The 57,671-nt window shown below is 73.0% G+C and carries 48 protein-coding genes (1 of these 48 running past the window's edge); 28 read left to right on the top strand and 20 right to left on the bottom strand.

Annotated features, from left to right (window positions below):
- Nucleotides 1-30, top strand: partial view of an aconitate hydratase gene (locus BCD48_RS36275; protein WP_071052939.1) — the end only. The gene continues 2,754 nt to the left of window position 1, outside the view; 30 of the gene's 2,784 nt are visible here — the last part of the coding sequence; the start codon falls outside the window, past its left edge; it ends in the stop codon at nt 28-30.
- Nucleotides 31-159: 129 nt separating this feature from the next.
- Here the strand turns inward: BCD48_RS36275 and BCD48_RS36270 are convergent, their stop codons facing one another.
- A complete protein-coding gene (locus tag BCD48_RS36270) occupies nt 160-930 on the bottom strand; it encodes a cyclase family protein (protein WP_071052918.1) in 771 nt (256 codons plus the stop codon).
- Between the two features lie 228 nt (nt 931-1,158).
- The gene (locus BCD48_RS36265) at nt 1,159-2,802 is read right to left on the bottom strand and encodes a thiamine pyrophosphate-binding protein (RefSeq protein ID WP_071052917.1); all 1,644 of its coding nucleotides are present in this window, start codon (nt 2,800-2,802) and stop codon (nt 1,159-1,161) included.
- Between the two features lie 328 nt (nt 2,803-3,130).
- Here BCD48_RS36265 and BCD48_RS56960 point away from each other — a divergent pair, with 328 nt between their 5' ends.
- The 7 genes from BCD48_RS56960 to sigJ all read left to right on the top strand — a co-directional run bounded on the left by BCD48_RS56960 (nt 3,131) and on the right by sigJ (nt 9,023).
- Complete coding sequence (locus BCD48_RS56960) at nt 3,131-3,286, top strand: hypothetical protein (RefSeq protein ID WP_312630164.1); 156 nt, start codon at nt 3,131-3,133, stop codon at nt 3,284-3,286.
- Complete coding sequence (locus BCD48_RS56955; RefSeq protein ID WP_312630158.1) at nt 3,250-3,606, top strand: type II toxin-antitoxin system RelE/ParE family toxin; 357 nt, start codon at nt 3,250-3,252, stop codon at nt 3,604-3,606. The genes BCD48_RS56960 and BCD48_RS56955 overlap by 37 nt, the downstream gene beginning before the upstream one ends.
- Complete coding sequence (locus BCD48_RS36255; RefSeq protein WP_241842268.1) at nt 3,489-3,806, top strand: XRE family transcriptional regulator; 318 nt, start codon at nt 3,489-3,491, stop codon at nt 3,804-3,806. The genes BCD48_RS56955 and BCD48_RS36255 overlap by 118 nt, the downstream gene beginning before the upstream one ends.
- Before the next feature lie 13 nt (nt 3,807-3,819).
- Nucleotides 3,820-4,110, top strand: coding sequence for a hypothetical protein (locus BCD48_RS36250; protein ID WP_071052914.1), 291 nt, complete (start codon nt 3,820-3,822; stop codon nt 4,108-4,110).
- Nucleotides 4,111-4,285: 175 nt separating this feature from the next.
- Nucleotides 4,286-5,092 carry an inositol monophosphatase family protein gene (locus BCD48_RS36245; protein ID WP_071052913.1) on the top strand — a complete coding sequence of 269 codons (807 nt, stop codon included), beginning with the start codon at nt 4,286-4,288 and terminating at the stop codon, nt 5,090-5,092.
- 144 nt (nt 5,093-5,236) lie between these two features.
- Entirely contained in the window at nt 5,237-7,912 is a 2,676-nt protein-coding gene (gene valS / locus BCD48_RS36240; protein ID WP_071052912.1) for a valine--tRNA ligase, read from the top strand.
- A 112-nt stretch (nt 7,913-8,024) separates the two neighbouring features.
- Nucleotides 8,025-9,023, top strand: a complete 999-nt coding sequence (sigJ, locus tag BCD48_RS36235; protein WP_071052911.1) for an RNA polymerase sigma factor SigJ — start codon at nt 8,025-8,027, stop codon at nt 9,021-9,023.
- Between the two features lie 381 nt (nt 9,024-9,404).
- Here the strand turns inward: sigJ and BCD48_RS36230 are convergent, their stop codons facing one another.
- The 3 genes from BCD48_RS36230 to dut all read right to left on the bottom strand — a co-directional run bounded on the left by BCD48_RS36230 (nt 9,405) and on the right by dut (nt 11,732).
- The gene (locus BCD48_RS36230; RefSeq protein ID WP_083419735.1) at nt 9,405-9,923 is read right to left on the bottom strand and encodes a gamma carbonic anhydrase family protein; all 519 of its coding nucleotides are present in this window, start codon (nt 9,921-9,923) and stop codon (nt 9,405-9,407) included.
- 283 nt (nt 9,924-10,206) lie between these two features.
- The gene (locus tag BCD48_RS36225; protein WP_071052909.1) at nt 10,207-10,935 is read right to left on the bottom strand and encodes a DUF3710 domain-containing protein; all 729 of its coding nucleotides are present in this window, start codon (nt 10,933-10,935) and stop codon (nt 10,207-10,209) included.
- Between the two features lie 143 nt (nt 10,936-11,078).
- A complete protein-coding gene (dut, locus tag BCD48_RS36220) occupies nt 11,079-11,732 on the bottom strand; it encodes a dUTP diphosphatase (protein WP_241842267.1) in 654 nt (217 codons plus the stop codon).
- Here dut and BCD48_RS51710 point away from each other — a divergent pair.
- The 4 genes from BCD48_RS51710 to BCD48_RS36205 all read left to right on the top strand — a co-directional run bounded on the left by BCD48_RS51710 (nt 11,731) and on the right by BCD48_RS36205 (nt 13,991).
- Complete coding sequence (locus BCD48_RS51710) at nt 11,731-11,874, top strand: hypothetical protein (protein WP_157910604.1); 144 nt, start codon at nt 11,731-11,733, stop codon at nt 11,872-11,874. The two genes, dut and BCD48_RS51710, sit on opposite strands and share 2 nt — an antisense overlap.
- A gap of 128 nt (nt 11,875-12,002) precedes the next feature.
- Nucleotides 12,003-12,311, top strand: coding sequence for a DUF4235 domain-containing protein (locus BCD48_RS36215; RefSeq protein WP_071052937.1), 309 nt, complete (start codon nt 12,003-12,005; stop codon nt 12,309-12,311).
- Nucleotides 12,312-12,609: 298 nt separating this feature from the next.
- On the top strand, nt 12,610-12,990 hold the full coding sequence (locus BCD48_RS36210) for an OB-fold nucleic acid binding domain-containing protein (RefSeq protein ID WP_071052908.1): 381 nt from the start codon (nt 12,610-12,612) through the stop codon (nt 12,988-12,990).
- Between the two features lie 131 nt (nt 12,991-13,121).
- A complete protein-coding gene (locus tag BCD48_RS36205) occupies nt 13,122-13,991 on the top strand; it encodes a DUF3159 domain-containing protein (RefSeq protein WP_083419734.1) in 870 nt (289 codons plus the stop codon).
- A 328-nt stretch (nt 13,992-14,319) separates the two neighbouring features.
- Here the strand turns inward: BCD48_RS36205 and BCD48_RS36200 are convergent, their stop codons facing one another.
- Both BCD48_RS36200 and BCD48_RS36195 read right to left on the bottom strand, forming a co-directional pair.
- A complete protein-coding gene (locus BCD48_RS36200) occupies nt 14,320-15,006 on the bottom strand; it encodes a potassium channel family protein (RefSeq protein ID WP_071052907.1) in 687 nt (228 codons plus the stop codon).
- Nucleotides 15,007-15,011: 5 nt separating this feature from the next.
- Nucleotides 15,012-15,677 carry a potassium channel family protein gene (locus tag BCD48_RS36195; protein WP_071052906.1) on the bottom strand — a complete coding sequence of 222 codons (666 nt, stop codon included), beginning with the start codon at nt 15,675-15,677 and terminating at the stop codon, nt 15,012-15,014.
- Nucleotides 15,678-16,021: 344 nt separating this feature from the next.
- On the opposite strand from BCD48_RS36195, the gene BCD48_RS36190 reads away from it, so the two are divergent.
- The 3 genes from BCD48_RS36190 to dxs all read left to right on the top strand — a co-directional run bounded on the left by BCD48_RS36190 (nt 16,022) and on the right by dxs (nt 22,166).
- Entirely contained in the window at nt 16,022-18,112 is a 2,091-nt protein-coding gene (locus tag BCD48_RS36190; protein ID WP_071052905.1) for an APC family permease, read from the top strand.
- Nucleotides 18,113-18,186: 74 nt separating this feature from the next.
- On the top strand, nt 18,187-19,689 hold the full coding sequence (locus tag BCD48_RS36185) for a class I SAM-dependent RNA methyltransferase (RefSeq protein ID WP_083419733.1): 1,503 nt from the start codon (nt 18,187-18,189) through the stop codon (nt 19,687-19,689).
- Between the two features lie 470 nt (nt 19,690-20,159).
- Nucleotides 20,160-22,166 (top strand): 1-deoxy-D-xylulose-5-phosphate synthase, encoded by a 2,007-nt coding sequence (dxs, locus tag BCD48_RS36180; RefSeq protein ID WP_071052934.1) that lies wholly within the window; start codon nt 20,160-20,162, stop codon nt 22,164-22,166.
- Nucleotides 22,167-22,606: 440 nt separating this feature from the next.
- Here dxs and BCD48_RS52650 read toward each other — a convergent pair whose 3' ends face one another.
- On the bottom strand, nt 22,607-22,783 hold the full coding sequence (locus BCD48_RS52650; RefSeq protein ID WP_198543541.1) for a hypothetical protein: 177 nt from the start codon (nt 22,781-22,783) through the stop codon (nt 22,607-22,609).
- On the opposite strand from BCD48_RS52650, the gene BCD48_RS36175 reads away from it, so the two are divergent.
- Complete coding sequence (locus tag BCD48_RS36175; RefSeq protein ID WP_071052904.1) at nt 22,770-23,780, top strand: lysylphosphatidylglycerol synthase transmembrane domain-containing protein; 1,011 nt, start codon at nt 22,770-22,772, stop codon at nt 23,778-23,780. The two genes, BCD48_RS52650 and BCD48_RS36175, sit on opposite strands and share 14 nt — an antisense overlap.
- A gap of 14 nt (nt 23,781-23,794) precedes the next feature.
- Here the strand turns inward: BCD48_RS36175 and BCD48_RS36170 are convergent, their stop codons facing one another.
- Both BCD48_RS36170 and BCD48_RS36165 read right to left on the bottom strand, forming a co-directional pair.
- A complete protein-coding gene (locus BCD48_RS36170; protein WP_083419731.1) occupies nt 23,795-25,840 on the bottom strand; it encodes a phosphatidylglycerol lysyltransferase domain-containing protein in 2,046 nt (681 codons plus the stop codon).
- 271 nt (nt 25,841-26,111) lie between these two features.
- A complete protein-coding gene (locus tag BCD48_RS36165; RefSeq protein ID WP_071052903.1) occupies nt 26,112-26,363 on the bottom strand; it encodes a DUF6158 family protein in 252 nt (83 codons plus the stop codon).
- 151 nt (nt 26,364-26,514) lie between these two features.
- On the opposite strand from BCD48_RS36165, the gene BCD48_RS36160 reads away from it, so the two are divergent.
- The gene (locus BCD48_RS36160) at nt 26,515-26,727 is read left to right on the top strand and encodes a hypothetical protein (RefSeq protein WP_071052902.1); all 213 of its coding nucleotides are present in this window, start codon (nt 26,515-26,517) and stop codon (nt 26,725-26,727) included.
- Nucleotides 26,728-26,891: 164 nt separating this feature from the next.
- Here the strand turns inward: BCD48_RS36160 and BCD48_RS36155 are convergent, their stop codons facing one another.
- The 6 genes from BCD48_RS36155 to BCD48_RS50065 form a co-directional block, all read right to left on the bottom strand.
- Nucleotides 26,892-29,198, bottom strand: coding sequence for a 3-hydroxyacyl-CoA dehydrogenase NAD-binding domain-containing protein (locus BCD48_RS36155; RefSeq protein ID WP_071052901.1), 2,307 nt, complete (start codon nt 29,196-29,198; stop codon nt 26,892-26,894).
- Between the two features lie 284 nt (nt 29,199-29,482).
- Complete coding sequence (locus BCD48_RS36150) at nt 29,483-30,685, bottom strand: thiolase family protein (RefSeq protein ID WP_071052900.1); 1,203 nt, start codon at nt 30,683-30,685, stop codon at nt 29,483-29,485.
- 400 nt (nt 30,686-31,085) lie between these two features.
- Complete coding sequence (locus BCD48_RS36145) at nt 31,086-32,066, bottom strand: S1C family serine protease (RefSeq protein WP_071052899.1); 981 nt, start codon at nt 32,064-32,066, stop codon at nt 31,086-31,088.
- A gap of 121 nt (nt 32,067-32,187) precedes the next feature.
- Nucleotides 32,188-33,510 (bottom strand): HRDC domain-containing protein, encoded by a 1,323-nt coding sequence (locus BCD48_RS36140; protein ID WP_083419730.1) that lies wholly within the window; start codon nt 33,508-33,510, stop codon nt 32,188-32,190.
- A 644-nt stretch (nt 33,511-34,154) separates the two neighbouring features.
- A complete protein-coding gene (locus BCD48_RS36135; RefSeq protein WP_083419729.1) occupies nt 34,155-34,841 on the bottom strand; it encodes a DUF3000 domain-containing protein in 687 nt (228 codons plus the stop codon).
- Between the two features lie 161 nt (nt 34,842-35,002).
- Entirely contained in the window at nt 35,003-35,416 is a 414-nt protein-coding gene (locus BCD48_RS50065; RefSeq protein ID WP_071052897.1) for a hypothetical protein, read from the bottom strand.
- Nucleotides 35,417-36,099: 683 nt separating this feature from the next.
- On the opposite strand from BCD48_RS50065, the gene hemE reads away from it, so the two are divergent.
- The 6 genes from hemE (at nt 36,100) to katG (ending at nt 45,484) form a co-directional block, all read left to right on the top strand.
- Nucleotides 36,100-37,206: a uroporphyrinogen decarboxylase gene (hemE, locus tag BCD48_RS36125; RefSeq protein ID WP_071052896.1), complete on the top strand. Its 1,107-nt coding sequence runs from the start codon at nt 36,100-36,102 to the stop codon at nt 37,204-37,206.
- 132 nt (nt 37,207-37,338) lie between these two features.
- Nucleotides 37,339-38,793, top strand: a complete 1,455-nt coding sequence (gene hemG, locus BCD48_RS36120) for a protoporphyrinogen oxidase (protein ID WP_071052895.1) — start codon at nt 37,339-37,341, stop codon at nt 38,791-38,793.
- 136 nt (nt 38,794-38,929) lie between these two features.
- A complete protein-coding gene (gene hemQ / locus BCD48_RS36115) occupies nt 38,930-39,583 on the top strand; it encodes a hydrogen peroxide-dependent heme synthase (RefSeq protein WP_241842270.1) in 654 nt (217 codons plus the stop codon).
- A gap of 1,668 nt (nt 39,584-41,251) precedes the next feature.
- A complete protein-coding gene (locus BCD48_RS36110) occupies nt 41,252-42,712 on the top strand; it encodes a sugar transferase (protein WP_071052894.1) in 1,461 nt (486 codons plus the stop codon).
- Nucleotides 42,713-42,775: 63 nt separating this feature from the next.
- Complete coding sequence (locus tag BCD48_RS36105) at nt 42,776-43,216, top strand: Fur family transcriptional regulator (RefSeq protein WP_071052893.1); 441 nt, start codon at nt 42,776-42,778, stop codon at nt 43,214-43,216.
- A 24-nt stretch (nt 43,217-43,240) separates the two neighbouring features.
- Nucleotides 43,241-45,484 (top strand): catalase/peroxidase HPI, encoded by a 2,244-nt coding sequence (gene katG / locus BCD48_RS36100; protein ID WP_071052892.1) that lies wholly within the window; start codon nt 43,241-43,243, stop codon nt 45,482-45,484.
- Between the two features lie 255 nt (nt 45,485-45,739).
- Here the strand turns inward: katG and cysC are convergent, their stop codons facing one another.
- On the bottom strand, nt 45,740-47,473 hold the full coding sequence (gene cysC, locus BCD48_RS36095) for an adenylyl-sulfate kinase (RefSeq protein ID WP_083419728.1): 1,734 nt from the start codon (nt 47,471-47,473) through the stop codon (nt 45,740-45,742).
- A 223-nt stretch (nt 47,474-47,696) separates the two neighbouring features.
- On the opposite strand from cysC, the gene BCD48_RS36090 reads away from it, so the two are divergent.
- Entirely contained in the window at nt 47,697-48,467 is a 771-nt protein-coding gene (locus BCD48_RS36090) for a 3'(2'),5'-bisphosphate nucleotidase CysQ (protein WP_198543537.1), read from the top strand.
- A gap of 322 nt (nt 48,468-48,789) precedes the next feature.
- The gene (locus tag BCD48_RS36085) at nt 48,790-49,371 is read left to right on the top strand and encodes a YceI family protein (RefSeq protein WP_071052891.1); all 582 of its coding nucleotides are present in this window, start codon (nt 48,790-48,792) and stop codon (nt 49,369-49,371) included.
- A gap of 223 nt (nt 49,372-49,594) precedes the next feature.
- Here the strand turns inward: BCD48_RS36085 and BCD48_RS36080 are convergent, their stop codons facing one another.
- Complete coding sequence (locus BCD48_RS36080) at nt 49,595-50,227, bottom strand: TetR/AcrR family transcriptional regulator (RefSeq protein ID WP_071052928.1); 633 nt, start codon at nt 50,225-50,227, stop codon at nt 49,595-49,597.
- Between the two features lie 108 nt (nt 50,228-50,335).
- On the opposite strand from BCD48_RS36080, the gene BCD48_RS36075 reads away from it, so the two are divergent.
- On the top strand, nt 50,336-52,114 hold the full coding sequence (locus BCD48_RS36075; RefSeq protein ID WP_241842266.1) for an MFS transporter: 1,779 nt from the start codon (nt 50,336-50,338) through the stop codon (nt 52,112-52,114).
- Between the two features lie 222 nt (nt 52,115-52,336).
- Nucleotides 52,337-52,525 carry a hypothetical protein gene (locus tag BCD48_RS36070; RefSeq protein ID WP_071052890.1) on the top strand — a complete coding sequence of 63 codons (189 nt, stop codon included), beginning with the start codon at nt 52,337-52,339 and terminating at the stop codon, nt 52,523-52,525.
- A gap of 243 nt (nt 52,526-52,768) precedes the next feature.
- On the opposite strand, the gene BCD48_RS36065 is transcribed toward BCD48_RS36070, so the two are convergent.
- Nucleotides 52,769-54,190 carry an ATP-binding protein gene (locus tag BCD48_RS36065; RefSeq protein WP_274536619.1) on the bottom strand — a complete coding sequence of 474 codons (1,422 nt, stop codon included), beginning with the start codon at nt 54,188-54,190 and terminating at the stop codon, nt 52,769-52,771.
- Between the two features lie 313 nt (nt 54,191-54,503).
- On the opposite strand from BCD48_RS36065, the gene BCD48_RS36060 reads away from it, so the two are divergent.
- Nucleotides 54,504-55,565 (top strand): ATP-dependent DNA ligase, encoded by a 1,062-nt coding sequence (locus BCD48_RS36060; RefSeq protein ID WP_241842265.1) that lies wholly within the window; start codon nt 54,504-54,506, stop codon nt 55,563-55,565.
- A 211-nt stretch (nt 55,566-55,776) separates the two neighbouring features.
- On the opposite strand, the gene BCD48_RS51705 is transcribed toward BCD48_RS36060, so the two are convergent.
- The coding region (locus tag BCD48_RS51705; protein WP_157910603.1) for a hypothetical protein at nt 55,777-57,671 on the bottom strand (1,895 nt) is incomplete at its 5' end.

Genomic DNA, 57,671 nt, shown 5'->3' with positions numbered 1-57,671 from the left:
CTCCCCTACGTCCTGCGCTCCCTGATCTGACGCGGACGGAGCGCGACGAGACGTAGCGCGAGAACGCGGAGAACGGTGAGGGGTCTGGGAGCGACGCTCCCAGGCCCCTTCGCCTGTCCGGTGTGAGTTCCTTGCCGAGGTGCTGGCAGCGCGGCTCAGTCAGGCCGGGATGACGGCGTAAGCGCGGGTGGGGGAGCCGGTGCCGCCGACGATCGGGAGTGGGGCGACGATCAGCAGCGCGCCCGTGGTCGGGAGCTTGTCGAGGTTCTGGAGCTGGGTGAGGCCGAACTTGTTGGCGCCCAGCAGGTGGTAGTGGACCGGGAAGACCGGGTCCAGGGTGCCGGCGCAGCCGGCGTCGATGCCGACGGTCTCGACGCCGAAGCCGGAGATGGGTGACATCGCGAGCCACTCGGCACCGGCCGCCGAGACGCCGGGGGTGTGCGGGCCGTTGTCGTCGGCGTTGAGGAAGGCGGCCGCGTCGGTCGAGTACTTCGACCAGCCGGTCCTGAAGAGCAGCCAGGCACCGTCAGGCAACGGGCCGTTGGCGGCCACCCAGGCATCCAGGTGCGTGGGCTCCAGCAGGAAGTCGGGGTTTTCCGCCGCCTCGGCCGTGAAGTCGAGGACGATCGCCGGGCCGAACAGGCGCGCCGGCGGGATCCGGTCGACCGAGAGACCGTCCCGGCCCGACGCCCAGTGGACCGGGGCGTCCAGGTGGGTGCCGGTGTGCTCGCCGGTGTGGATGTTGTTCCAGCCCCAGAACGGGCCAGCCTCGTCGAAATCGCTGATCTTCTCCAGCGACAGCGGGATGGTGTTCGCGAACGGCGCCGGCAGCCGCAGGATCGGCGTCTCGGGCGAGAGCGGCGCGGTCAGGTCGACGATCGTCACCTCCCCGGAGGCGAGGGCGGCGAGCAGGGCATCGACGACGGTCATGCACGAACCTTCCCGCGAGAGCCGGCCGCCGTGACGAGGAGCCAGCCCGCGCATCCTGTCAGCGGCTGTGGTCATGGGCTGTGGTGGTCATGGGCTTGTGGTGCCGACGGCGGGGTGCCCGGCCACCACAGGTGATGGGAGACCGCGGCGCCCACCAGGAGACCGGTGCGTATGAGGTCCCGGTGACACGGCTGACGGCCGCCTTGGCGGTGATCTACGGGTGGCAGCCTAGTGGCCGAACGCTTCCTGCAGCCACCACGAGGCCATCGGGACGATCTTGGCGTCGATCGCGAGTGGACCGCCCCGCTCCGCGAGCCATCCCTTGACCGCGTCGAGATCGCCCACCGTGCGGACCGTGACGCCCGCGCAGCCGTGGCCGCGCGCGATCGCCGCGATGTCGGTGTCGGGGAAGGTGACGTTGTCGAGCGGGGCGCCGTCGGTGAAGTGGTGCACCTCCGCGCCGTACGCCGAGTCGTTGTAGACGATCACGACCAGCGGCAGCTTCAGCCGCACGGCGGTGTCGAGCTCCGAGATCCCCATCATGAACCCGCCATCGCCCGTGCCCACAACCGGCAGCCGGTCCGGCCGGGCGATCGCGGCGCCGATCCCGGTGGCCAGGCCCAGCCCGATCGACTGGAATGCCTGGGTGAAGCAGAAACCGTTCTCGTCGGGAACGTCGAGGTACATCGACGGCCAGCCCATGAAGTTCCCCGAGTCGATCGAGACGACCCGCTCGGCCGGCAGCAGCCGGTTCAGCTCGATCGACAGCGTTCGGGGATCGATGAGCGTGCTGGTCGAGAGGTCGTCATACGGCACCCGTTCCCAGCGACGTTCGGCCGCGATCCGCGCGGCCAGCGCCTGGTCGCGGTAGCCAGGCTGTGAGGCCGGGCGTCCCTTGCGGAGGATGTCGATGATCCCGGCCACCTGGCTCGCGGTCTCCTGGACACCACCCCACAGCCCCAGATGGACGGGGCGGCTGCGCCCCAGCCGCGCGGCGTCGCTGTCGATCTGGACAACGGTCGCTTCCGGACCGATCAAGTTGCCGTGCCGCATCGTCCACATGTTCAGAGCGCATCCGAATCCGACGATCACGTCCGCCGCGTGGATCAGCTCGGCCGCGAGCGGCGAGGCGAAGCCACCCGAGACGTCGAGATCCCACGGGTTGCCGCGGAACAGCCCGCGCGCGACCGCGGAGGTGGCCAGCAGTGCGCCGGTCTGGTCGGCCAGCTCCCGGATCGCGGCCGCGGCCCTTGGCGAACGCGCGCCCCGGCCGGCGACGAAGACCGGCCGTCGCGCGTGGAGCAGCATCTCGGCCAGCTGGGCGGCGTCGCTCAGGTGCGCGACCGGCAGCTTCGCCGCGGCTGGCACGACAGGCGCTGGCCCGTCCGGCAGCTCGTCGTCCTGGACGTCGATCGGAATGCCCAGCACGACCGTCCTGCCCAGGTTGCGCGCCGTCGCGTAGGCCCGGGCCACATCCGCGAGCGCGGACCGCGGCGAACGTACCCGGATCGGAACCGCTCCGACCGCCGCCGCCATCGCCGCCTGGTCGACGAAGAAGTTGGACCGCTCGTCGGTCGCCTCGGGCGCGAGGACGAGCAGTGGCGTCGCGCTCTTCGCCGCCTCGGCGAGCCCGGTCATCGCGTTCGTGAACCCGGGACCCTGGTGGACGGACAGCACGCCGACCTCGCCGGACATCCGGGCGTACCCGTCCGCCATGCAGACCGCCCCGCCCTCATGCCGCGCCGCGACGAACCGCGCCCCGGCCGCTGTGAGGGCGTTGACGACGTGGAAGTTCCCGCTGCCGACGACTCCGAACACGACCGGTATCGCCTGCTCGCCGAGAAACCGGCCGATTGCCTCGCGCACCAACATCAGCAGTTCTCCAGGGTGCTTCAGGGATGTACGACAAGGATTCTCCGGTGCCGTTCCAATCGGCTCGGGCGTGCTCGCAGGACTGGCCCCGGCGGCCTGGACCAGCCTTCGGGTTGATCTCTGGGAGTGGCGCACGAAGAGCGGTCAAAATAGGGCATAAAGGACCACTCCAATGCCACATTCTCCGCATTTGCCCTGGGCATGATCGGTTCTGCGGCGCAGGGGCCCTGTCGGAGGTGGACCTCCTCGCCTCATCGCCGCATCCGGGGAAGATCGCACGGTAGAACGCTGAGGTCATATGATGGGTGCGAGGTGGTCCGTCCTCCTGGTGGACGAGATGCACGAGTGGTTCGTGCGGCTCGCGTGGTCCGACCCCGTGTCGGCCGATCTGGTTGCCGCCGCGATCAATCAACTCGAGGCGGACGGGCCGACCTGGGCCGCCCGTTTGTGGACCGGATCGGCGGATCGAAGATTCACAACCTGAAGGAGTTGCGCCCGGCGTCGAGCGGCCACACCGAGGTGCGCATCCTGTTCGTCTTCGACTACGCCCGGCGCGCGGTGTTGCTTGTAGGCGGCGACAAGGCCGGCATGTGGAACCGCTGGTACGACCTGAACATCCCGGTGGCGGAGGAGCGGTACCGGCGCTGGTGCGATGGCGAGTACGACACGGAAAGGAAGTGGCGGACATGGCGAAGGAGTGGGCGGAGGTCCGGTCCGAACTGGTCGCGTCCGGGCTCCTCGACGAGGCCAGGATTGCCGCGTTCCAGGCCAACATGCGAGCTGAGGCGCGTGCGCACCGCCTAGCGGAGATCCGGCAGGCATACGGGCTCGACCAGAGCACGCTGGCCGAGCGGCTCGGGATCTCGCAGTCCCGGATCTCTCGCATCGAACGGGGCGATCTCGATCACTCGGAGATCGCGACGATCCGCAGCTACCTGGCAGCCCTCGGCGGTGAGGTCGAGATCATCGCCAAGTTCGGCGACGAGCGCATCACGATCGGGTAGAAGGTCGACTGCGATGGAAACCGGGGGCTCGGAACAAACCGAGGAATTGGACGACGCTGGACGGCGTGCCGAGGTGCGGGTGCGACAGGCACTGATGGACCGTGTACTCGACGACGCACTCTCCCGTCATGCGGAGGCGCTACGCCGTCTCGGGGAGGGCGACGACGAGCGGCCGGCATGTCCGCGCACATTCGTGGCTACGGGTCCGGTGCAGGCGAGGTGGGCGGACGAGCTACATATCGACGCTGACCGTTTCTTCGGTGATCTGGACGCCGTTGTCGACCCTGATGTCGTGAGCGAGTGAGCACGCCCGCATCGGTGATCGTCGTCGCGAGTCGTGGGTGGGACGACTCACAGGAGTCATGAGACGGAGTCGGGATGGTTGCTCGGGTGGGTTGGCAGGATGGCCGCGTGAGGACGTGGGCGTGGGTGCCCCCGATGGTTGCTGTCTGTTATTGAGTGGAATGAGGTGCGGCGGGATGGCTGACCGGGCGAGTGCGGAGGAGCTGCTGGCGCTGGCCCTGGACGTCGCCGCTGAGGCGGGGGACCTGCTGGTGCGGGGGCGGGCGGGGACCGTGGCGGCGGAGTCGACGAAGTCGTCGCCGACGGATGTCGTGACGGCGCTGGACCGGGCCTCCGAGGAACTGGTCGCCAGGCGGCTGCGCGAGGCGCGGCCCGGGGACGGGATCCTCGGCGAGGAGGGCTCGGACGCGGCCGGGACCAGCGGGGTGCGCTGGATCGTCGACCCGATCGACGGGACCGTCAACTTCCTCTACAACCTGCCGAACTGGGCCGTCTCCATCGGCGTCGAGGTGGACGGTGAGGTCGTCGCCGGGGTTGTGCACGCGCCGGCGCTGGGCCGGACCTACACGGCGCTGCGTGGCGGGGGAGCGGCGCAGGGCGGGCAACCGCTGCGCGTCTCGGGAGTGACGAGCCTCGAGATGGCGCTCGTCGCCACCGGTTTCGGCTACACGGTCCAGCGGCGCACGGCGCAGGTCGCCGTGCTGACCAGGGTGGCGCCTCGGGTGCGCGACATCCGCCGGATGGGCGCCGCCTCGCTGGACCTGTGCGCCGTCGCGGCCGGCACGCTCGACGCCTACTACGAGCGCGGCCTGAAGCCTTGGGACCACGCCGCGGGCGGCCTGATCGCCACGGAGGCCGGAGCCATTGCCGGCGGCCTGGATGGCGCGCCCGGCGGCGAGGACCTCTACCTCGCCGCCCCACCGGCGATCTTCACCGCGCTGGCCGCCCTGCTCGCCGAAGACCCCCGCGCCGACCGCGACTAGGCCCGGCCTACCAGGTCGAGGACGATTGCCAAGGCAGGTGAAATTGGGGTCGGCACGCCGGACCTGAACCCAGTTTCACCTGCCTTGACGCGGGCAGGCGCCGGCCTCGGATAACCGTTTGGCGATCACCCATAGGATGGAAGGGTGGTGTCAACAGACGATGCCCAGGGCACGGCGGCGGCCTCGATCGAGGCGGCGCAGCCGGCGACCCGGGCGATTCCAGCGAAGCCGAGTCTCGACGGGGTCGAGGAGCGTTGGTCCGCGGTATGGCAGGACCAGCAGACGTACCGGTTCGACCGCACGGTCGAGCGCGCGCGCGTCTACTCGATCGACACTCCGCCGCCGACCGTAAGCGGCTCGCTGCACGTCGGCCACGTCTTCTCCTACACGCACACCGACCTGATCGCCCGTTACCAGCGGATGCGCGGCTTTGAGGTCTTCTACCCGATGGGGTTCGACGACAACGGCCTGCCGACCGAGCGGCGGGTGCAGAACTACTTCGGCGTGCGCTGCGACCCGTCCGTCCAGTACGACCCGGAGTTCACCCCGCCGGCCAAGCCGGGCAAGGAGCAGATCCCGATCAGCCGGCGTAACTTCGTCGAGCTGTGCGAGGAGCTGACTCTCGAGGACGAGAAGGGCTTCGAGGAGCTCTGGCGTCGCCTCGGCCTGTCTGTCGACTGGACGCAGACCTACGCGACGATCGACACCCGCTCGCGCGCCGTCGCCCAGCGGGCGTTCCTGCGCAACTACGCGCGCGGCAACGCCTACCTGGCCGAGGCGCCGACGCTGTGGGACGTCACGTTCCGCACCGCCGTGGCCCAGGCCGAGCTGGAGGACCGGGAGCGCCCCGGCGCGTACTACACGATCGGCTTCCCCCGGTCGTCCGGCGACGGCGAAGTGATCATCGAGACGACCAGGCCCGAGCTGCTGCCGGCCTGTGTCGCGCTGGTCGCGCACCCGGAAGACGAGCGTTACCAGCCGCTGTTCGGCAAGACCGTGCGCACGCCGCTGTTCGGCGTCGAGGTGCCGGTCGTCGCGCACCGGCTCGCGGCCCCGGACAAGGGCTCCGGCATCGCGATGATCTGTACGTTCGGTGACCTCACCGACGTGATCTGGTGGCGCGAGCTGAGCCTGCCCGCCCGCGCCGTCATCGGCCGCGACGGCCGGCTGCTGGCCGACCCGCCGGCCGCGATCGACAGCGACGCCGGCCGGGCGGCCTACGCGGAGCTCGCGAGCAAGACCGTGCACGCCGCCAAGACCAGGATCGTCGAGCTGCTCAGGGAGTCCGGCGCGCTGAAGGGCGAGCCGAGGTCGATCGAGCACCCGGTGAAGTTCTACGAGAAGGGTGACCGGCCGCTGGAGATCGTCTCCACCCGGCAGTGGTACCTGCGCAACGGTGGCCGCGACGAGGAGCTGCGCGCCGAGCTGCGCGCGCGCGGCGCCCAGCTCAACTGGCACCCGCCGCACATGCGGGTCCGCTACGAGAACTGGGTCGACGGCCTCAACGGCGACTGGCTGATCTCCCGGCAGCGCTTCTTCGGCGTGCCGTTCCCGGTCTGGTACGAGCTGGACGAGGACGGTGAGCCTCGCTATGAGTCGCCCATCCTCGCCGCCGAGGACAGCCTGCCTCTCGACCCGTCGACGGACGCCCCGCCCGGCTATACCGCCGCCCAGCGTGACGTGCCCGGTGGTTTCACCGGCGACCCCGACGTCATGGACACCTGGGCGACCTCGTCGCTGACGCCGCAGATCGCGGGCGGCTGGAGCTACGACGAGGACCTTTTCGCGCGGGTGTTCCCGATGGATCTGCGCCCGCAGGCCCACGAGATCATCCGGACCTGGCTGTTCTCGACCGTGGTGCGCAGCCACGAGGAGCACGGCGCGCTGCCCTGGTCGGACGCGGCGATCTCCGGCTGGATCCTGGACCCCGACCGCAAGAAGATGTCCAAGTCCAAGGGCAACGTCGTCACTCCGATGGGACTGCTCAAGGAACACGGCTCGGACGGGGTCCGCTACTGGGCGGCCTCCGGCCGGCCGGGGACGGACACGGCGTTCGACGTCGGCCAGATGAAGATCGGCCGCCGGCTGGCGATCAAGATTCTCAACGCGAGCCGGTTCGCGCTGGGCATCGTGGGCGGCGAGGGCGACACCGTGTTGCCGGCGGGCATCGCGACCGGGGACGCGGCCGACGAGGCGACGCTGGCCGCGGTGACCGAGCCGCTGGACCGGGCGCTGCTCGCGAGCCTCGCTGACGTCGTCGACCAGGCGACCGCCGCGTTCGACGGCTACGACTACGCCCGCGCGCTCGAGGTCACCGAGTCGTTCTTCTGGACGTTCTGCGACGACTACGTCGAGCTGGTGAAGGGCCGCGCCTACGGCGGCGCCGGGGAGACGGGCGCGGCCTCGGCGCGGGCGACGCTCGCGGTGGCGCTCTCGACGCTGCTGCGGCTGTTCGCGCCGTTCCTGCCGTTCGTCACCGAGGAGGTCTGGTCCTGGTGGCAGGCCGGCTCGGTGCACCGGGCGCGCTGGCCGGAGGCGCCCCAGCTGCGCAAGCTCGCCGAGGCGGCGCCGGCGCGCCAGCTCGAGGTCGTCGGGGTGGTCCTCTCCGCGGTGCGCCGCGCCAAGTCGGAGGCCAAGGTGTCGATGAAGGCCGAGGTCGCCTCGGCCAGGATCACCGCGGAGCCCGACGTGCTGGCCCTGCTGGAACCGGTCGGCGCCGACCTGCGCAACGCCGGCAGCATCGCCGACCTGACCCTCGCGGCGGGCACCAGCGAGATCACCGTCACCGTGGAGCTCGCCCCCAGGCCCGCGGCCGTCTGACCGATCGCTGGGGCTGGCCGGCTGGTGACGGGGGCGCTGCGCGCCCCCGTCACATCGCGGGCGGGTATCTCGTCCTCCTCTCGACGCAGAAGCACTGAGTTGCGGAGAGACGATGAAGATCTTCGATGCCGGAGCGGCCGAGGGCCGGGCCGCGGAGCTCGCGGCCGCGTTCGAGGCGGAACGCGGCTACCTGCGCGGCCTCGCCTACCGGATCCTCGGCTCGTTCGCCGACGCGGAGGACGTCGTCCAGGAGGCCTGGCTACGCCTGGCCCGCGCCGACGTCGAGCCCGACGACCTGCGGGCGTGGCTGACCGTCGTCGTCGGCCGGCTCTGCCTGGACGAGCTGCGCTCGGCGCGCGCCCGCCGGGAGTCGTACATCGGCCCGTGGCTGCCCGAGCCGCTGGCCGAGGTCGGCGGCCTCGACGCGGTCGCGGTGTACGCGGCCGGGACGGCGGGGGCCGTGGGGGCGGCGGCCCAGCGGGCGGCCGCCGCGTCGCTGCCTGACCCCGCGGCGGACCGGGTGACGCTCGCCGAGTCGGTGAGCATGGCGATGCTCGTCGTGATGGAGACTCTCACCCCGGCCGAACGGACCGCGCTCGTGCTGCACGACGTCTTCGGCTACGGGTTCGACGAGGTCGCTGAGATCACCGGCCGCACCCCCGCGGCCTCCCGCCAGCTCGCGAGCCGCGCCCGCCGCCACGTCCGCTCCCGCGGCGCCAGGTTCGACCCGGACCCGGCCCACGGCTGGCGGGTCGCGGAGGCCTTCCAGCGGGCGGCGGACGGTGGCGACCTGGCCGCCCTGGTCGAGCTGCTCGACCCGGACGTCGTGCTGCGATCCGACGGCGGCGGGGTGGCCCAGGCGGCGCGGCGGCCGATCGTCGGCGCGGAGAAGGTCGCGCGGTTCCTGCTGGGCATCCTCGTGAAGGCGGCGCGGGATCCGGCCGGCGCGCGGATGATCGTGCCCGCCGAGGTCAACGGCGGCCCCGGCTTCCTGGGCTATCTCGGCGGCGAGCTGACCGACGTGGTCGCCCTGACCACCGCGAACGGCCGCGTGCGGGCCATCGACCTGGTCGCCAACCCCGCCAAGCTGCACCACCTGCGCGGCACCTGAGCCCAGACGTTGCCTGAGCGGGCTAGTGACTTGTCTACACAGCCCAGCCACAGTTCGTGACGGCGCATCAGCGCTGTGTCGACTCGGCCACCTCGCCGACCCAGACCAGGCTCTACCACCGCCATGTGCCAGGGGCCCGGAACCAGGCTGGGAGCAGGGTCCCTGCCGGATCGGCGACAGGGTCCCCGCCGGATCGGCGGACGGGGTCCCTGCCGGATCGGCGAAGCCGATCTGGGAGGTCGTGATCTGGGAGGTAAGCGATCTGGGAGGTCAGGCTCAGCGCCCGCGGACCTCCCAGATCGACTCCGCAAGCTCCGTCGATCCGGCAGGGACCCCGGGCGGCGCCCGGGTGCGGGCGCGGAGCGTCCGGCACGGGATGTCTCAGTCGAGGCGGCGCAGCTCCTCGCGGAAGCGCTTGCCGTTCTCCACGTAGTGCTCGGCGGCGATGGCGATGCCCGCGGCGTTGGCGGCACCTTCGCGGATCTTGGCGGGGACGCCGAGAGCCATCGCGCCAGGCGGGACAATGCCGTTGTTGCTGACGACCGCGTTGGCGCCGACGATCGCGCCGGAGCCCACTCGGGCGTTGTGCAGCACGATCGAGCCGGAGCCGATGAGTGCCCCGTTCTCGACGGTGCAGCCCTCCAGGTGGGCGACGTGGCCGACCACGCAGTCGTCGCCGACGACCGTGCTGTGCAGGGCGGTGGTGTGCACGACCGTGCCGTCCTGGATCGACGTGCGGGCGCCGATAATGATCTTACCGGTGTCGCCTCGCAGCACCGCCCGCGGCCAGATCGATGACTCAGGGCCGATCGTCACTGACCCGATAACGGTCGCGTCCGGATGGACATACGCCGAAGGGTCGATGTCGGGAACCTGGTCCCCGAGCGCGTAGATGGCCAACTCTGCCTCCGAGGACATGAGCGCCCGCGGCCGCGCGTTCGCGTGCCCGGCACGAATGTGACAGTGGGTGTGACAGCGGACCGCCACGTCCGGCGTCCCCAGCCATCTTGGCGCCTACCCGTTTTCGGACGCCCCTGAAAATGACGCGCGACGCTTTCCGCCGCCCAGCAGGGCGTGAAGCGCCGCCGGCGGAAGGGTCGCCGACGGCTGGACAGCGGTGCGTACCACTCAGGGAGCCCCTTCCCGGGCTGCCAGGAACTCACCGGTGAGCTCGCCGGTCAGGTCAACGGAGCTCGGCGATGCGGGCGCCGGGAGTGGGCATCTGCGGGCGGCCGGAGGTCGCGTCGGTGCCGGTACCGTCGTCGTCGTCGCCCAGACCCTCGACGTGGTCGGCGACCTCCTTGGGCAGCTTGAGCGGCAGGGGGTCGCGGACCGGCATCGCGTCGTCGCCGCGGACGACCACCAGCTGGCGCAGCGTCTCCTCCAGCAGCGGTGCCCGGGACGGGTCGAGCGCGCCGGGGCCGGTCATCACGGCGCGCACGAACCAGCGCGGCCCGTCGATCCCGATCATCCGGCCGGGGACCAGCTGGCCGGGCACCGGTGTCGGCAGCGCGAGCTCCAGCTCGCGGCCGTAGCGGCCGTCGACCGTGTGCGGCGAGCCGCCGTTCGCCTGCAGCTGCTCGATGATCTCGGCACGGACGTCATCCCACAGGCCCCGGGTCTTCGGGGCGGCGAAGACGGCCAGCTCCATGGCGCTGTGGCCGTCGGCGACGACCACGCTCATCGGCCGGCCCGACGTCTCCTCGACCTGGAACTGGATCTGCGCACCCTCCAGCGCGGGCACCCGCAGGGCCCCGACGTCGAGGCGGTGGATGTCGTCACGCGGGGCGTCGTCGACGTCGTAGGGTCCCCGCGGGTTGTCGACCGCGCCGGCGTGCTCCTCGGGCTCCGGCTCCTCGTCGATGAAATCGGCCTCGTCGGCCTCCTGCCTGCGACGGCGCCCGAATGCCATGGCCTTCCCTCTCCTGCCTTCTCACCGAGCCAGTCCCGCTCGGCTCAACGAGCGATCACCCCGAATGGGTCCCGCCCCGGGCGGTCCCCGGGCCGGTTGACGAATCTCCGTGTCGTCGGCCCTGGTGCTCCCCCAGGGATCCGCTAGCGCGGATCTCTGGGGACCCCGGCGCGGCCGAGGCCGCCCCCGGGGACGCCCGTCGAGCCGAAGCCGCCGTCGCCGCGCCCCGAGGCCGGCAGCTCGTCGACCTCGCGGAAGACCGCGTGCTCCACGCGCTGCACGACGAGCTGGGCGATCCGGTCGCCGCGGGACAACCGGATCGGCTCGGTCCTGTCCGTGTTGATGAGGATCACTTTGATCTCCCCACGGTAGCCGGCATCGACGGTACCGGGTGCATTGACCACGGAGAGCCCATGCCGCGCGGCCAGCCCGCTGCGCGGGTGCACAAAGGCTGCATACCCAGCCGGCAGCGCGATGGCGAGCCCGGTTCCGACGATCGCGCGCTCACCGGGGGCCAGTGTGACGTCCTGCGCCGTGACCAGGTCCGCGCCGGCGTCCAGGGGCTGGGCGTACCAGGGCAGCGGCAGCTCCGGGTCAAGCCTGCGCGCCAGCACCTCCACCGACGCGCGCCCTGCCTCGGTCCCAGGTCCCGGCAGGGGCGCCGCGACGCGGGGCGCCAAGCCCGCGGGGAGGGCCGGTAGGCCCGCGGGGGCGGCCGGTAGGCCCGCGGCGACGGCATCGTCGGCCACGGCGTCGCTGGTCGCGGCCTCGGCTGCCGTCGGATCGAGGGCGGTCATGGCGGCTCTCCTTCTGATCGGCCTGATCGGCCTGGTCAACGGGCGGGTGCCGACATGCGCGCGCCAGCCGCTGGTGGCGCGGCCGGCGGGACCCGCCGGCCAGGGACGATACTGGCTGCGCACACCATCACTGGGTGGGTAGGTAGGGCAACGGCGGCGTGCGCGGACGGCGCCACACCGACGGTGGGACGCGGAGACGACATCCGCGCGGACAGGGCACGAACGACCGGCGCCGAACACACGAGCGTCGAGAACACGGAGAGGTGCACGGTGGCGGGACCGGTATCCAAGGTCGGCTGGAAGATCGTCGGGGGAGCGGCCACCGTGGCGGGCGGCACGGCGGCCACCAAGAGCGTCAACGCCGTCTACCGGAAGGTACGCGGCGGCGAGCCGCCCAAGAACCTGGCACACCCGGACACGACCTGGCGGGAGGCGATGTTCTTCGCGCTGCTGTCGGCGGTCGCCGTCGCGCTCGGCCGGCTCGCGGCCGAGCGGGTCGTCGCCACCGGCTGGACACGCGTGACCGGCGGGCTGCCGCCGGGCATGGAGAGCAAGGAGGCGGTCGCGTCGACCGATTGAGGTCGACCGACTGAGACAGGGCCACGGCGCCGGCCTGGAACATGGGCCGGCGCGCGGTGCGGGCCCGCCCCCGGTTCCTGTTCGCGGGGGCGGTTCCGCCGGTGGCGGTTGGCGCCTCCCGACGCTGTCGGGGCGTCAATCGGGCGACCGACAGCGAGAGGACGGAGATCGAGGTCACAAAACCTACGGCCCGACCCCCTTTGCCGGGGCACACTGCCTTTCAGGGGTGTTTCAAGCCGATGTCCACTGACTCGGCGAGAAGCGCGGCCTGACATCGGTGGGTCAGATCGGAGGAGTCGTGGCTGAACGAGGCGGCTGGTGGGGCAAGGTGGTGCACCGGCTGACGGCCGACGACGACGAGCTCGAGGCGGAAGACCTGCAGCGGGCGGCCCGCGCCGAGGGTGCGGTCCCGATCGGGGGCTGCCAGGACCATGAGGCCGCCTGCGTGGCCGGCACCGTCCGGTCGGTCACCGTGCGCACGCGGTCCGGTGCGCCGAGCCTCGAGGTCGAGGTGTACGACGGCAGTGGCTGCGTGACGCTCGTGTTCCTGGGTCGTCGCCAGATTCCCGGTCTGGACGCCGGCCGGTCGTTGAAGGCGACCGGCCGGATCAGCCGGGACGACCGGCGGACGACGATCTTCAACCCTCGTTACGAGCTGCTCCCGGCAGCCAGCCACTGAGCAGCCACTGAGTAGTCATCGAGGCGCCACCGCCACACCTGGTGCCGGCCTCGCCGTCGGCGGGGACGCACGCCGGGACGGTTACTCTTGCGGGAGCCGACCGTCCCCAGGAGAGTGAGCCGACCTACCCGATGCCAGGACTGTCCCCTCGAGGGAACAACGCGCCCGACGTCCCGCCGCCGGGCGAGGACGCCCCGTTCGACGTGACCCCGCTCGACGTGGCCGCTCGCCGGGAGAGCCAGCGCCCGCGGACGGACGGCCAGGACCCGGCCGATGGCCGGGGCACGGCGAGCGCCGAGTTCAAGGTCTCGTTCAGCGAGGCGATCGGCGGGCCCCGCGGGATCGTCGACAGCTCGCTGCCGACGATCGCGTTCGTCGCCCTCAACAGCGCCGCCGGGCTGGCCTCGGGGATCATCGGCGCCGTGGTCGTCGGCGTCGCGATCTTCATTCTGCGCATGGTCCGCGGCGAGCCGAAGCAGCAGGCGTTCTCCGGGCTGCTCGCCGTCGGTGTGGCGGGCTACATAGCGTCCAGGACCGGCCGCGGCAAGGACTACTTCCTGGTCTCCATCCTGCGTAACGCGGGCGCCGTCGTCGTCGGGGTGGCCTCACTCGCCGTCCGCCGGCCGCTCGCCGGCTATGTGATGGCCGGCCTGGACCAGCGGTACGCCGACTGGCGCAACCACCGCGACACCCTGCGGGCGGCGAACTGGGCCACCGGCGTCTGGATCGTCGTGTATTTCCTGCGGTTCGCGGTGCAGGGTGTGCTCTACCTCGCCGACCGGGACGGATGGCTCGCGGCCGCGAACCTCGCCCTTGGGCTGCCGCTGTTCGGCCTGGCCGTGCTCGCGACGCTGGCGATCGTGCGCAAGCTCGCCCCGGCCTCCCGCTTCGAGCCACCGGACGCCGCCGAGGAGGGCCCAGCCGACGCGGTGGACCCGGTGGCCGACAACGTCGACCCATTCGCGGCCAGGGCCGCCGTCAGGGAGCCGTACGACGACTAGCAGGACCGGCCGCCGGGCTCCGGTCACCGCAAACACACAGCGGCTGTGACGTCGTTCTGGCGAGCCATGCGCGCAACCCAGCCAACGGTGGTGACGGCGCATCAGCGCTGGCGCCCGGGGTCCCTGCCGGATCGGCGACAGGGTCCCTGCCGGATCGCGAAGCCGGGGTCCCTGCCGGATCGCGAAGCCGGGGTCCCTGCCGGATCGCGAAGCGATCTGGGAGGTCTGCTGGAAGGTCTGCTGGGAGGTCAGCGATCTGGGAGGTCGGGCCTCAGCGCCCGAATGCGGCGCCCGGTGCTGGGCGCGGAGCGTCCGGCACGGGACCGCCCTATGAGATGGACGGCGGGGTCGCGCCGAAGAGGGCGGCGAGCTCGGCCTCCGCGTCGGTGGTGACGGCGACGGCGAGCACCTCGTCACCGGGCTCCAGCGTGCTGTCCGGAGACGGGACGACGGCCTGGCCGCCGCGCAGGATGACGACCAGCGCGCAGTCGCGCGGCAGCGAGATGTCGCCGACCGACTGGCCGGCGACCGGCGAGTCCGCCGGCAGGGTGAGCTCGACCAGCGACGCATCGGACTGGCGGAACTTCATCAGCCGGACCAGGTCGCCGACGCTGACCGCCTCCTCGACGAGCGCGGTCAGCATCCGCGGGGCCGACACCGCCACGTCGACGCCCCAGCTGTCCGTGAACAGCCACTCGTTCTTGGGGTGGTTCACCCGGGCCACCACCCGGGGCACGCCGAACTCGGTCTTGGCCAGCAGCGAGACGACCAGGTTGACCTTGTCGTCACCCGTCGCCGCGACCACGACCGCGCAGTTCTCCAGCCCGGCCGACTCCAGCGACGACAACTCGCACGCGTCCGCCTGCAGCCAGCGCGCCTTCGGGAGCGACTCCGGACGGATCTTGGCGCCGTCCCGCTCGATGAGTAGCACCTCGGTGCCGTTGTCGAGGAGTTCGCTCGCGATCGACCGGCCGACCTTGCCTGCGCCGGCGATCGTCACCACCTGACGCGTCATGACCCTCAGACCCCCTTGGGTGGGTTGGCGCGCACGGCCGCCTCGGCCTCGGTGACGCGCTTGCGGGCCACGGCGGCGTGCAGGATGTCGCCGTCCTGCACCATCGTGCGCCCGTCCGGGATGATGCCCTCGCCGTACCGGGTCAGGCAGGCGACCCGGATGCCGGCCGCCTGCTCGATCTCCTTGACCGGCCGGCCCGCCCAGCTCTTCGCGGGGGTCAGCTGGGTCATCAGGGCGGCGCCGGACGGGTGGGTCCACTCCGGGGTGACCGCCTCGGGCAGCAGCCGGGCGAGCATCTGGTCGCGCGTCCAGCGCACGGTGGCCACCGTCGGGATGCCGAGCCGCTCGTAGACCTCGGCCCGGCGGGGGTCGTAGATCCGGGCGACGACCCGTTGGACGCCGAACATCTCCCGCGCCACCCGGGCGGAGATGATGTTCGAGTTGTCGCCGCTGGACACCGAGGCGAACGCCTCGGCCTTCTCGATGCCGGCCTCGATCAGGGTGTCCCTGTCGAACCCGACACCGGTGACCTTGCTACCGGTGAACGACGGCGGCAGTCGGTGGAAGGCACTGGGGTCCTGGTCGATGACGGCGACACCGTGCCCGAAACGTTCGAGCTCGATCGCCAGCGCCGAGCCGACCCGGCCGCAGCCGAGGATCACGACGTGCATGGGGCGAGAGCGTAGCGGTGCCCGATGCCCTGGGTCGACGGACCGGCGCCGTCACGCGGGCGACGCGTTCCCGTCGCGCCCGCGGCGCCCGTTCGCCGCGTTCCGCGGGCTATGCCACGGGTCACATGCCAGGCGGCCGCCCAGGAGTGCCGGCCGCCCGGTGGCGGCGGCGCCGCGGGGTGCATGCGTGCTGGCGTGCTGGGGTTTCCCGGCATGGGCCGATCACCGCGACAGGCCGCGCCGGGGGTCCCGGGCGGTCCGCGCCCGGCCCGGCACTCTGGCCGGCCCTTTGCGATATGCGCCACGCGGAACAGATCGACGGGGTTGCTCGGTAGCATCTGCGCGTGGCGCTCACGGACCGGCTGAAGCGCATCTGGGTCGGCCGCCCTCTCGGAAGTGACCGGCTCGGCGAGACGTTGCTGCCGAAGCGGGTCGCGCTGCCCGTGTTCGCCAGTGACGCGCTGTCCTCGGTGTCGTACGCGACCGAGGAGATCCTGCTGGTGCTCTCGCTCGGCGGGCTGGCGTTCTACCACTTCACGCCGTGGATCGCGCTCGTCGTCGTCGCGCTCATGCTGACCGTCGTCGCGTCCTACCGCCAGACCGTGCATGCCTACCCGAGCGGCGGCGGCGACTACGAGGTCGCGACGGAGAACATCGGCGGGCCGGCGGGGCTCACGGTCGCCAGCGCCCTGCTGGTCGACTACGTGCTGACCGTCGCCGTGTCGGTGTCCGCCGGCGTGGCGAACCTGACGAGCGCGGTCACCAGCCTCGCGCAGCACAAGGTGCTGATCGCGGTGGTGCTCATCGTCGTGCTGACGATGATGAACCTGCGCGGCGTGCGCGAGTCGGGCACCGCGTTCGCGATCCCGACCTACGGGTTCATCCTCGGTATCTTCGTCATGATCGCCATCGGGTTCGTGAAGATGGCCTTCGGGCACACTCCGCGAGCGGAGAGCGCTGACTACCAGGTCACCGCGACCAGCCACTACTCGGGGCTGGCGCTCGCATTCCTCGCGCTGCGGGCGTTCTCCTCGGGCTGCACGGCGCTGACCGGCGTCGAGGCGATCAGCAACGGTGTGCCGGCGTTCCGCCCGCCCAAGAGCAAGAACGCGGCGTCGACGCTACTGGCGATGGGCCTGATCGCCGCGCTGATGTTCATCGGCGTCACCGTGCTCGCGATGGCCAGCAAGGTGCACGTCGCCGAGGACGCGAAGAACCTCATCGGCGCGCACGGCGAGCAGCCGACGGTGATCGCCCAGGTCGCGGCGGCCGTGTTCGGCGGCGGCTCGATCGGGTTCGTCTACATCGCCGCGGTGACGGCGCTGATCCTGATCCTGGCCGCGAACACTGCGTTCAACGGCTTCCCGGTGCTCGGCTCGATCCTCGCCCGCGACGGCTACCTGCCGCGCCAGCTGCACACCCGCGGCGACCGGCTCGCCTACTCCAACGGGATCCTGCTGCTGGCCGGCTTCGCCACCCTGCTGGTGATCGTGTTCAAGGCCGAGACCACCCGGCTGATCCAGCTCTACATCGTCGGCGTGTTCGTCTCGTTCACCCTGAGCCAGACCGGCATGGTGCGCCACTGGCAGCGGGTGCTGCGCGGCAGCTCGGTGCTCGCGACGACGCCGGGCGGGCGGCGCCGGGTCCGCCGCTCCCAGACGATCAACTTCTTCGGGGCCTGTATGACGGGCCTCGTACTCATACTCGTACTGGCGACGAAGTTCACCCACGGCGCGTACATCGTCGTCATCGCGATGCCAGTGATCTTCGTGGCGATGCGGGCGGTGCGCAAGCACTACGACCGGATCGCCGCCGAGCTCACCCCGCCGCCCGGCCCGCCGACGCTGCCGTCCCGGGTGCACGGCGTCGTCCTGGTCAGCAAGATCCACGCGCCGACGCTGCGGGCGCTCGCCTACGCCAAGGCGACCAGGCCGCACAGCCTGGTCGCGGTGACCGCCGCCGTCGACCCGGCCGACGCCGAGCGGCTCACCCAGGAATGGTACGAGCGCGGCATCACCATCGACCTGGTGACACTCGCCTCGCCCTACCGGGAGATCACCGGGCCGGTGCTCAAGTACGTCGCGGACATCCGCAAGGACAGCCCGCGCGACGTCGTAGCGGTGTTCGTCCCGGAGTACGTCGTCGGCCACTGGTGGGAGCACCTGCTGCACAACCAGAGCGCGCTGCGGCTCAAGGCGAGGCTGCTGTTCCAGCCCGGGGTGATGGTGACGAGCGTGCCCTGGCAGCTGGAGTCGTCGTCGAACGCGCAGCGCCGCATGGACGGGGAGGCCGCCGGTGCCGTCCGGCGCGGCCAGGCGGGTCCGCGCGGCCCGGCCGCCGTCGCCGCCGTCGGCGCGGAGGCGCCGTCGGCGGCGACGGCACCATCGGCCGGGTCGATCGCGCTGTCCGGCCGGGTCGACAGGCCGGAGGGCTAGTGCCTTCGGGGGCGGGGGGCCGCCGGAGGCGCGAGGAGGGACATTTCCGCGCCTCCTCTGGCCCTGGGCCGGCGATGCCCAGCCCAGCTGGCCGCGGTGGCGGCCACCGCGCGGGCGAGCGGCGAGCCGACGAGGGCGCGGAACCGCTCGGCGCGGAACCGCTCGGCGCGGAGCTGCTCGGCGCGGAGCTGCTCAACGCGGAACTGCTTGACCTGGACGTGGGCCCGGTCGCCCACGGCGGGTCGTGCGTGGCGCGGTCCGGCGGCCGGGTGGTGTTCGTCCGGCATGCGCTGCCCGGCGAGCGGGTCCGCGCCCGCGTCACCGACCGCTCCCACGACCGCTACTGGCGCGCCGACGCCGTCGAGATCCTCGAGCCCTCGCCCGACCGGGTACCGGCGCCCTGCCCGCACGCGGGGCCGGTCCGCCTGGTGGCCGCCGGAGGTGCGACGGAGGAACATGATCTTGTCTCCGGCGGTCAGGGTGGCTGCGGTGGCTGCGGTGGCTGCGACTGGCAGCACGCGTCGCCCGCCGCGGGGCGGCGGCTGAAGGCCCAGGTGGTCGTCGAGGCGCTGCGCCGCCAGGGGGGCCTGGCCGCCCACGTGGCCGATGGCGACGAGAAGGACGCGGCGGGGCTCGCCGTCGCGGTCGAGCCGCTGCCCGCCCTCGGTGGCGAGGCCGGCGAAGGGCTGGGCTGGCGCTCGCGGATGCGTTTCGCCGTGACGGCGGACGGCGAGGTCGGGCTGCGGATGCACCGCTCGCACCAGGTCGTCGCCACGCCCGACTGCAGGATCGCGCACCCGCTGGTCGTGGGCGCTGTCGCCGGGCGGCGCTTCCCCGGGGCGGAGGCGGTCGAGGTCGCGGCCAGCGTGAGTTCCGGGCGGGTGGCGGTGCGCCCCACCGGCGGCCGGGCGGCCTCGGCCGGCGCCGCGGACGACGCGGGCGGTGATGGTGCCGGTGCCGAAGACGACGGCGGCGGGCTGGTCGAGCGGGTGCGGGGCCGGGAGTTCCGGGTGGACGCGTCCGCGTTCTGGCAGGTCCATCCGGCGGCGGCGTGCACGCTCGTCACCGCGGTGCTCGCCGCGCTCGAGCCCCGGCCGGGGGAGCGGGCTCTCGACCTGTACGCGGGCGCCGGCCTGTTCGCGGCGTTCCTCGCCGAGGCGGTCGGCCCGGACGGCGAGGTGATCGCGATGGAGTCCGACGCCGCCGCGGTCGCCTCGGCGGCGCACAGCCTCGCCGACCTGCCGTGGGTGTCGGTCCGGCCGGTGCGGGTGACGGCGGCGACCGTGCGCCGCTGCGTCGGCGGTGCCCAGTCCGCCAACGGCGCCCAGGGCGGGGGGCGCGTCGACGTGGCGGTGCTGGACCCGCCGCGGACCGGCGCCGGCACGGACGTGCTGACCGCGCTGCTGGCGCTGCGGCCCCGGGCGGTCGCCTACGTGGCCTGTGACCCGGTCGCGCTCGGGCGCGACCTCGCCGCCGCCGCGGCTGCCGGCTACCGGGTCGACGGCGTGCGCGCCTTCGACCTCTTCCCGATGACCGCGCACATCGAGTGCGTGGCCCGCCTGGTCCCCGCGCCGTAGCGCCGCCTCGGCCATGCCTCTCGTGTGACGGAACGCTGTCGCGCCGACATCCCGTGTCGATAGTCCGTGTACTGGATTGCTTGGATGCGGTATCGGCATTGTGACGGTGAGGTATCGGTGGCCATGCCGGCCGTTCCGGCGGCTGTACCGCCGCCCCGGGATGGTGCGTTCCCCAGGACACGCTGGCAGCCCGGACCAGGCCAGATCCGCGCCGGCGGGTAGTCGGATGACCGACATGGCGTGGCGGCCGAACGGCGGTAGGTTCAGCAGAGTACTGGTGCCGGGACACGTTGTCGCTACAACAGAGTGTTGCCACGGCGGAGAGTGGATTCTACCGCCAAAACGCGCGAATTCACCCGCGGCCGTGGCGATCTCACATGTCGGGTGCCGGTCCCTTGGCCGACATCCGGCCAGGCTAGGCTTTCCCGGACCCCGGGACCGAACCCCAGTCGGGGGAGGGAGTGCACGCCGTGTCGCTGCTGTCGACGATCAACAGCCCACAGGACGTCAAACGCCTCAGCCCCGAGGAGCTGCCCGCACTGGCCGCGGAGATCCGTGATTTCCTGATCCACGCGGTCGCGCGCACCGGCGGCCACCTCGGACCGAACTTGGGCGCAGTCGAACTGACGTTGGCGATTCATCGGGTATTCGACTCGCCCTTTGACCGGATCCTCTGGGATACCGGTCATCAGTCCTATGTGCACAAGCTGCTCACCGGCCGTGCCGACGGATTCGAGAAGCTGCGCCAGCGCGGCGGGATGTCCGGCTACCCCAGCCAGGCCGAGTCCGATCACGACATCATCGAGAACTCGCACGCCTCCACCGCGCTCTCGTACGCCGACGGCCTCTCGCGGGCCTATGCCCTGCGGGGCGAGGACCGCCACGCCGTCGCCGTCGTCGGCGACGGCGCGCTCACCGGCGGCATGTGCTGGGAGGCGATCAACAACATCGCCGCCGGCGACCGCAAGGTCGTCATCGTCGTGAACGACAACGGCCGCTCCTACGCGCCGACGATCGGCGGTCTCGCCGACCACCTGGCCGCGCTGCGGCTGGCTCCCGAGTACGAGCAGGTCCTCGACGTCGTCAAGCAGGTCCTCGGTCGCACCCCGCTGGTCGGCGCCCCGCTGTTCGACGCGCTGCACGGCATCAAGCGGGGCATCAAGGACGTCGTCCAGCCGCAGGGCATGTTCGAGGACCTGGGCCTGAAGTACGTCGGCCCGGTCGACGGCCACGACTCCGCCGCGATGGAGCAGGCACTGCGCCGCGCCAAGGACTACAACCGCCCGGTGATCGTGCACGCCGTCACCCGCAAGGGCTTCGGCTACCCGGCCGCCGAGCAGGACGAGGCCGACCAGTTCCACTCGGTCGGTGTCATCGACCCCAAGACCGGGAAGTCGACGGCGGCGAAGAAGGGCCTGTCCTGGACGAGCGTCTTCTCCGAGGAGATCGTCCGGATCGGCTCGGAGCGGCCGGACGTGGTCACGATGACCGCCGCGATGCTCCAGCCCGTCGGCCTGCACGCCTTCTCCAAGGCGTTCCCTGACCGGGTGTTCGACGTCGGCATCGCCGAGCAGCACGCGACCACCTCGGCCGCGGGCCTCGCGATGGGCGGCCTCAAGCCGGTCGTCTGCATCTACGCGACCTTCCTCAACCGGGCGTTCGACCAGGTCCTGATGGACGTGGCCCTGCACCGCCAGCCGGTCACCTTCGTGCTCGACCGCGCTGGCGTCACCGGTGAGGACGGCCCGTCGCACAACGGCATGTGGGACATGTCGATCATGCAGGTCGTGCCCGACCTGGAGATCGCCGCGCCGCGGGATGAGGCGACGCTGCGCACCCTGCTGCGCGAGGCGGTCGCCGAGACCGAGAAGCCGAACGTCATCCGCTTCCCGAAGGGGAGCGTCTCGGCCGACGTGCCGGCGATCGACACCGTCGGCGGCGTGGACGTGCTGTTCCGCGAGCCGGCTGTCGCCCGGCACCGCGAGGTGCTGCTCGTGTCGGTCGGTGCGATGGCGCCGACCTGCATGGAGGTCGCCCGCCGGGTGGCGAGCCAGGGCATCGGGATCACCGTCGTCGACCCGCGCTGGGTCAAGCCGGTGCCGGCCGAGATCGTCGAGCTGGCCCGCGACCACGATCTGGTCGTCACCGTCGAGGACAACGGCCGCGTCGGCGGTGTCGGCTCGGCCATCGCGCAGGCCCTGCGTGACGCCGACGTCGACATTCCGCTGCGCGACTTCGGCATCGCCCAGCGGTTCCTCGACCAGGGCAAGCGCGACGAGGTGCTCGCCGAGGTCGGCCTCGCTCCGCAGGACCTCGCCCGCAAGGTCGTCGAGGCGGTCGCCCGCCGCCAGCCGGCACTCGCCGGCGAGCCAGGCACGTCGGCCGAGACGACTCCGTCCGGCGAGCCGGTGATGCCTGAGCAGGCCACGGCGAAGGCGGCCAAGGCCTCGCCGCGGCAGCGCCGCTCCACCGAGTAGCTCGTCGGCCACGGCCGAGAAGCACGGCCACGGCTCACCGCTCTCAACCGCCGGCCAGGCACCCGCCTGGCCGGCGGTTTCGGCTTCCGGGCCGTCCGACCTGGCCCCGCCGGCGAAGGGCGGACCGAACCTGGCCCAGACCGAATCGCATACCAGGCTGGCGATCAATGCCCGGCGGCGGCGCGGCATCTCCGACTGATCGCGAACCGGGTATGAACAAATCCGGCAAATTGGGAGGTCTGGCGCCGATCGGCATGCCAGGGCCGCGATCGGGTCGGTCGATGTGGCAGGGGGCGGCCGATGATCCGGCGTGATGTATGCCGATCGGTGCGGACGGGGCGTCGCGGCGCGTCATCGGCGCGCCCCTAGTCTGGACGGGTGCATGCTGACACCGCGCCGAACCAGGCGGCGATGACCGGGCGGCATCGCGCGGGTCGCGCTCAGGCCGGAGGCCAGCCGTCGACACGGTCGTCCGCCGCGGCGGACGAGTCGACGTCGGAGCCGAATCCGCCCGGGCCGCCGATCACCGGCGCGCCGGAGGCCTCGGCCGTGCCGGGGATGCCGGCCGTGCCGGGGACGCCGCCGGCGTCGGGGACGCCCGCGATGCCGGGGCGCAAGGGCGGGCCGCGCGCCTTGCTGGTGCGCGGGGCGCTGCTGATGGCCGTCGGGCTGCTCGTGGTCGCGCTGGTCAAGGGGTGGCACGACGTCAGCGCGTCGATCCGGGAGCTGAGCGTCGTCGGGGTGGTCGGCTCGGCCGTGGCGACGGTCCTCGCCGTCGGGCTGACGGTGCTGTCCTGGCGGGCGGTGCTCGCGGGGCTGGGCGCGCGGCTGCCGCTGCGGGCGGCGACACGGATCTTCTTCGTCGGCCAGGTCGGCAAGTACATCCCGGGCAGCGTGTGGCCGGTGCTCGCGCAGATGGAGCTGTCGCGCGACTACGGGGTGGCTCGGCCGCGCTCGGCGGCGGCGAGCCTGATCGTGCTGGCGCTCGCCGTGCCGTGCGGCGGGCTCGCCGCCGCCGTGACGCTGCCGTTCGTCTCCCGGGACGCGCTCACGAGCTACTGGTGGGCGTTCGCCGCCGCGTTGGCGTTCATGCTGCTGCTGTGGCCGCCGGTGCTGCGCAGGCTGCTGGCGGTCGCCTTCCGGCTGCTGCGCCGCCCGGCGATGACCGAGCCGGTCCCGGGACGGACGGTGCTCGTCGGCGCCGGCTGGCTGCTGGTCAGCTTCGGCTGCTACGGCGTCGCGACGTTCCTGCTCGCCCGTGACCTCGGCGCGAGTGTCGGCGGGCCGCGGCTGCTCGCCCTCGCCGTCGGCGGCTACGCGCTGGCCTGGACGGCCGGCTTCCTCGTGCTGGTGCTGCCCGCCGGCCTCGGAGTTCGCGAGGCGGTGCTGGTCCTGGCCCTGTCCCCGGCGCTCGCCAGGGAGCCCGCACTGGTGCTCACGCTGGTGTCGCGGCTGCTGGCCACCGTCGCCGACCTCGTCTGGGCCGGCGTCGGCGTCGCCCTGCGCCCGCGCGGAGCCGCCCTTCCGACCGGCGCCGAGGCCGACGCCGACACCGGCGACGTTTCGACGACGACCGATGCGCTGCCGCCCGGAGGCGTCACCGCCCGTCGCTGACGTCCCTCGGCGGTCTAGCCGGGATGCTGGGGCTGGCGGGAACGGCGCCAAGGCCTGGGCCAGGTGAGATAGGCCTCGGCCTCCATCATGGCGACGGCGACCCTGGGCAGGTCGCGGCTGGTGGGGAAGCAGATGTAGCGCGGCTGCCAGGCCGGCTGGAACCGGGCGTTGAACCGGTAGAGGCTCTCGATCTGGAACCAGCGGGAAAGGAACACCAGCAGCCACCGGCCGCTCCTGGCCGCCGGGCCCGCGCCGAGTCGGCCGCCGAGCTCAAGGGCCTGGCGGAAGGCGGCGAAGTTGAGCGAGATCCGGCGTACGCCCAGCTCCCGGGCGGCGCGGACGGTCGCCACGATGAGGTACTCGGTCAGCCCGTTGTCGGCCCGCGGGTCGCGCAGCATCATGTCGAGGGACAGGCCGTCGCTGCCCCAGGGCACGAAGTGCAGCAGCCCGCGCACCGCGCCGCCGGCCGGGGCGGTATCCCCGTCGGCCGGCGGAACTCGGCCGGCCTCGGGCAGGCTCACGGCGGTCACGGCGACACAGTCGGCGGCGCACGCGGCGACGGCGGCCTTGTCGTCACCGTCACCGCCGCGGCCACCGTCGTCGGGGCCGACCTGGCCGCCGGCTCCCGCGGCGCACTCGGCGAACCGCCCGAGTGCCATCGAGAAGCCGCGTTCCCGCTCCGAGCCGCGCCAGGCGCGCGTCAGCCGGCTCAGCTCGGCGAGCTCCGCCGCCGGCAGGTCACGCACCCGCGCGGCCTTCGCCTCGTAGCCGGCGCGCTCGACCCGGGCGACCGCCTGGCGGACCCCGCGCATAGCCCGGCCGTCCAGGCTGAAGTCGTCGACGGAGAGCACGGCCTCGTCACCCAGCTCCAGCGCGGTCAGGCCGGCCCTCGTCCAGGCCGTGCCGCCGGACGCCGAGCAGCCGATCACCGCCGGGACCCAGGCGTGCCGGGCGGCGACCCGCAGGAACTCGGCGATGGCGCCCGGCCATGCCTCCCGGTCGCCGAGCGGGTCGCCGCTGGCGAGCATCACCCCGCCGACGACCCGGTACGCGATCGCGGACTTCCTCGACGGCGACCAGATCACCGCCTTGTCCCGGCGCAGCGCGAACCAGCCGAGCGAGTCGTCGCCGCCGTGGCGGGCAAGCAGGTCCAGCAGCCGGGCCTCGTCGTCCGCGTCGTGGCGGGGGTGCGGCCGGGGCGGGCGCAGCGCCATCCAGGTCGGCAGCGCCACCGTCAGCAGGCCCATCGCGGCGAGCGTCCTGGCGACCATCCGGTCGATCCGGCCCGAGGCGAAGCCGACCGGGCCGTGAATCCCGATCATGCCGCCCAGCACATGCTCGATCTGCTCGGACAGCGGGTACTCGCTGATCGACCTCGACCAGCCCAGGCGCAGCATGAGCAGGCCGCTGCCCACCGACAGGCCGAACAGCGCGGCGAAAGCGCCGACGGCCCGCCAGCGGCTCGACGGGTCCGGCTCGGCGTGGAAGTCCCGGTGGCGGTAGAGCAGCCAGCCGGTGACCGCGGCCGACCCGACGGCGTCGTCGTAGTCGAGGCCCTTGAGCAGGTGCAGCACCGTGCTCACGGCGGCGAGCGCGAGCACGAGCTGCCAGGCGCGCCGCTTGCGGCGCGCGAGCCCATGCGCGAGCAGGACCAGCAGGACGCCGACGAGGACCGTCAGCGTCCGAGCGTGCTCCGGGATACCCGTCGGCAGGATGGCGCGCAGCTCGGCCATCCGCCGATGGCCCGGCGGCGTGACCGCCGACAGGATGTCGATCAGCCCGAGCCCGTACGCCAGCAGCGCGGCCGCCCGTGGCGAGGCTCCTCGCCGCCAGCCAGTCGCCGTGCCCGTGGGCGCCGGGCCGCGATCGGCCAGGTTCCCGCCTCGGCCACGACGCTGGCCCGCCCTGATCCGCCCGGCGGCGGGAGGACTGGCCGTCCGCGCGCCCAGCGTCGCGGTGCCGCGGGTGGCGGGGGACGTGGCGTTTCCCGCCGTGGGGCTTGTCGACGGCGGCCGGGAAGCGGCACGTGCCTGCCTCGACGACGGTGCCCGGTTGGTCATGGGCCCATTCTGGCCTGATCCGACGATGTCCTGATCCCGTGCCCGGTCTCAGTTTCCCGCGGCTCGCGATCAGGTGCGCACGTCGCGCGGCCCGCGGACAGGCTGAGGACGCCCGTCCGCGGGCGGTGACACGTGTGTGGCCCGGCAGGAAGGGCCTTTGTGCCGGGCCACACACGTGATGCTTCGTGGTCGCGCGTGGTGCTTCGGTCGTTGTCGTCGGCTTCGCGCCGGTGGGGTTGGCGGCGTGCGCGCCGCGCGGACGTTCGCCGCGTCAGCGGCCGGCCGCGAGCCGGCGCGCGCCCGCGCGCGTCCGGGCGGGGTCGGGAGCCGACTCGACCGGGAACCGGGTGAGGTACTCGGCCTCCAGTTCGAGCATCCGCCGGGTGTGGGTCGCGAGCGCGTCCTCGCTGCCGCCGACCACCGTGTCGTGGCGGGTGGCGTGCAGCCGGTCGAGCTCGTGGCGCAGGTCATCGTCGCTGAGCTGGGGCGCGGGGACTCCGATGGCGTGCTGCGTAGCGGTCATGGCGGCGAGGTACCCGGATCACCCCGATCTATCCCGGGCACCCGATGATCTCTCGACTGATGGATGAATCATGTGAATCATGGCGAGCCTCGTGTTAGTCGCGGCTCCGTGGGAATCGGGGGGAAACCGAACGAACCAAACGGAGTGGGCGATGGGCGTGCTGGACAGTCTCCTGACCGGACTCGACGACAAGACCCGGGCGCGGACCCTCAACATGATCGCGCAGAGCATCGCCGACGACCGTGAGCGTGCGCCCGAAGCATCACACCGCCGTCAGGTCGACACCGGGACCCGCACCCGCCGGTCCACCGGACCCCGTGCCCGCCACGAGCGGCGTGTGCCCTCAGGGGACGTCTCATCCTGACGACCGTGGGCTCGGCCGAACAGATCCGGATCAGGACAGTGCTCGCGCCCGCTCGGTCTCGTCGGCCAGCCAGCGCGGCACGGGTTTTACTGCGGCGCGGCGAGACCGCCGCGGGGCCCCCAGCCTGGCTGGGGGGCCCGCGGCGGCCGGACGGGGACGTGCCGTCAGCGGACGGTGGCGACGCCGGGTGGGGTGAAGCGGGCGCCGGCGATCTTCTCGCTGACGCCGATGCGGTCCAGGTACGGGGTGATGCCGCCGAGGTGGAAGGGCCAGCCGGCGCCGAGGATCATGCAGAGGTCGATGTCGGCGGCCTCGGCGACCACGCCCTCATCGAGGAGCAGACGGATCTCCTGGGCCAGGGCCGACAGCGCCGAGGCGCGGACCTCTTCGCCGCTCGGGGCGAGCGCCGAGCCCGCGGACGCGCCGTCGCCGGCGACCGGGCCGCGGGCGAGCGCCGCGGCCTCCGCGTCGACGATCTGGGCGCCGTCCGGGCCGGTCGTGTAGACGCTCGTCTTGCCCGCGGCGACCACCCGGCCCAGGCCGGTGGGGGAGCGGAACCGGTCGGGGAACGCGTCGTGCAGCGTCTCCGCGACGTGCAGGGCCACCGGTGGGCCGACCAGCGCGAGCAGCGTCAGCGGCGACATCGGCAGGCCCAGCGGGTCGAGTGCCGCGTCCGCCTCGGCGACCGGCGTGCCCTCCTCGATCGCGCCGAGCACCTCGCCGAGGAAGCGGGTGAGCAGCCGGTTGACGACGAACGCCGGCGCGTCCTTGACGAGGACGGCGTTCTTGCCGAGCTTCTTGGCCACCGCCAGCGTCGTGGCGACGGCCGCGTCGTCTGTCCTGGCCGCCCGCACGACCTCGACGAGCGGCAGCACGGCGACCGGGTTGAAGAAGTGCAGGCCGGCGACCCGCTCGGGGTGCGCGAGGCCCGCGGCCATGTCGGTCACGGACAGCGCCGAGGTGTTGGTCAGCAGCAGTGCGTCGGGGCGTACGACCGCCTCGAGCTCGCCGAGCACCGCCTGCTTGACCTTCAGGTCCTCGAAGACGGCCTCGATGACGAGGTCGGCGTCGGCGAACGCCTCCTTGGTCAGCGAACCGGTGACCAGGGCCTTGAGCCGGTTGGCCTTGTCGTGGGAGACCCGGCCGCGCAGCAGCAGGTTGTCGACCTCGCGGTGGACGTAGCCGACACCCTTGTCCAGGCGGGCCTGGTCGAGGTCGGTGAGCACGACCGGCACCTCGAGGCGTTGGGCGAACAGCAGCGCGAGCTGGCTGGCCATCAGCCCGGCGCCCACGACGCCGACCTTCGACACCGGCCGGGCGACCTTCGGGTCCGGCCCGCCGACCGGCTTGCGGGCGCGCTTCTGGGTCAGGTCGAAGGCGTAGAGGCTCGCGGCGAGCTCCTCGGAGACCGACAGGTCGGCGAGCGCCGTCGTCTCGGCGGCGTAGCCGGCGTCGCGGTCGGCCGTCTCGGCGAGGGCCAGCAGTTCGAGCGCGCGGTAGGCGGCGGGCGCGGCGCCGTGCAGCTTCGCGTCGGCGAGGGCCCGGCCGCGGGCGAGCGCGTCCGTCCAGGCCTGGCCGCGCTCGACGGCCGGGCGGGCGGCGACCGGGTCGACAATGTCGTCGGACAGCCGCCGCCCGCGCGAGGCTTCGCCATCCGGGGTTCCTGCCGGATCGGCGACAGGGTCCCTGCCGGATCGGCGAAGCCGATCTGGGAGGTCGGCGATCTGGTAGGTCCGGCGCGGGCTTTGGCCAAGGCCGCGCAGCACCTGGCCGACCCAGGCGAGCGCCTCCTCGAGGAAGTCCGCCGGCTCCAGCAGGACGTCGGCCAGGCCGAGCTTCGCCGCCTGCGGGCCCTTGAGGGTGCGGTTGGTGTTGAGCGGGTTCTCGATCGCGAGGGTGACCGCCTTGTCGGCGCCGACCAGGTTCGGCAGCAGCTGGGTGCCGCCCCAGCCAGGCACCAGGCCGAGGAACACCTCCGGCAGCGCGAGCACCGGGATGCCGGCGGAGAACGCCCGGTAGTCACAGTGCAGCGCCAGCTCCAGGCCACCACCCATCGCCGCGCCGTTGACCAGCGCGAACGTCGGCACCTTCCGGCCTGCGAGCCGGCCCTCGCCCACGCGGCGCAGCGCCATGTGCCCCAGCTCGCCGAGCTTCTCGATGGCCGGCCGGATCGCGTCCGGGTCGGTGAAGGACGACCGGAACGACAGGTCCGCGCCGACGCAGAAGATGAACGGCTTGCCGGTGACGGCGACCGCGGCCACCGGCGGCGTGTGCGCCTCGATCTCGTCCACCGCGGCCAGCAGCTCGCGCAGCCCGGCGGGGCCGAACGTGTTCGGCCGGGTGTGGTCGTGCCCGTTGTCCAGCGTGATCAGGGCGACCGGGCCGTCGACCCCGGGAAGCTGGGCATAACGGACGTAGGCGTGCGTGACGACCTCGTCCGGGAAGTCCAGCGCGACGTCAGTGCTGCTCATGCGGTATCTCCTGGTTCGCTCCGTGCGGGCTGAGTCGCTGGTTCGCTCCGTCCGGACGCGGCGCTACGGCCCCTTACTCGCTTCGCTCCCAAGGGACCTCCGCGCCGCGTCCTCCTCCGCGAACGTGCGCTACGGCGACCTCCGCTGCGGCCCAACCACTTCGCTTTGCTCGTGGCCGGGCCTCCGCGGAGGCACGCCTCCGCGCCTGGTGGTGCCGTCCCAGCATCAGGCAGAGGTTGCCGAAGGGCGCGATGATGGCGGAGCCTCACGCGCCCGGGGACAGATCAGCCAGCATGGTGGGGGTTCTCCCAGATCGTGGTCGCGCCCATGCCGAAGCCGACGCACATCGCGGTCAGGCCGTAGCGGACCTCGGGGTGCTCCTCGAACTCGCTGGCGAGCTGCGTCATCAGCCGCACACCGGAGCTCGCCAGCGGGTGGCCGAGCGCGATCGCCCCGCCGTAGGGGTTGACCCGTGGGTCGTCGTCCGCGAGGCCGAAGTGGTCGAGGAACGCGAGCACCTGCACGGCGAACGCCTCGTTCAGCTCGAACAGGCCGATGTCGTCGATCGTCAGACCGGTGCGGGCGAGCGCCTTCTCGGTCGACGGGATCGGGCCGACACCCATCACCTCGGGCGCTACTCCGACGAACCCGAACCCGACGAGAGACATCTTCTTGGACAGGCCCAGCTCGTCGGCGACCTCGCTCGCGGCCAGGATGCAGCCCGTCGCGCCGTCGTTGATGCCGGCCGAGTTGCCGGCCGTCACCTTGCCGTGCGGGCGGAACGGGGTCTTCAGATGCGCCAGGGTCTCGACGGTCGTGCCCGGCCGCGGCGGCTCGTCGACCGTCACGTACTCCCAGCCGGTCTCGGCGTGCCGCGCGGCGACCGGGACCAGGTCCGGCTGGATCTTTCCGTCCGCGTAGGCCTTCGCGACCTTCTCCTGCGACGCGGCGGCGTAGGCGTCGGCGCGCGCCTTGGTGATGTCCGGGTAGCGGTCGTGCACGTTCTCGGCGGTCATGCCCATGACCAGCGCGGACGGGTCGACCAGCTTCTCGGAGACGAAGCGCGGGTTCGGGTCGACGCCCTCGCCCATCGGGTGGCGGCCCATGTGCTCGACGCCGCCGGCGATCGCCACGTCGTAGGCGCCGATGCCGATCGCGGACGCCGTGGTGGTGACCGCCGTGACGGCGCCCGCGCACATCCGGTCGATCGCGTAGCCAGGCACCGACTCGGGCAGCCCGGACAGGATCCCGGCGACCCGGCCGATCGTGAGCCCCTGGTCGCCGATCTGGGTCGTCGCGGCGATCGCCACGTCGTCGACCCGCTCCGGTGGCAGCGACGGGTTGCGCCGCATCAGGTCCCGGATGACCCGGACGACCAGGTCGTCCGCGCGGGTCTCGGCGTAGACCCCCCTGGCCTTGCCGAACGGGGTCCGTACCCCGTCGACGAACACGACGTCGCGGACTGCACCGCGGGATGCCTTGAACACGTGGGTCCTCCCCGGCGAGGAACGGCTCGGCTGGGCCGTGCCGCCGGCGTCACCCGGTGGCACCCAGCCAGCCTACGACAGAGTTACCGATGAGTAGGTAACGCCCGCCAGGTGTCGTCCATGCCCACCCCGCCCGGTCCGCCCGGCCTCGCCCACCCCGCCGGTGATCGACGCCACCGGCCGCGAGCACGGTCGCGATGCCTGCCCGCCTAGCCGCTCGCGCGGACCCAGCCACAATTGGCGACGGCGCATCGGCGCAGTGCCAACCCGGCCACGTCCTCAACCTGGCACCACCTGAGCCACGGCCATACGCCTATGCCCGGCACCACGCGGGGAGGACGCTCAGCGTCCGACAGGCCGCGCCCGGCGGCAGGCGCGGAGCGTCTGCCGCGGGACGGCCTCACCCGGCGTCGGTCAGCTCGCGGGGGACGGCCACGACGTCGACGAGGGCGCCGTTTCGCCAGACGGTGATCTCAAGGCGGCGGCCGATCGCGTTCTCGACCATGAGCTTCTGGATGGCGGTGCTGGTGGTGATCTCCTGGCCGTCGACGGACAGGACGACGTCGCCGCGGCGCAGGCCCGCGCGCTCGGCCGGGCTGCCGTCGACGACCTGGGCGACGCGCAGGCCGGCTCGCCGGCTCACCTTGGCGGCCAGCGCCGGCGGCAGCGGGGCCTCGGCGCCGGCGATGCCGAGCCAGGCACGGCGGACCCGGCCGTGGCGCATCAGGGTGGCGATCAGGCCGCGGGTGGTGTCGTTGATCGGGACGGCGAGGCCGAGGCCGATGCCCGCGACGGCCGTGTTGACGCCGACCATGCGCCCCCGGCTGTCGGCGAGCACGCCGCCGCTGTTGCCCGGGTTGAGCGCCGCGTCGGTCTGGATGACCTCGTCGACGACCCGGCCGGACTGGGTCGGCAGTGAGCGGCCGAGCGCGGAGACGATCCCGGCGGTGACGCTGCCGGCAAGGCCCAGCGGGTTGCCGAGCGCGACCACCAGCTGGCCGACCCGCAGCAGGCCGGCGTCGCCGAGCGTCACCGGAGGCGGCACGTCGCCGCGCGCCCGCAGCACCGCGAGGTCCGACAGCGGGTCGCGCCCGATCACGTCGGCGACGACGTCGGCGCCGTCGGTGAAGGTCGCCTCGGCGGTCTCCGCCCCCTCGACGACGTGCGCGCTGGTGAGCAGGAAGCCGTCGGCGGTCAGGACGCTCGCGCTGCCGGCGCCCTGGCCGCGCCGGCCGCGTACCCGCAGGCTGGCGACGCTCGGCAGCACCGTCTGCGCCACGTGGACGACCGCCGCCGAGTACGCGTCGAGCGGCTCCTGCTCGGCCGGCTCGCCGCCGACGACAGATCCGTCACGCTGGGCTGGCGGTACGTCATCACTCATGCCGCGAGCAACCACCGGCGGCCACGGATCGTGCCCGGGTTCGCGTTCGGCGGACATCCCAGGCCAACCCGCCCGGCCGCCCGCGTCGGGAACGGCGCCTCCAGGGAGACGGCCTCGGCGCCTAGGAGACGGCCTCGGCGCCGCCGCCGAGGGGACTCGCGGACGCGGGGGCGGCGGACCGGCCGGCCCGGCGTGGCGGGCCGGGCTCGGCCACGGGGGGCTCGGCGAGGGCGTCAGCGATCGCGGCGGCGGTCAGGTCCACCTGCCAGGCGCGGGCACCGCCGGCGCGCAGCGTGCCAGCCACGGTCGCGGCGGAGAGCTCCCCGGGCGGCGACCAGGCGACCCGCCTGGTCAACGCCGGCTCGATCAGGTTCTCCACCGGCATGTTCTGCTCGCCGGCGACCTTGTTCAGGCTGGCGCGGACGCGGACGAGCCGGGCGGCGGCGATCGGGTCGCGTTCGGCCCACCGGTTGGGCGGTGGCAGCCCGTCGCCGCCGGTGGACGCGGTCGCGGGCGGGAGATCCGCGTCTGGCAGCGCCGCGGCCTGGGTCAGCGCCGTCATCCACACGCTGGCGCTGCGCCGCAGCCGCGGCCCGGAGAACACCGGCAGCTTGACCAGCTCGGTGGCGTCCGCCGGCGCCGACAGCACCGCGTCGATGATCGCGCTGTCCGGCAGTACCCGGCCGGGCGCGATGTCGCGGGCGCGCGCGATCTTGTCCCGGGCGGTCCACATCGCGCGGACCGCAGCCAGCTGCCGGCGGCTGCGGGCGCGGTGGATGCCGCTGGTGCGCCGCCAGGGCTCGGCCCTCGGCTCGCGCGGCGGGGCGGCGACGATCGCCGCGAACTCCTGCAGGGCGAAGTCCAGCTTGCCTGTCTCGGTGAGCTCGGCCGTGAGCTCGTCGCGCAGCTCGACGAGCAGCTCGACGTCGAGCGCCGCGTAGCGCAGCCATGGCTCGGGCAGCGGCCGGGTTGACCAGTCGGCCGCGGAGTGTCCCTTCTCCAGGCCGAACCCGAGCACCCGCTCGACCATCATCCCGAGGCCGACCCGCTCATAGCCCAGCAGCCGGCCGGCGAGCTCGGTGTCGAACAGCCGCGTCGGGCGCAGCCCCAGCTCGGCCAGGCACGGCAGGTCCTGGCTCGCCGCGTGCAGCACCCACTCGCACTCGCCGACCTTCTCCTGAATCACGCTCAGGTCGGGCAGCGTGACCGGGTCGATGAGCGCCGTGCCGGAGCCGCGCCGGCGGATCTGGACCAGGTAGGCGCGCTGGCTGTAGCGATAGCCGGAGGCGCGCTCGGCGTCGAAGGCCACCGGGCCCTCACCCGCCGCGAGCCGCTCGGCGACCTCCGAGAGAGCCCTCGCGTCGCAGGTGACGGGGGGCACGCCCTCGACCGGTTCCAGCAGCGGGGTGACGGCGGGCGACACCGGTTCTGCCGCGTCGATCACGTCTGGTCTGCCACCCCCGCTGAGCTGCCGTGTTGAGTTCGGAACCGTCGACGTCACGATCGGCGATGGTACGTGTGAATGCCGCCGTTGGCAGGCCGGTCGGCGGATCAAACGTACCGTTTATACGCTTCGTAACGAGGCTACCGGCATCAGTGACCGGCGTACCGCCATATGTACGCGGCTCGCCCACGGAGTGCGCTCAGCGCCCGCCATCGGGCGCTGAGCGCCTTCCCCGTGTGGTTCGTGGTTGATGCGTATGGCGGCGGCCGACCTGCTCCCGACCTTATCGGGGCCTTCCAGGCTCGCCATGGCCTGGGGCGTGGAACAGAGCGGTGGCGGAGGTCGTACTGGTGAGCTGTTCACGCAGCCCGGCGCCCACCGGTGACGGCGCCTCTAGCGCTGCGCCAACGTAACCACCTCACCGACCCGACTCCGGCCCGGACCGCGGTCATCTGCGCCGGCCCGGAACCAGGCGAAGAGCAGGGTCCCTGCCGGATCGGCGACAGGGTCCCTGCCGGATCGGCGGACGGGGTCCCTGCCGGATCGGCGAAGCCGATCTGGGAGGTCGTGATCTGGGAGGTTAGCGATCTGGGAGGTCAGGCTAAGCGCCCGACACGAGGCGAGCGCGTCCAGCGCCTCGCTCGCTAGAAGCGGCGTCCCGGGAGCTGGACGACGCCGGCGATGCGCGGCGGCAGACCGGCCATCGCGGCGAGGAGGTCGGCGAACGCGTGCAGGTGGGCGGCGGTCTCCTCGGCCGACCAGGGCGTCCCGCCTTCCCCGCCGGGACGGACCGGGCCGGCTGTCTCCGCCCAGTTGGGCGACCAGGAGCAGCGCACCTCGACGTCGAAGCTGTCGCCGTCGGGCGCGAGCACCCCGAAGCGGCGCGACGTCGTCGTGGTGACGGTGCCGCCGAGAGCGCGCGCGCCGGCGCCGTGGGCGGCCATCGCCTCGACCAGCCAGGACCACGCGACCTCGGGCAGCATCGGGTCGGCCGCGACCTCGGGCTCGACGGCGGCGCGGGCGTAGCAGACCAGCCGGGCGGTGCCCTCCCAGGCGTTGTGCCCCGCCGGGTCGAACAGGAGGACGAGCCGGCCGGCGGCGAGGTCCTCGTCGTCACCGGCGAGGCTGGCCGCGAGCGCGAGCGCGTACGGGGCGACCCGGCTCGGCGGCGTCGTCTCCCGCACGGCCAGTTCGGGGCGTAGCGTGCCGAGCGCCTCCCGCAAGGCTGTCGCCGCGGCGACGAAAAGGCCCGGTCCAGCGAGGGCTGGTATGGCCACCGCAGTCGCCGCCGCTCGCGCGGCCCCGGCGTCGGGGGACAACTGGGCGCCCATGGCGGCCACGTTAGGGCGTGGGCGCAGATCCCGCTGCCCGGACGCCGGAGCGTGCTGCTTCGACCCCGATGGGTGTGCCCGGTGAGGGATTGCCCAATGTGGGCCGACGGCCGCAGGAACGACGCCGGGAGCAGGTGGCTCCGGCGCCGTGCTGTACAGGCTCACGCTCGTGACCGCGGGGCGCGTCCGGCGCTGGCCAGAGAACGTGGCCGCGTCCTGCCGCAGGGCGAGGCGTCCGGCTCGCGGCCGGGTGCCGCTTGGCGGACCACCCGCGGCCGAGGCCGCTCCGCCTCGTCGTCCGGCTCCGCGCCGAGCTGGGTCAGGGGCGCGACCAGGATCGCGGTACCGCAATACACGCAGGCCAGCTCGGGACAGTCCGAGCCGTGCCCGTCGAGGCATTCCGGCCGTTCGAACCGCCGCTCGTCGGCGCACTCGGGGCAGTGGTGGTACTCGCCGGCCGGCTCGCGGCCATCGGCGGCGGTGGCCGCTCCCCGCCGGTCTCCCGGCGCGAGGCGCTCGGGGTCCGCGCGCAGGGCGGGATGATCAGGCTGATCGAGCTCGCGTCCAGGGAGCATGACCGCACCTCCTGTGGCCGGCTGGTTCTGCTGGTCGGCATGGTCGTGAGCGCTGGAGGCCCGCCCGCGCGGCTCGCCGCCATCGAGGCTTGGCGCGGTGCACAGCGCCGTCTGACCGGCGGTGGTGGTGACGGCTGCCTCCGACGCGTCGGTCGAGCGAAGCTCGACATCGGGGTCCGGGATCGCCCCCGGGGCTATATCGCGGCCCGTGGCGAAGCTGCCCCGCAGCGTGCAGGCGGCGCCGGCTCGGCTCGGACATCGCCTGCACTCCCAGCCCTTTCGGACGGCTCAGACGGTGCCACGACCATGACTGATCTCCACGCATTCCCCCCGGCGTGTCGCGGCCAGACCATCTGCGCACGGCCCGTCACACATGTCGCGAGCGTCCCGGTTCCAGCTGTTGGGCGCCCGATGTGCATTCTTGGCGCTGTGTCGGGCGCATCGAAGCACCGCCGGCGCCTGCCGGGCCAGGCCAGAAACGCCCCGCTGTGGGTGCGGCGGCCGGGCTCCCGGGGGGAGTAGTTTCTACCAGACGTAGAAGAGCTGGAGCCCGCCCCCCGGGTGGGCCGGCGGGCCGTTGGCTACGCGGGTTCGGCACCCTCGGCCGGCGCGTGTCACGATCGGAGTATGGGCGTGAGCGCAAGTTGGGTCCCCGGATGTCGCGAAGCGATGGCGGGAGAGCGATGAACGCCGCGACGGAGCAGCGAGCGCGCGGCTCGGTGGGAACACCGTCCGCCTCGACCGCGCCCGACGGGCCCCGACGGGCCGGGCTGGCCGAGAGCGCGCCCCTGCTGCGCGCCGCCAGGGGGGAACCGACCGACGTCACACCGGTCTGGTTCATGCGCCAGGCCGGCCGGGCGCTGCCCGAGTACCGGGCGCTGCGCGCCGGGGTGCCGATGCTGGACTCCTGCCAGGACGCCGCGCTGATCACCGAGATCACGCTGCAGCCGGTCCGCCGATTCGGGACGGACGCGGCGATCTTCTACTCGGACATCGTCGTACCGCTGGTCGCGATCGGCGTGGGCGTCGACATCGTGGCCGGGACCGGGCCGGTGGTGGCCGAGCCGGTCCGCGACGCCGCCGGTCTCGCGCCGCTGCGCCCGCTGTCGCCCGACGACGTCCCCTACATCCACGACGCGATCCGGCTGCTGCTCGCCGAGCTCGGTGACACCCCGCTGATCGGCTTCGCCGGCGCGCCGTTCACGCTGGCCAGCTACCTCGTCGAGGGCGGGCCGAGCAAGACGCACGCGAAGACCAAGCAGCTGATGTACAGCGACCCCTCGCTGTGGCACGCCCTGCTGGACCGCCTCGCCGAGATCACCATCGGCTTCCTGCGGGTCCAGGTCGACGCGGGCATCGACGCGCTGCAGCTGTTCGACTCGTGGGCCGGCGCGCTCGACGAGGCCGACTACCGCCGTTACGTCGCCCCGCACAGCGCCAAGGTGCTGGCGGCCTTCGAGGGCTCGGGCGTGCCGCGGATCCACTTCGGCGTCAACACCGGCGAGCTGCTCACCGCGATGGGCGAGGCGGGCGCGGACGTCGTCGGCGTCGACTGGCGGGTCGGGCTCGACGAGGCGGCCCGCCGGGTCGGTCCGGGCCGCGCCGTGCAGGGCAACCTGGACCCGACCGCGGTGTTCGCCCCGCCGGACGTGCTCGCTGAGAAGGTGCGCGACGTGCTGCTGCGCGGGTCCAAGGCCGAGGGGCACATCTTCAACCTCGGCCATGGCGTGCTGCCCGAGACCGACCCGGGTGTGCTCGCCCACATCGTCGACCTCGTCCATGGCGGCTAGGAATCCGTCGGCCCCGCTCGCGGCGGCCGGCAACCCGGCCCCCGCGAGCGCCGCCGGCCGCGGGGTGCGCGACATCGACGAGCCCCCGCGCCCCCGCGGGCTCGTCCCAGGTCGCGGAGGGAGCGTTCCAGCGTGCGAGTAGTGATCGTCGGCGGGGGCATCGCGGGGCTCGCCGCGGCGCACGCGCTGGCCGGCCGGGCCGAGGTGACCGTGCTGGAGGCCGGCGACCGGGTGGGCGGCAAACTGCGCACCACCCCGCTCGAGGGGCTCGACGTCGAGGAAGGCGCCGAGTCGTTCCTGGCCAGGGTCCCGGAGGGGCTGCGACTGGCCCGCCAGGTCGGCCTCGGCCACGACATCGTCCACCCCGAGACCACCTCGGCGTCGCTGTGGATCAACGGCCGGCTGCGGCCGATCCCACCGAACACGCTGCTCGGGGTGCCGACCGACGCGCTGGGGCTGATCCGTTCCCGGGTGCTGTCCCCCTGGGGGCTGGTGCGCGCCGCCGCCGACCTCGTGCTGCCGCGCGCGAAGATGCCGGACGACCCGACTGTCGGCGACTATGTCGGCGCCCGGGTCGGCCGCCAGGTCGTCGACCGGCTGGTCGACCCGCTGCTCGGCGGCGTCTACGCCGGCCGGGCCGACGCGCTGTCGCTGCGCGCCACCGTCCCGCAGCTCGTGCCGATCCTGGCCGAGGACCGCTCGCTGCTGCTCGGCGCCCACCGGGTGCGGGCCCGCACGGCGCCGGCAGCCACGACGGTGCCGTCGCCGGTGTTCGCCTCGGTGCGCGGCGGGCTTGGCGCCTTCGCGGCCCGGGTCGCCGAGGCCAGCGGCGCGACCGTGCTCACGGGGGTGCTCGCGCGCCGGCTCACCCAGGTGGAGGGCGGCTGGCGGGTCGACTTCGACGAGTCCGGGCCGGCCGCCGACGCCAGCCCGGATGCCGTGGCGGTCGGGCCGCGCGGACGAGGCTCGCTGGACGCCGACGCGGTGATTCTCGCGGTCCCGGCCGGGGCGGCGCGCGAGCTGCTCGGCCCGGTCGCGCCGCGGGCCGCCGCGCCGCTGGCCGGCGTGCCGTACGCCTCGATCGGGCTGGTCACGCTCGTCTACCGCGACGTGGACCTGCCGGCGGGCAGCGGCTTCCTGGTGCCGGCCCGGGAACGTGCCACGATCAAGGCCGCGACCTACCTGACGTCGAAGTGGCCGCACGTGTCCGGGGGCGGTCCGCTGCGGGTGGTCCGCGCGAGCGTCGGACGGGCGGGCGCCGACCAGGACCTGCGCCGCTCCGACGTCGAACTCGCCGGTGTGGTGGCCGCGGAGATCGCGCACGCCGCGGGCCTGCCCGCGCGCCCGGTCGCGAGCCGGGTCAGCCGGTGGGGCGGGGCGCTGCCGCAGTACCTGCCGGGCCACCTGGAGCGGGTCGTGATGGTGCGCCGGGCGCTGCCACCGGGGCTGGCGGTCGCCGGCGCCGGCTATGACGGGGTGGGCATTCCCGCCTGCATCCGATCCGGTGAGGCGGCGGCGGTGGCGGTGCTGCGGTCCGAGACAGATGCGGTCGGCGCGGTGAGCCGTTCCGCGAGCGAGGAAGAATAGACGTATGTCGTCCACCCAGCCTTCGTCCACGTCGCAGCCGGAGACCTCATCCCAGCTGGAGACCACGTCGCCGCGGCAGGAGCCCGGCGCCCAGCACGGTGAGACGGCGAAGTCCGCCCGCGACCTGAACGCGGAGATGCTCTACACCAGCTGGTCGGTGTTCGCCGCCCGGCGGCCGCTGCCGGCCGACCGGCCCGCCGTCGCCGCCGAGGTGGACACGCTGCTCGACGGCGCGCTCGCCAAGGACGTCTACACCCGGGGCATCTATGAGATCTCCGGCTACCGCGCCGACGCCGACATCATGATCTGGTGGACGTGCCCCGACCCGGACCTGCTGCAGGAGACCTACCAGCGGTTCCGCCAGACGACGCTGGGCGCGCACCTCGCCCCGGTGTGGTCGGCGGTCGGCCTGCACCGGCCGGCCGAGTTCAACCGGAGCCACATCCCGGCCTACGTCCGCCGTGAGGACCCGCGCGACTACATCTGCGTCTACCCGTTCAACCGCTCGCTGGAGTGGTACCTGCTGCCCGACTACGAGCGGCGCGGAATGCTCGCCGAGCACGGGATCATGGGCCGGGAGTACGAGGACGTGCGTGCCAACACCGTCTCCGCCTTCGGCCTCGGCGACTACGAGTGGCTGCTCGCCTTCGAGGCGGACCAGCTGCACCGGATCGTCGACTGTATCCGCCACCTGCGCGCCAGCGCCGCCCGCCGGCACACCCGGCTGGAGACGCCCTTCTACACCGGCGCCCGCAAGCCCGTCTCGGACATCGTCGCCGCCCTGCCCTAACTGTGTTTCTGGTTCGCTCCGTCCGGGCAGCGCGCTCCGGCCTCGTACTCGCTTCGCTCCCACGAGACCTCCGCGCGCTGTCCTCCTCCGCTCACGGGCGCTGCGGCGACCTCCGCTGCGGCCCGCCTACTTCGCTTCGCTCGTAGGCAGGCCTCCGCGGAGGTGCGCCTCCGCGCCCAGCGCGGTTGCGTTCCGCTGTGGCGACACCAGTCCGAAGACGAGCGCGTTCGCGGGGTCACTTCGCTTCGCTCGTAGGCAGGCCTCCGCGGAGGTGCGCCTCCGCGCCCAGCTCGGTTGCGTTCCGTCGTACGTCACCAAGCCGAGGCCGCACCTCGGGCGGGCCAACTCGCTTCGCTCGTGGCACGTTTGCGGGACGTCTCTACGAGCGGAGTGAAGTGGGGCGCCGCGTGGGTGCCGCTTCGGACTGGTGACGATCAAGCGCGAAGCACCCACGCCTGCGCGGAGGCCCGGCCACGAGCGAAGCGAAGTGCCCCCGCAAGAGGGCTGTGGTCTCTCGCAACGTCCGAGCGGTTCGCGACTGAGCTGGCGCGGAGGCGTGCCTGCGCGGAGGCCCGGCCACGAGCGAAGCGAAGTGCCCCCGCGAACGCGGTCGTCTTCGGACTGGTGACGTCACAGCGGCCCGCAACCGAGCTGGCGCGGAGGCGTGCCTGCGCGGAGGCCCGGCCACGAGCGAAGCGAAGTGGTCGGGCCGCAGCGGAGGTCGCCGGAGCGCACGTGAGCGCAGGAGGACACGGCGCGGAGGTCCCTTGGGAGCGAAGCGAGTAAGGGGCCGGAGCGCCGTGCCCGCACGGAGCGAACCATCAACAAGGTGGGGTCGACGTCCGCCTGGGCGCCCCCACCCGTCCGACGGACGCCGACCGCTCTCACCCTGGCCGTCATGGCGGCCGGGGGCCTCGCCCCGGGTCGCCACCCCGGGTTTCGCGGACAGTAACACCTCGACGTCGTTGTGTAACTCACTGTCGAGGTGAGCGTTGGGTGGCGGCAGGGCGATGGCCTCACCGACCGCGAATGGTGGCGAGCCTTCGGTCGGCCGCGTCGGGCCAGTGGTGCATTTCGTCATAAAGGCATGCCATCGCGCGTGGCACGTTCGTCCATTGATGACGGTCATCGGTCGGATGGCGCGTTCTGCCACGTGGGGGCGCTGGTCGGGCAATCGTCAGGGACGGGTAAGTTTGCCCGCGTGACCACGGTCTGGTGGTCTCCTACGCCCCCGCGCCGGCCCAGTCGCCGCGGCGGGACGTGGGAACGCGGCTCGCCGCGGTGCGCGCCAAAGGGGAGCGCTCGAGCATGGGTGTGTCCGCGCGGTGAGGCGTGGGGGGAGCCGGTGGAGTCGCCCACCGCGGAGGAGAACGTGCTGACGCTGCAGGGGTGTGCGGCGCGTCGGCGTGCGGGCGGCGCGCGGTGACGGCGACCTTTCCGGGCGGCCATGGCCCGGCCGCCGCGCCGGGCGGGGTTCCGCGTGCCCGGGTGCCCCGGGCCGGTGGGCAGACCGTCGGCGGACCGGTGCCCGGCGGGCGAGTGGCCGGCGGCCCACCGGGTGGCGCGCCAGCCAGCGAGGGAGGCGTCAGAGCGCCCGCTGGCCGGCGGGAGGCCAGTCCGCCCCGGCAGGCGGCGCCGCCCAGCCATGCCCCGCGACGCGGCCAGACCATGCCGCCGGGCGGCTACCGGGCCCAGCTGTACTGGGAGCGCCGCTATGTCCGGGTGCTGATCGCCTTCGACGCCGCGGCTTGTGTGGTCGCGGCCGGCGTGGCGTACGTCATTCGGTTCGGCGGCTTCCTGCACTTCGAGACGCCGGCCGTGACACCACGGTGGTACCTGCTCGCGACGGTGCTGCTGCCGCTGGTCTGGATCGTCTCGATGTCGTTGAACCGGGCCTACGAGCCGCGGTTCCTCGGCGGCGGCTCGGAGGAGTTCCGACGGGTCGTCAACGCCGCGGTCCGGGTCGTCGCGACCGTCGCGACCGTGTCCTACGCGACCAAGGCGGAGATCGCCCGCGCCTACGTGCTGGTCGTCTTCCCGGTCGCGATCGTGCTGACCGTGGCCGGCCGGATCGGCGGGCGCGGCCTCCTGCACCGGATGCGCCGGCAGGGTCGCTGCATGCACCGGGTGCTCGTCGTCGGCGCCGGCGAGTCGGCGGCGTCGCTGGTCCGGCTCGCGCAGCGCGACCCGACAGCCGGGTGGTCGGTCGTCGGCGTCGTGCTGGACCGCTCGCCCGGCCGGCACAGCAGCGACCGTCCCGAGCGCAGCGGCTTCGACCTGCTCGGCGTGCCGATCGTCGGCACGTCCGAGTCGCTGCACACCTCGATCAGGGCGACCCGGGCCACCACGGTCGCGATCTCCCCGCAGGTGGACGGCGAAACCCTGCAGCGGATGCTGTGGAACCTGGAGGGCTCGGACGTCGAGGTGCTCGTCTCGTCGGCGCTGACCGACGTCGTCGGCCCGAGGATCTCGATCCGGCCGGTGGCGGGCCTGCCGCTGCTGCACATCGAGGAGCCGGAGCTGACCGGCTCGCGCCGGGTCATGAAGATGCTCTTCGACCGGGCGGTGGCGCTGGCCGTCGTCCTGTTCTTCTCCCCACTGCTGCTCGGGCTCGCGCTCGCGGTCCGGCTCAACAGCCGCGGCCCGGCGATCTTCAAGCAGGTCCGGGTCGGCCGGGGCGGCCAGCCGTTCAAGATGTACAAGTTCCGCTCGATGTACGTCGACGCCGAGGCGCGCCTGGTCGGGCTGCGGACGAGCAACGAGGGCCAGGGCCTGCTGTTCAAGATGCGCGACGACCCTCGGGTGACCGGGGTCGGGAAGTTCCTGCGCAAGTGGTCGCTCGACGAGCTGCCGCAGCTGTTCAACGTCCTCAAGGGGGACATGTCGCTGGTCGGCCCCCGCCCGCCGCTGCCGAGCGAGGTCGCCGAGTACGAGGGCGACGTGCACCGCCGGCTGATGGTCAAGCCCGGCCTCACGGGCCTGTGGCAGATCAGCGGCCGCTCCGACCTGGCCTGGGACGAGTCGGTCCGCCTCGACCTGCGCTACGTCGAGAACTGGACGCTGGCCATGGACTTCGTGATCCTCTGGCGCACCGTCTTCGCCGTCCTCCGTCGCGAAGGCGCTTACTGAGACTGTGGAACGGGTTCCAGTGTTTTCTTGACAGGTTCAAGAAAACGGGGGAGTGTGGCTGCCATGGCCGCCGCCTTGGACTTCCAGCAGATGCTGCGAGGGGCCGGTCTGCGTGTGACCCGTCCTCGGATGGCGGTGCTGGGCGCGGTGTTCGCCCACGCACACGCCGAGACGGACTCGATCATCGGCGCCGTGCGCCGCGAGCTGCCCGAGGTGTCTCACCAGGCCGTCTACGACTCGCTGCACGCGCTGACGGCCGCGGGGCTGGTCCGGCGCATCCAGCCGGCCGGCTCCGTGGCCCGCTACGAGTCGCGGGTCGGGGACAACCACCACCACGTCGTGTGCCGCTCCTGTGGCGTCATCGCCGACGTCGACTGTGCCGTCGGCGATGCGCCATGCCTGACCGCGTCCGACGACCGTGGCTACTCGATCGACGAGGCCGAGGTCATCTACTGGGGCCTGTGCCCGGCCTGTTCCGCCGGGCGTGCGCCTGAACACCCCTGACCAGCGAGGCTCGGGAGGAGTCCCATGTCCGAGAACCAGGAGACAGTCGCGCCCGCCGCTGACACGCCCGCCACCGACACGGAGAGCGGCGGAGGCTGCCCGGTCGTGCACACGCGTGCCCAGCACCCCACCCAGGGCGGTGGGAACCGCGGCTGGTGGCCGAACCAGCTCAACCTGAAGATCCTTGCCAAGAACCCCGCGGTGGCCAACCCGCTCGGTGAGGAGTTCGACTACGCCGAGGCGTTCACGTCCGTCGACCTCGCCGCCGTGAAGAGCGACATCGCCGAGGTGCTGACGACGTCGAAGGACTGGTGGCCGGCCGACTTCGGCCACTACGGCCCGTTCATGATCCGGATGGCGTGGCACGCCGCGGGCACCTACCGCATCGACGACGGCCGCGGGGGCGCCGGCACCGGCCAGCAGCGGTTCGCGCCGCTCAACAGCTGGCCGGACAACGGCAACCTCGACAAGGCCCGCCGCCTGCTGTGGCCGGTCAAGAAGAAGTACGGCCAGAAGATCTCCTGGGCCGACCTGATGGTCCTCGCCGGCAACGTCGCCCTGGAGTCGATGGGCTTCAAGACCTTCGGCTTCGCCGGCGGCCGTCCGGACGTCTGGGAGCCGGAGGAGGACGTCTACTGGGGCCCCGAGTCCGTCTGGCTCGACGACGAGCGCTACAGCGGCGACCGGGAGCTCGAGGAACCCCTGGGCGCGGTCCAGATGGGCCTCATCTACGTCAACCCGGAGGGCCCGAACGGCAACCCGGACCCGCTCGCCGCGGCCCGCGACATCCGCGAGACGTTCCGCCGGATGGCGATGAACGACGAGGAGACGGTCGCCCTCGTCGCCGGCGGCCACACCTTCGGCAAGACGCACGGCGCCGGCCCGGCGGAAAGCGTCGGCCCCGAGCCCGAGGGCGCCCCGGTCGAGCTGCAGGGCCTCGGCTGGAAGAGCTCGTACGGCACCGGCAAGGGCGGTGACGCGATCACCAGCGGCCTCGAGGGCATCTGGACGAACACGCCGACGACGTGGGACAACAGCTTCTTCGAGATCCTGTTCGGCTACGAATGGGAGCTGTTCCAGAGCCCCGCGGGCGCCAACCAGTGGCGGCCGAAGGATGACGCCGGCGCCGGCACGGTCCCCGACGCCCACGACCCGTCGAAGACGCACGCGCCGACGATGCTGACGACCGACCTCGCGCTGCGCCTCGACCCGGTCTACGAGCCGATCTCGCGGCGCTTCAAGGACAACCCGGACGCGTTCGCCGACGCGTTCGCCCGGGCCTGGTACAAGCTGACCCACCGCGACATGGGGCCGATTCAGCGCTACCTCGGCCCGGAGGTCCCGGCCGAGGTGCTGATCTGGCAGGACCCGGTCCCGCCGGTGACGGGCGAGCTCGTCGACGCCGCGGACGTGGCCGCCCTCAAGGGCCAGATCCTCGCCTCGGGCCTGACGGTCTCCCAGCTGGTCTCCACCGCCTGGGCGTCGGCCTCGACGTTCCGCGGCGGCGACAAGCGCGGCGGCGCGAACGGCGCCCGGATCCGCCTCGAACCGCAGAGTGGGTGGGAGGTCAACGAGCCCGACCAGCTGGCCGTCGTCCTGCGCACCCTGACGGGGATCCAGGAGACCTTCAACGTGGCCGGTGGCCGGCAGGTCTCGCTCGCCGACCTGATCGTGCTCGCCGGTGGCGTCGGCGTCGAGCAGGCGGCGAAGAACGCCGGTTTCGAGGTCGAGGTCCCCTTCACGCCGGGCCGCACCGACGCCTCGCGGGAGCAGACCGACGTCGAGTCGTTCGTCCCGCTCGAGCCGAAGGCGGACGGTTTCCGCAACTACCTCGGGAAGGGCAACGGGCGTCTGCCGGCCGAGTTCCTGCTGGCCGACCGGGCGAACCTGCTGACCCTCTCCGCCCCGGAGATGACCGTCCTCGTCGGCGGCCTGCGCGTCCTGGGCGCGAACTACCAGCAGTCGCCGCTCGGCGCGTTCACCACGGCCCCTGGGGTGCTGACGAACGACTTCTTCGTCAACCTGCTCGACCTGGGCGTCACGTGGACGCCGACGTCCGAGGACGCGAACACGTTCGAGGGCCGCGACGACGCCACCGGCGAGGTCAGGTGGACCGGCACCCGCGTCGACCTGGTCTTCGGCTCGAACTCCGAGCTGCGGGCGCTAGCGGAGGTCTACGGCAGCGACGACGCGAAGAAGAAGTTCGTGGACGACTTCGTCGCCGCCTGGGTCAAGGTCATGAACCTGGACCGGTTCGACCTGGCCTAATCCCGATTGCCTGGTCCCGGCCGGTTGATCCTGGCCGGCTGATCCTGGCCGGCTGGTCCGGGCCGCCTGATCCCCGTCGTCCGGGCCGGCGGCACGTGCCGCCGGCCCGGAGGTGGACGGTCTCGGACCCGGATGCCTGTCCCCTCCGCGCTCGGCGCGAGGGGGACAGGTCTCGCCCCATGATCCGGTGGATTCGTCGGAGCCCTGGCTCCGAACATCACACCGGCTCATGGGGCGTCCGTGTGTTCGGCGGGGTCAGGCCGGGAGCCAGCCTTCGGCGCGCAGGTGGGTGAGCACGGCGTCGACGGCGGCGTCGGGGGTGACCTGCGCGGTGTCGACGGTGACCTCGGCGTCGGCGGGTTCCTCGTACGGGTCGGAGATGCCGGTGAACTCGGGGATCAGGCCGGCGCGGGCCTTGGCGTAGAGGCCCTCGCGGTCGCGGTCCTCGCAGACCTCCAGCGGGGTCGAGACGTGGACGAGCACGAATCCGGCGCCGCTGGATCCGACCAGCTCCCGCACCCTCGCCCGCGCCGCCGCATGGGGCGCGATCGGCGCGCAGACGGCGATGCCGCCCGCGGCCGCGACCTCGGCGGCGACGAAGCCGATCCGGGTCACGTTGGCCTCCCGGTCGGCACGGGAGAAGCCGAGCCCCCTGGACAGGTGGGTGCGCACCACGTCGTCGTCGAGCAGGGTGACGTGCCGGTCGCCGCGCTCGAGCAGGCGGACCACCAGCAGGCCCGCGAGCGTCGACTTACCGGAGCCGGCCAGCCCGGTGAACAGGACGGCGAAGCCGCGGGCGCACCGCGGCGGGTAGGCCCGCGCCAGCTGGGCGGCCACGCCCGGCGGGGTGAGCTCCGCCGGGATCGGCCTGCCGGCGGCGAGCAGCGCGGCGAGCTCGGCGCGCCCCGGCGCGCCCAGCGCCGGCCCGGTGATGCTGCCGCCCAGGCCGTAGAACTCGGCGACGTGCGCGCGCAGGGTCACGAGCTCGGCCAGCCGGTCGGGCTCGCCGGGATCGCCGGTAGGTACGCCGAACGGCGAGGTGGCCGTGATCCCGGGCTCGCGGGGGGCGGCGAGTTCCGCGCTGGGCACGATCGGGACCAGCACCAGCAGCGCCTTCGCCGGCTGCGCGTCGGAGGCGCGCGCGGTCCGGCCCCCCGCGGCCTCGGCGCCCGCGGGTGGCGCGGCGGGACCCGGCGGGTAGAACGACACGGCCGCCGAGGTGCGGGTGGCCTCGGCGGCGATCGCCTCGCCCGCCAGCGTCGCCTCCGTCGGGCGGATCGGCGCGTCGAGCGCGTCGAGCGCCGCGCGCAGGGCGCGGACCCGCAGGTGGTGACGCGGGTCGGTCGGGTCGGCCCCTCCCACGGGCGCGAGCACCACGCACCGCTTGCCCTGCCGGGTCAGTGCCCGGACGCGGGCGATGTCGGCCGTGTGCAGCAAGCCGTCGGCCCAGACCGCCCAGGGCGCCCGCCCGCCGGGCTCGAACCAGCCGCGCTCGCGCAGCAGCGCGCGCAGCTCGCCGGGCCGCGGCCGGAGCCCCGGGTAGTCGGGATGGGGTGGGGGCCGCAGCCCTTCGACCCGGCCCGCCAGCCGCGCCTGCCCCGGCCCCACGGCGTCGGCCTCCTCGTCCCGCGCGCCGGTCCCGGCGGACGGGCGGACCAGACCGACGTGCAGCGCGGCGATCATCACCCCCTCGGGGTCGCGCAGCGCCACCGTGTCGCCCGGGGCGACATCCGCGACGGCCTCGGCCGGGACGACGAGCATCGGCATCCGCAGGCCGTCGCGCAGCGTTGACTCCGCGTACCCGGGCACCGGGCCGAAGACGCCCAGCAGCAGTAGCTCCAGGTCGGCGAGCTGGGCGAGGGTGAGCGTGAGCGATCGCCAGCCCCTGGACGCGGTGGTCAGCTCGGCGGCGCGGTCCGCGTCGACCAGCGCCAGGCGACCTGACGGATCGCCGGGCGATCCGTCAGGGGTGCGAGTGGTGGCGGACACCCCGCGACCGTAGCGGTTACGGCGACATTACGGAGCACGATCGGTGCCCGTCGCGCCGTCTCTTGTCGTGCCCTCCGGGGACGGATGGTCGGCACAGACGGACGATCGGTGCAGAATCGACGAACACCGTCCGTGGGCGGACCCACCGCCCTGCTCGCGCCCATTTCCGCGGGCTGGGCAACAGATGATTGATGGCAGCCGTCTGCCATAGAATTTGAGGGTGATGAGCATCGACAGCACCACCGAGCTGACCGACGCCGCGCTCGCGAGCCGGCTCGCCACCGACGCGGGCCGCCGGCTGCTCGAGATCCGCGACGAGGTGGGTTTCGCGGACGGCGCCGCGCTGCGCGACGCCGGCGATGCCGGCTCTCAGAAGCTGCTCGCGGCCGCCCTTGCGCACTACCGGCCGGCCGACGCCGTGCTGTCGGAGGAGGCCGTCGACGACCGGGCCCGGCTCACCGCCGACCGAGTCTGGATCATCGACCCGCTCGACGGCACCCGGGAGTTCTCCGAGACCGGCCGCACCGACTGGGCGGTCCACGTCGCTCTCTGGCAGGGAGGCGCCCTCGCCGTCGGCGCCGTCGCGCTGCCCGCGCTCGGGGTGACGCTGTCGAGCGATACCATCACCCCCCCGGCCCCGGCCGAGGCCGGGCCGCCGCGCCTGGTCGCGAGCCGCACCCGCGCTCCCAGACTGGTCACAGACGTCGCCGAGCGGATCGGTGGCGTCGTCGTCCCGATGGGCTCGGCCGGCGCCAAGGCCGCGGCGGTGATCCGCGGCGAGGCGGACGTCTACCTGCACGCCGGCGGCCAGTACGAGTGGGACTCGGCGGCCCCGGTCGCGGTGGCGCTGGCGGCCGGCCTGCACGCCACCCGCATCGACGGCTCGCCGCTGCGCTACAACCAGCCCGACCCGCTCCTGCCTGACCTCCTGATCTGCCGCCCCGGCCTCGCCGACGCGGTCCTCGCGGCGATCGGGGAGTCCGCGGCCGGCTGACCCGACAGGGCGGCCCGCGGCGTGGCGTCGTCGCGGCGAACTGCCCCGCGCCGCAGGCGAAGACCGTCCCAGGAAAGCAGCCGGGCGACCGCCTGTGACCAGGGAAACCACCCATTCGTGCCATCGGTGGCGACCGTCGGAGGTGTTATGTATACGAGAACGTATACGAGAGCTTGGATTGACCCCGAGTGGCGGCCTTTGACCGGCTAGCATCGGCCTGCGCCCTGCGGGGGATTGGTCGCGTTCTTCCGGTGCTCTGGCTGGTCGTCCCGCGCGGTCTGGTGACCCCACCTCGTCGTCCCTCACCGCACGGAGGCCCCGAATGACCGCTCCCTCGACCGCCGTGCCCGGCGTCGGCTCGCTCCCTCTCGCGGCCGGCTCGTGGACGCTGGACCCGAAATCCTCCAGCGTCACCTTCCAGGTCCGCTATCTCGGCGTCAGCAACTTCCGCGGCCGGTTTGACGAGTTCGAGGCGACGCTGACTGTCGGCGAGACGCTGGACTCGGTGTCCGTCACCGCGTCGATCGAGATGGCCTCGGTCAACACCGCGTTCGCGTTCCGCGACACCCACCTCCACGCCGCCGAGTACCTCAACGCGGTGGGCCAGCCGCACATCACCTTCGCCTCCACGTCGGTGACCGAGGGGCCGGACGGCTACGAGGCGACCGGTGACCTGACGATGAACGGGGTGACCAGGCCGGTGGTGCTGGTCGTCGAGTACTTCGGCAGCGAGACGCACCCCATGGACGGCAGCCTGCGCGCGGGTTTCGCGGCGAGCACGGTAATCCTGCGCAGCGAGTTCGGCGTCGACTTCAACGTGCCGATCGGCGTCGACAAGTTCGCCCTCGCGGACAAGGTGAAGGTGGAGCTCGACCTGCAGTTCCTGGCGCCCACCGCCTCCTGACCGCTCGGTACGCGCCCTGAGCGGGCCGCGAGAATCTCGGCCTACGGGTACCCGGTGCCCGCTGGACGCCGCGGCCGCGGCGGTGCCCGGTCGTTTTGGCGCCCGCCGCGGCCGTGACAGCCGCCCTCAGCTGGCTCCCGACGGCTTCGTCGCAGGAATTACGGGTTCCCGCTCTTCTGCTCACCCGCCGCGGGGCGCGGCGGGCTGAAACCCGACTCTGGGTTTACCTGGACGCCTGGGCGTGGGCGCGCAGGAAGGTGTCGACGCCGGCGTTGACGGCGGCGCGGACGCGCTCGTCGGAGACCGGCCGGGTGCCGTGCTCGGTGAGGTCGGCGATCTCCGCGCTGATGAGGGCGAGGAACTGGCGGGCGGCCAGCGCCGGGTCGGGCACGGTGAGGTGGCCGGCGTTGCCGAGCATCGCGAGCCGGCCGGCCAGCGCCTCCAGGATCGGGGCCGTGGCCTTGGCGCGCACCACCCGGTAGACCTCGGGGTCCCGCGCCGTCTCGGCGGCGATCATGCGCGCGAGGAAGATGGCGCACGGAGTGCGCTGGCACTCGACGAGTTTCATGCCCAGGTCACGCAGGCTGGCGAGCCACCCCTGCGTCGAGAAGTCCAGGCGCTGGATCACCTCCAGGACCTGGGCGTTCTGCTGGACGGCCGAGTCGGCCACCGACTCGCGGAACAGCTGCTCCTTGCCGCCGAAGTAGCTGTAGATCGTCGGCTTGGAGACGCCGGCTGCCGTGGCTATCGCGTCGATGCTCGCCCGCTGGTAACCCTCGTCGCCGAAGATCGGCGCCGCCGCGTCCAGGATCACCCGTCGCTTGTCCCGTCGGGCCACCCGCCGCGTGTCCACCATCGTCACGTCCTGAGTCTAGCCGGACATTGACGGACCTCGGACGTTGCCACACTAAACGGTGTGGTTTAGTTTCGTGGCATGGTAGTAAGTTCGGAGAGCGCCGACGGTATGACGACCAGCGCGCGGACGCCCGCCATCCCGCGACCGGCCGCCCCTGACAGCCGGGAAGGCCCGGACAGCCCGGGCGGTGGGCGGCGGCCCGTGCCGCCTCGTGCCGAGCCGGGCGCGGATCCCCGGCGGGTAGAGCGGCCGGCCACGCAGGTCGGCGGCCGGCCCGGTGGGCAGTCCGTCGGACAACTCGGCGGACAGCCCGAGGGAGAGCCGGGAGCGCGGAGGGACACGCGGCCGGCGGAGCGGGCCGAGGCGCCGACGGGTGCCCTGGTGGCGCTGGGGCTCGCCGCGCTGGTGGCGGTGCTCGACGGCACCGTGGTCTCGGTCGCGCTGCGCACGCTCGCGACCGACTTCGACGCCCCGCTCACCACGGTGGTCTGGACGACCGTCGGCTACCTGCTCGCGGCGGCGACAATGCTCCCGCTGCTCGGCTGGCTCACCGCCCGGTTCGGCGGCCGGGCCGTGTTCCTCGCGGGCCTTGGGCTGTTTGGGCTCGGCTCGGCGCTGGCGTCGCTCGCGTGGTCGGCCGAGGCGCTGATCGCCTTTCGGGTGGTGCAGGGCCTCGGCGGCGGGCTGCTCGAGCCGGTGGCGCTCCTGCTCACTGCCCGGCTCGCCGGCCCGGAACGGGTCGGCCGGGTGATCGGCACGATCTCGATGATCGTCAACGTCGCACCGGCGGTCGGACCGGTCGTGGGCGGCCTGCTTCTCGCGACCGGGCACTGGCAGTGGATCTTCGTGGTGAACATCCCGCTGTGCCTCGGCCTGCTCGTCGTCGCGTTTGTGTTCATCCCGGCCGACCGCCCGGCCCGCGCCGCGGTCGCTGGCGGCCGGGCCGCCGCCGGCGCGCCAGGTGCCGCCGACGCGCTGGCGGTCGCGGACACCACGGCGGTCGCGGACACCACGGCGGTCGCGGACACCGCGGGGGTCGCGGACACGGCGGCGGGCGCGGGTGTTGCGGGCAGCCCGTCGCAGGGTGCCGAGGCCGGCGGCGCGGCGCCGACGGCCGACGTGCGTGGGCTCGTGCTGCTGACGTCCGGCTACGTCGCGATCCTGCTGGCGCTGACCAGGGCGGGCCAGGCCGGCGTGGGCCTGGTCGTGGCGCTGGCCGCCGCCGTGGGGGTCGCGTTGCTCGGCGGCTACGCCTGGCATGCCCTGACTACGCCCACCGCGCCGGCCTTCGACCTGCGCCTGCTGCGCCGGCCGGGGTTCGGCGCCAGCCTCGCGGTGATGAGCTGCGTCGGGCTGCTCATGTACGGCCAGCAGTCGGCGTTGCCGATCTTCGGGGCCGAGCGGCACCACCTGCACGGCGTCGGCCAGGGCCTGCTGGTGTGCGCGCTGGGGCTCGGTCTGTTCGTCTCGATGTCCTGGGGCGGCCGGGTCAGCGACCGGACCGGGCCGCGTCCGCTGGTGCGGGCCGGCGCCGTGGTCACCGCCGCCGGTCTGGTGACCTTCGCGCTCACTCACGACAGGCTGCCGCTCGCGGCCGTGTTCGCCCTCTTCGTCGCCATCGGGCTTGGCTTCGGCGCCACGGCGGCCCCGACGTTCGCCAGCGTCTTTCGCATCCTGCCGCCCGCCGAACAGCCGCAGGGGACGACCGCGATGTTCATGGCCGTGCAGCTGTCCGCGTCGCTCGGCATTACCGTGCTCGGCCTGTTGCAGGCCAGGGCGGGCGACGACTGGCTCACCTGGCTGTTCGCCCTCATGACCGCAGCGGCGCTGGCAATGCTCGTCCTCAGCCGCCGCCTACCCGGTCGCCCCGCTGAGCCGTCAGCCTGACAGCACCGGCATCGACGGCGGTCTCACTGCGATCCAGAATCAGACCGGCGCCGTCACCCTCCAGCTGACCAACCTCCGTGGCGGCATCGTCGCCACCGTCGATGACACGGCCGCCGTTAGTTTCATAGAGGGGGAGGGGGCAGGTAGATGAGTCGGCAGGCATCGCGGCCCGGGGCGGGACGTGAGGAAAATCGCTGCGACGGGGAGTGTCTGGAGGACGGGATGACCGCGGTCCAGGTGCTGAGAATATTACTGAAGTCACCAAGATTTCTTTGTGGCGCGATGCTGGCCGCGGGCGCGGTCGTGGCCACGGAGAATCTTCAGCCCTGGCTCCTCCTGCTGGTTTTGCCTGTGACGGGCATGGCTTTGGGGATCCTGGCGGGTAAAACTTTTGGCCGCCGGAACGGCTAGCGCTTCCCTTCCCGTCCTCGCGGCCCGAAATGGTGGCGCCTTGGCGTGGCAGGCGGCGCCGCGGCGGCGGGAGGACCGACCAGGCCGAGAAGCGACAAGGCAACCGCCGCCGTTGACGGGCCGCGCGTGGGCCAACATCGGAGGGACGATGCGGACTCTCGCCAGCAAGCCCGCTCTTGACTCCTATCACCTCGGCGTCAGTCAGAGTCGCCGCCGTCATCGGTGGCCGCGTGAACGCAATGTTCAGGTCGGGGTGGCCGGCGTGTAGCGCCGCGTGGGCGACTTCGCCACTCCGATCGCGGTCACCATGCCCTGGTCGGTCAGGGCCGTGAGGGCGGCCCTGACCCGGGCGGCGGTGAGCCCGCTCGTTTCCTCGATCTCCCTGCGGGACAGCGGTCGCGCGGCCGAGCGCAGAACGTCGAGGACGAGCCGGTCTCGTTCCCCAAGGAGAGGGACGCCGGCCGTCGCGGTCGTGAGCGTGGCCGTCGGGCGGTCGGGCAGGGACGAGGCGGGGGCCTGCCGCGTCGACGGTCCGGTGAAGGTCACCTCGAACCAGGAGATGTGATCGGCGAACCGTGGAGCGGGCAGTCCGGCGGCCGCCGTCGCGCGGACCATGGCGCGGATGCCCGATGCGCGGTTCTCGCACACTGTTCTGCCCTCGCCGGGTATCTCGACGTCCTCCAGGAGCTTGAGGAGGAGGGCGTTACGGGCCGACGACAGGCCAGGCTGGCCGAGCGCCTCCAGACGGATGGCACCGAACAGACCGCCGGGGTTGCGCACCGTTATCCGGTCCGGATAGACCTCGACCTGCACCTGCGTGCCGAGCGAGTACGGGCCGAGATCGCGGTGCACGACCGCGTTGACGACCGCCTCGCGCAGCGCCTCGATCGGGTAGTCGTACGCTGTCGAGGCTCCGCCGCCGGGCGCTATGACCGTGCCGCGGCGCATCGTACGGGTGAGTTGGACGAGTGTCTCCCGCACCTGGAGCGGAACCGGGCCGTCGAATGCTCGGTTCTCGAGAAAACGGGTTCCGGTCGTGATGTCGGCGCCGTCCACGGTCGGGTACTCGACGAGCGTGATCTTCAGCTGCGGGTAAAAGTGCTGCGGTAGGCGGCCGAAGCAGAGTAGTCCGGCGAGCGAGGGCACGGGGCCGGTCTTTCCGGGCACCAGCACGCGGGTGGCCAGCAGCAGTTCATGCTCGTCGAGCGTTCGGTAGGCATACGGGCGCTGCAGCCGAAGGCGCTGGGCATACGGACCTACGATTTCCGGCATCAGGTCGTCTGGCCCGGCCTCCTCGACGGGCGCGGCGTCATCGACCGGCTGCCCGCGGGCGGCAACCAGGGCATGTACCTCCGCCGGGCCAAGCCGGTAGTCGCCGTCGCCGACCCGGACGTACGCCCCGTTGGTCAGCCCGGCGCCCCGGTAGTAGCAGGGCTTGTGGCTCCGGTCGATCTCCGCTACCTCGGCGACGACCAGCTGGGTCCCCTCGAACCCCATGATCTCGATGAGCGGCGTCAGGGGAGGGGCCATCTGGGTGCGCGCGAGGTCGGCAAGTGAGTCTCTGATCCTTTTCGGGTCGGCCACGCCGGTAGCCGCGAAGTTCTGGGCCTCGTCAAGGCCGAGGACGATGACTCCCCCACCCGAGGAATTGGAGAACGCCGACAGGACTCACGTACCGATTTCGGTAGGTCCCGCTCAGCGCGTTTGGCCTCCACCCAAGCCAGGTCGGTTCGGGCCGCGCGCAGGGCGCGCACCAGCTCGGCGAGTTCCGCGGCCAACATGGCTAAATCTTAGCGAAGCTTCGCGAGAGCTTCGCGAGAACTTCGCGAGTCTTGGGGCCAGCTTCGCGGCAGGCGCGGAGCTGGCGTCGAGGGTGTTGACATCCCCGCGGTCGCTGGGACAGCCGGGCGCGCCAGTTGCGTGCTCGTGGTGTGCTGTTCGCCTGTCGGTGGGCGATCATGGGTGGGTGGACCTTCCTGTGTTGCCTCCCGTGAAGCCGATGCTGGCGAAGGCTGTGGCGAAGATTCCCGTCGGGATGAGCTATGAGCCGAAGTGGGACGGGTTCCGGTCGATCGTGTTCCGGGACGGGGACGAGATCGAGATCGGGTCGCGGAACACGAAGTCAATCAAGAGGTACTTCCCAGAGCTGGTCGAGGCGTTCCTGGCGGGGCTGCCGGAGCGGTGCGTGCTGGACGGGGAGATCGTGGTGCCGGTAGGGGACCGGCTGGACTGGGCGGCGCTCGGGCAGCGGGTGCATCCGGCGGCCAGCCGGATCAGGCTGCTCGCCGCCGAGACACCGGCGTCGTTCGTCGCCTTCGACCTGCTGGCCCTCGGCGACACGTCGCTGGTGGACAGCCCGTTCGCCGAGCGGCGGCGGCTGCTCGCCGACGCCGTCGGCGCCACGGCGGCCACTGTCGCGGCCGTTCACGTCACGCCAACCACGACCGACGTCGACGAGGCGGCCCGCTGGTTCGAGACGTTCGAGGGCGCGGGGCTGGACGGGCTGATCGCCAAGCCGCTGGACGTGCCCTACCAGCAGGACAAACGCGTCATGTTCAAGGTCAAGCATGACCGGACAGCGGACTGCGTCGTCGCCGGCTACCGGCCGTACGCCGCCGAGCCGACCGCCGTCGGGTCGCTGCTGCTCGGCCTCTACACGGACACGGCCGACGGGGGGACGGTGCTCGCCGCGGTCGGGGTGGCGTCGGCGTTCTCGCGGGAGCGGCGCCGGACGCTCGCCGAGGAGCTCGCGCCGCTGGTCACGGACCTGGCCGGCCATCCGTGGGCGCCGGAGCGGATGGGCGACACCCGCACGCCGTGGGAGGCGGGGGAGAGCCGCTGGGGCAAGGGCAAGGACCTCTCGTTCGTGCCGCTGCGCCCGGAGCTGGTCGTCGAGGTCCGCTACGACCAGCTGGAGGGGCCCCGTTTCCGCCATACCGCCCAGTTCGTCCGCTTCCGCCCGGACCGTGACCCGGACAGCTGTACCTATGCCCAGCTGGAGGAGACCGTGCGCTACGACCTGAGCCAGATACTGCTCTGAGCCGCTGAGCTGAGCCGGCCGGCCGGCCGCTGAGCCGGCCGGCGGCCGAGCCGCTGGCTGAGCCGTCGGGCGGCCGAGCGGCTTTGCGCCGGGTCGGGCCCGCCAAAGGTTCGATGATCGGCGGCTTTGTATCTGGATCCGAACCGGGACGGCTCCCGGAACTCGGACTCGGATACAGAACTGGTGATCATGGCCGTTCGGAGGCGGTGGCTCAGTCGGTCGGGTGGGGGAGGACAGGGAGGCGGTCGTTGTTGGCTACCAGGGCGGGGCTGGCGAGCCAGCGCAGGTAGGCGGCGCGCTTGGCGGAGGACATCCGTTCCGGGGCGAGTGGGTGGTCGGCGGCGTCGAGGAAGTCGTCGAGCGGGCCGGTGATGAAGCCGTCGGCGCGTGGGTCGCCGGTGAAACGGCGGCGCCGGCCGGCGGCGTCGGTGACCTCGACGGGAATGATCGGGTCGTCGGCGCGGCGCAGCCAGACGGCGGTCGCCGACGCCACGTAGGCCGCCTGCCAGCCGGGCAGGGCCGCCGCGGCGGTCCGGGCCGAGTCGATCGCGGCCAAGGCGTCCGAGGACAGAACGGGTGTGCCGAACGGTTTGAGGTCGGCCGCCGCGGCGGCCACCGGCACACTTACCGCGAGGCCCGTGAGCGTGCCGACCGGGTCCGCAGGCTTGACCGCGCGGACGATCGCGGCGAGCTCGTCGATCACCTTCGCGGTGGCTCTGGTGTCGTCGCGCGCGTCGAGCTCGCCGCGCAGCGTGAGCTGGTCGGCGGTCCGCGCGAGCGTCGCGCCGAAGAAGGCGAACAGCGCCGACTGGCGCAGTTGCCCGAGCGCGCGCGGGCTCGCCGGGTAGGCCGTCCGGCCGTCGCCCCGGTAGCCGCGGGTCGCGGCCCACTGGGCCTGCTCCCATCGCCGCGCGACGAGCGCCGCATCGGTCGCGAGGGCACGGGCGAGCGGCCCGCCGGCGGCCAGCGCCTCGCCGAGCAGGTCCGCCCACAGCTCGGCCGGGATCCGCGCCCCGTCGGCCGGCCCCGCCAGATGCGTCGACCAGGGCCCGCCCGTGTCCGCGGCGTGACCGGAGGCCGCGGCGGCTGGCCAGGCGGTGACCAGGGCTCCGCCGGAGGTGTCGCGCAGGGCGTCGCCGGCGGGAAGCAGACCGGTCACCGAGGCGTACATCTCCTCCCGCCACACGCCGAGCACCTCGCCGATCGCGGCGCGCAGGCCGGCGGGCAGCGGCCAGGAGGTGTCCCGGTGGCGTGCCTGGTCGAGATGGGCGGCCCGATACTGATGAACGGCGAAGCCGAGCCGGGCGACGAACGTCGCGGCGCCCGCCGGGTCGGCCCGGCGTGCCTCGGACCCGCCGGCGCGCCCGGCCAGGTGGGCCCAGGCGCTCGCGACCCGCTCCGGCACACCGGCGTCGATCGGCGGCGGCAGGGCGGCCAGCCGGGAACCCGCCAGGATCGCCTCGACATGGTCGGTGGCGAAGCGCGCGACGAGCGCCGGCTCGGCGGCGATCGCGCGCAGCAGCGCGGCGGCGTAGTCTGCCCGGGCCGCAGCCGGCCCACCGCCGAACAGGCCGACGTCACGGACGGCGCCACCCGTCCCTGGGCCAGTGAGCGGGGCCGGGCGGACCCGGTAGTGCTCGCCGCGCACGTCCGTGCCGGCGAACAGCGCGTCACCAAGCAGACGCAGCGTCGCCGGGGCGAACCGGCCATGGCCGAGCAGGGGGCCGAGCAGGGTCGTCTCGGCGGCGCCTGTCTCGCCGCGCGCGTTGAACCGGGCAAGCCAGCCGGCGGTGAGCCGCCCGGCTCGGCTGAAGGTGGCGAGCGCGGCGCCGAGCGCCGCCGTCAGCGCGCCCGCGGTCTCGGCCGGCAGGCGCCTGCTGGGTGCGTCCACGACCGTGCGTGGGCCACCGTGGCTGGCGTGGACCCGCGCGCCGCGCGCGGTCGCCTCGATGACGTAGCCACCGCCGCGGACGCCCTCGGCCAGGCGCAGGACGGCGGCCAGTCGGTCGGGGCCGACCGCGTCCACGAAGCCGGCGACCAGGTCGGGGTCGTTCGCGCCGACGTCCAGCCGGGCGGCGGCGGCGGCGATCGTCGCCACATCCGGGG

The sequence above is a fragment of the Pseudofrankia coriaricola genome, from assembly GCF_001854805.1.
Taxonomy (GTDB): Bacteria; Actinomycetota; Actinomycetes; order Frankiales; family Frankiaceae; genus Pseudofrankia.
Note: the sequence above shows the minus strand (reverse complement) of the source record. Positions and strands in the feature narration are given on the sequence as shown.

Bases quoted from the DNA above. Each gene is read 5' to 3' on its own strand.
- BCD48_RS36200 (WP_071052907.1), bottom strand. From the start codon at position 15,006: ATGACGCGTCAGGTGGTGACGATCGCCGGCGCAGGCAAGGTCGGCCGG.
- sigJ (WP_071052911.1), top strand. From the start codon at position 8,025: ATGAAGATCTTCGATGCCGGAGCGGCCGAGGGCCGGGCCGCGGAGCTC.
- BCD48_RS36225 (WP_071052909.1), bottom strand. From the start codon at position 10,935: ATGGCATTCGGGCGCCGTCGCAGGCAGGAGGCCGACGAGGCCGATTTC.
- BCD48_RS36245 (WP_071052913.1), top strand. From the start codon at position 4,286: ATGGCTGACCGGGCGAGTGCGGAGGAGCTGCTGGCGCTGGCCCTGGAC.
- hemE (WP_071052896.1), top strand. From the start codon at position 36,100: ATGAACGCCGCGACGGAGCAGCGAGCGCGCGGCTCGGTGGGAACACCG.
- BCD48_RS36070 (WP_071052890.1), top strand. From the start codon at position 52,337: ATGACCGCGGTCCAGGTGCTGAGAATATTACTGAAGTCACCAAGATTT.
- BCD48_RS36250 (WP_071052914.1), top strand. From the start codon at position 3,820: ATGGAAACCGGGGGCTCGGAACAAACCGAGGAATTGGACGACGCTGGA.
- BCD48_RS36155 (WP_071052901.1), bottom strand. From the start codon at position 29,198: ATGAGCAGCACTGACGTCGCGCTGGACTTCCCGGACGAGGTCGTCACG.
- BCD48_RS50065 (WP_071052897.1), bottom strand. From the start codon at position 35,416: ATGCTCCCTGGACGCGAGCTCGATCAGCCTGATCATCCCGCCCTGCGC.
- dut (WP_241842267.1), bottom strand. From the start codon at position 11,732: ATGACCGCCCTCGATCCGACGGCAGCCGAGGCCGCGACCAGCGACGCC.
- katG (WP_071052892.1), top strand. From the start codon at position 43,241: ATGTCCGAGAACCAGGAGACAGTCGCGCCCGCCGCTGACACGCCCGCC.
- BCD48_RS36270 (WP_071052918.1), bottom strand. From the start codon at position 930: ATGACCGTCGTCGATGCCCTGCTCGCCGCCCTCGCCTCCGGGGAGGTG.
- BCD48_RS36205 (WP_083419734.1), top strand. From the start codon at position 13,122: ATGCCAGGACTGTCCCCTCGAGGGAACAACGCGCCCGACGTCCCGCCG.
- BCD48_RS36090 (WP_198543537.1), top strand. From the start codon at position 47,697: ATGAGCATCGACAGCACCACCGAGCTGACCGACGCCGCGCTCGCGAGC.
- BCD48_RS36185 (WP_083419733.1), top strand. From the start codon at position 18,187: ATGCCCAGCCCAGCTGGCCGCGGTGGCGGCCACCGCGCGGGCGAGCGG.
- BCD48_RS36080 (WP_071052928.1), bottom strand. From the start codon at position 50,227: ATGGTGGACACGCGGCGGGTGGCCCGACGGGACAAGCGACGGGTGATC.
- BCD48_RS36265 (WP_071052917.1), bottom strand. From the start codon at position 2,802: ATGTTGGTGCGCGAGGCAATCGGCCGGTTTCTCGGCGAGCAGGCGATA.
- BCD48_RS36135 (WP_083419729.1), bottom strand. From the start codon at position 34,841: ATGGGCGCCCAGTTGTCCCCCGACGCCGGGGCCGCGCGAGCGGCGGCG.
- BCD48_RS36075 (WP_241842266.1), top strand. From the start codon at position 50,336: ATGACGACCAGCGCGCGGACGCCCGCCATCCCGCGACCGGCCGCCCCT.
- BCD48_RS36145 (WP_071052899.1), bottom strand. From the start codon at position 32,066: ATGAGTGATGACGTACCGCCAGCCCAGCGTGACGGATCTGTCGTCGGC.
- hemQ (WP_241842270.1), top strand. From the start codon at position 38,930: ATGCTCTACACCAGCTGGTCGGTGTTCGCCGCCCGGCGGCCGCTGCCG.
- BCD48_RS36170 (WP_083419731.1), bottom strand. From the start codon at position 25,840: ATGACCAACCGGGCACCGTCGTCGAGGCAGGCACGTGCCGCTTCCCGG.
- BCD48_RS36105 (WP_071052893.1), top strand. From the start codon at position 42,776: ATGGCCGCCGCCTTGGACTTCCAGCAGATGCTGCGAGGGGCCGGTCTG.
- BCD48_RS36085 (WP_071052891.1), top strand. From the start codon at position 48,790: ATGACCGCTCCCTCGACCGCCGTGCCCGGCGTCGGCTCGCTCCCTCTC.
- BCD48_RS36175 (WP_071052904.1), top strand. From the start codon at position 22,770: ATGCCGGGGCGCAAGGGCGGGCCGCGCGCCTTGCTGGTGCGCGGGGCG.
- BCD48_RS36255 (WP_241842268.1), top strand. From the start codon at position 3,489: ATGGCGAAGGAGTGGGCGGAGGTCCGGTCCGAACTGGTCGCGTCCGGG.
- BCD48_RS36160 (WP_071052902.1), top strand. From the start codon at position 26,515: ATGGGCGTGCTGGACAGTCTCCTGACCGGACTCGACGACAAGACCCGG.
- BCD48_RS36110 (WP_071052894.1), top strand. From the start codon at position 41,252: ATGCCGCCGGGCGGCTACCGGGCCCAGCTGTACTGGGAGCGCCGCTAT.
- BCD48_RS51710 (WP_157910604.1), top strand. From the start codon at position 11,731: ATGGCGGCTCTCCTTCTGATCGGCCTGATCGGCCTGGTCAACGGGCGG.
- BCD48_RS36195 (WP_071052906.1), bottom strand. From the start codon at position 15,677: ATGCACGTCGTGATCCTCGGCTGCGGCCGGGTCGGCTCGGCGCTGGCG.
- BCD48_RS36165 (WP_071052903.1), bottom strand. From the start codon at position 26,363: ATGACCGCTACGCAGCACGCCATCGGAGTCCCCGCGCCCCAGCTCAGC.